Annotated in this window: 43 protein-coding genes (1 of these 43 only partly in view); 23 read left to right on the top strand and 20 right to left on the bottom strand. The window is 41.6% G+C overall.

What is annotated here, in order from left to right; translation table 11 throughout:
• Positions 1-35 precede the first annotated feature (35 nt).
• The 4 genes from ACE1EF_RS05975 (at position 36) to ACE1EF_RS05960 (ending at position 4564) form a co-directional block, all read left to right on the top strand.
• Positions 36-302, top strand: a complete 267-nt coding sequence (locus ACE1EF_RS05975; protein ID WP_375719717.1) for a type B 50S ribosomal protein L31 — start codon at positions 36-38, stop codon at positions 300-302.
• Positions 303-376: 74 nt separating this feature from the next.
• On the top strand, positions 377-1594 hold the full coding sequence (locus ACE1EF_RS05970) for a putative sugar nucleotidyl transferase (protein WP_375719716.1): 1218 nt from the start codon (positions 377-379) through the stop codon (positions 1592-1594).
• Between the two features lie 92 nt (positions 1595-1686).
• Positions 1687-4155 (top strand): endopeptidase La, encoded by a 2469-nt coding sequence (gene lon / locus ACE1EF_RS05965; protein ID WP_375719715.1) that lies wholly within the window; start codon positions 1687-1689, stop codon positions 4153-4155.
• Complete coding sequence (locus tag ACE1EF_RS05960) at positions 4136-4564, top strand: acyl-CoA thioesterase (protein ID WP_375719714.1); 429 nt, start codon at positions 4136-4138, stop codon at positions 4562-4564. Before lon ends, ACE1EF_RS05960 begins: the two co-directional genes overlap by 20 nt.
• A gap of 361 nt (positions 4565-4925) precedes the next feature.
• On the opposite strand, the gene tnpA is transcribed toward ACE1EF_RS05960, so the two are convergent.
• Positions 4926-5384 (bottom strand): IS200/IS605 family transposase, encoded by a 459-nt coding sequence (gene tnpA / locus ACE1EF_RS05955; RefSeq protein ID WP_375719713.1) that lies wholly within the window; start codon positions 5382-5384, stop codon positions 4926-4928.
• Positions 5385-5781: 397 nt separating this feature from the next.
• Positions 5782-7143, bottom strand: coding sequence for an alanine/glycine:cation symporter family protein (locus ACE1EF_RS05950; protein WP_375719712.1), 1362 nt, complete (start codon positions 7141-7143; stop codon positions 5782-5784).
• A 153-nt stretch (positions 7144-7296) separates the two neighbouring features.
• On the opposite strand from ACE1EF_RS05950, the gene ACE1EF_RS05945 reads away from it, so the two are divergent.
• The 5 genes from ACE1EF_RS05945 to ACE1EF_RS05925 all read left to right on the top strand — a co-directional run bounded on the left by ACE1EF_RS05945 (position 7297) and on the right by ACE1EF_RS05925 (position 13649).
• Positions 7297-7854, top strand: a complete 558-nt coding sequence (locus ACE1EF_RS05945; protein ID WP_375719711.1) for a hypothetical protein — start codon at positions 7297-7299, stop codon at positions 7852-7854.
• A 78-nt stretch (positions 7855-7932) separates the two neighbouring features.
• Positions 7933-9321, top strand: coding sequence for a D-alanyl-D-alanine carboxypeptidase/D-alanyl-D-alanine endopeptidase (dacB, locus tag ACE1EF_RS05940; protein ID WP_375719710.1), 1389 nt, complete (start codon positions 7933-7935; stop codon positions 9319-9321).
• Positions 9318-10292, top strand: coding sequence for a hypothetical protein (locus ACE1EF_RS05935; protein WP_375719709.1), 975 nt, complete (start codon positions 9318-9320; stop codon positions 10290-10292). Before dacB ends, ACE1EF_RS05935 begins: the two co-directional genes overlap by 4 nt.
• 5 nt (positions 10293-10297) lie before the next feature.
• Positions 10298-11938, top strand: coding sequence for a carbamoyltransferase C-terminal domain-containing protein (locus ACE1EF_RS05930; protein WP_375719708.1), 1641 nt, complete (start codon positions 10298-10300; stop codon positions 11936-11938).
• 277 nt (positions 11939-12215) lie between these two features.
• Entirely contained in the window at positions 12216-13649 is a 1434-nt protein-coding gene (locus ACE1EF_RS05925) for an MATE family efflux transporter (protein ID WP_375719707.1), read from the top strand.
• A 76-nt stretch (positions 13650-13725) separates the two neighbouring features.
• On the opposite strand, the gene ACE1EF_RS05920 is transcribed toward ACE1EF_RS05925, so the two are convergent.
• On the bottom strand, positions 13726-14589 hold the full coding sequence (locus ACE1EF_RS05920) for an SMP-30/gluconolactonase/LRE family protein (RefSeq protein ID WP_375719706.1): 864 nt from the start codon (positions 14587-14589) through the stop codon (positions 13726-13728).
• 293 nt (positions 14590-14882) lie between these two features.
• Between ACE1EF_RS05920 and ACE1EF_RS05915 the strand changes: the two genes are divergently transcribed.
• The 5 genes from ACE1EF_RS05915 to fbaA all read left to right on the top strand — a co-directional run bounded on the left by ACE1EF_RS05915 (position 14883) and on the right by fbaA (position 21325).
• On the top strand, positions 14883-15926 hold the full coding sequence (locus ACE1EF_RS05915; protein WP_375719705.1) for a LamG-like jellyroll fold domain-containing protein: 1044 nt from the start codon (positions 14883-14885) through the stop codon (positions 15924-15926).
• A gap of 255 nt (positions 15927-16181) precedes the next feature.
• Positions 16182-17837 carry a pectinesterase family protein gene (locus ACE1EF_RS05910; RefSeq protein WP_375719704.1) on the top strand — a complete coding sequence of 552 codons (1656 nt, stop codon included), beginning with the start codon at positions 16182-16184 and terminating at the stop codon, positions 17835-17837.
• A 27-nt stretch (positions 17838-17864) separates the two neighbouring features.
• Positions 17865-18839 (top strand): fibrobacter succinogenes major paralogous domain-containing protein, encoded by a 975-nt coding sequence (locus ACE1EF_RS05905; protein ID WP_375719703.1) that lies wholly within the window; start codon positions 17865-17867, stop codon positions 18837-18839.
• Positions 18840-18999: 160 nt separating this feature from the next.
• On the top strand, positions 19000-20049 hold the full coding sequence (locus ACE1EF_RS05900; RefSeq protein WP_375719702.1) for a LamG-like jellyroll fold domain-containing protein: 1050 nt from the start codon (positions 19000-19002) through the stop codon (positions 20047-20049).
• A 196-nt stretch (positions 20050-20245) separates the two neighbouring features.
• Entirely contained in the window at positions 20246-21325 is a 1080-nt protein-coding gene (gene fbaA / locus ACE1EF_RS05895) for a class II fructose-bisphosphate aldolase (protein ID WP_375719701.1), read from the top strand.
• Between the two features lie 53 nt (positions 21326-21378).
• Here fbaA and cysK read toward each other — a convergent pair whose 3' ends face one another.
• From cysK to ACE1EF_RS05840, 11 genes are all read right to left on the bottom strand, one after another.
• Positions 21379-22302: a cysteine synthase A gene (cysK, locus tag ACE1EF_RS05890; RefSeq protein WP_375719700.1), complete on the bottom strand. Its 924-nt coding sequence runs from the start codon at positions 22300-22302 to the stop codon at positions 21379-21381.
• A gap of 72 nt (positions 22303-22374) precedes the next feature.
• Positions 22375-23979: a S41 family peptidase gene (locus ACE1EF_RS05885; RefSeq protein WP_375719699.1), complete on the bottom strand. Its 1605-nt coding sequence runs from the start codon at positions 23977-23979 to the stop codon at positions 22375-22377.
• An 11-nt stretch (positions 23980-23990) separates the two neighbouring features.
• A complete protein-coding gene (locus ACE1EF_RS05880) occupies positions 23991-24362 on the bottom strand; it encodes a DUF3127 domain-containing protein (protein WP_375719698.1) in 372 nt (123 codons plus the stop codon).
• Between the two features lie 7 nt (positions 24363-24369).
• On the bottom strand, positions 24370-24831 hold the full coding sequence (locus tag ACE1EF_RS05875) for a peptidylprolyl isomerase (RefSeq protein WP_375719697.1): 462 nt from the start codon (positions 24829-24831) through the stop codon (positions 24370-24372).
• A 94-nt stretch (positions 24832-24925) separates the two neighbouring features.
• Positions 24926-25624 carry a BamJ family beta-barrel-assembly machinery protein gene (locus ACE1EF_RS05870; RefSeq protein WP_375719696.1) on the bottom strand — a complete coding sequence of 233 codons (699 nt, stop codon included), beginning with the start codon at positions 25622-25624 and terminating at the stop codon, positions 24926-24928.
• A gap of 16 nt (positions 25625-25640) precedes the next feature.
• On the bottom strand, positions 25641-26225 hold the full coding sequence (locus tag ACE1EF_RS05865; protein ID WP_375719695.1) for a BamJ family beta-barrel-assembly machinery protein: 585 nt from the start codon (positions 26223-26225) through the stop codon (positions 25641-25643).
• A 95-nt stretch (positions 26226-26320) separates the two neighbouring features.
• Positions 26321-27451: a sensor histidine kinase gene (locus ACE1EF_RS05860; RefSeq protein ID WP_375719694.1), complete on the bottom strand. Its 1131-nt coding sequence runs from the start codon at positions 27449-27451 to the stop codon at positions 26321-26323.
• 104 nt (positions 27452-27555) lie between these two features.
• On the bottom strand, positions 27556-28689 hold the full coding sequence (locus ACE1EF_RS05855) for a sensor histidine kinase (RefSeq protein WP_375719693.1): 1134 nt from the start codon (positions 28687-28689) through the stop codon (positions 27556-27558).
• A gap of 239 nt (positions 28690-28928) precedes the next feature.
• Positions 28929-31640, bottom strand: coding sequence for a pyruvate, phosphate dikinase (gene ppdK, locus ACE1EF_RS05850; RefSeq protein ID WP_375719692.1), 2712 nt, complete (start codon positions 31638-31640; stop codon positions 28929-28931).
• Between the two features lie 205 nt (positions 31641-31845).
• Positions 31846-32886, bottom strand: a complete 1041-nt coding sequence (locus ACE1EF_RS05845) for a DUF4249 domain-containing protein (protein ID WP_375719691.1) — start codon at positions 32884-32886, stop codon at positions 31846-31848.
• Positions 32887-32889: 3 nt separating this feature from the next.
• On the bottom strand, positions 32890-35364 hold the full coding sequence (locus ACE1EF_RS05840) for a TonB-dependent receptor (protein ID WP_375719690.1): 2475 nt from the start codon (positions 35362-35364) through the stop codon (positions 32890-32892).
• A gap of 197 nt (positions 35365-35561) precedes the next feature.
• Between ACE1EF_RS05840 and ACE1EF_RS05835 the strand changes: the two genes are divergently transcribed.
• From ACE1EF_RS05835 to ACE1EF_RS05825, 3 genes are read left to right on the top strand one after another with little or no spacing between them, the layout of a single operon-like run.
• Positions 35562-36068 carry an RNA polymerase sigma factor gene (locus tag ACE1EF_RS05835; RefSeq protein ID WP_375719689.1) on the top strand — a complete coding sequence of 169 codons (507 nt, stop codon included), beginning with the start codon at positions 35562-35564 and terminating at the stop codon, positions 36066-36068.
• Positions 36046-36444, top strand: a complete 399-nt coding sequence (locus ACE1EF_RS05830; RefSeq protein ID WP_375719688.1) for a hypothetical protein — start codon at positions 36046-36048, stop codon at positions 36442-36444. Before ACE1EF_RS05835 ends, ACE1EF_RS05830 begins: the two co-directional genes overlap by 23 nt.
• A complete protein-coding gene (locus ACE1EF_RS05825) occupies positions 36441-36974 on the top strand; it encodes a DUF4252 domain-containing protein (protein WP_375719687.1) in 534 nt (177 codons plus the stop codon). Before ACE1EF_RS05830 ends, ACE1EF_RS05825 begins: the two co-directional genes overlap by 4 nt.
• A 33-nt stretch (positions 36975-37007) precedes the next feature.
• On the opposite strand, the gene lacZ is transcribed toward ACE1EF_RS05825, so the two are convergent.
• The gene (gene lacZ / locus ACE1EF_RS05820) at positions 37008-40127 is read right to left on the bottom strand and encodes a beta-galactosidase, LacZ type (RefSeq protein ID WP_375719686.1); all 3120 of its coding nucleotides are present in this window, start codon (positions 40125-40127) and stop codon (positions 37008-37010) included.
• Positions 40128-40298: 171 nt separating this feature from the next.
• On the opposite strand from lacZ, the gene ACE1EF_RS05815 reads away from it, so the two are divergent.
• The 3 genes from ACE1EF_RS05815 to ACE1EF_RS05805 all read left to right on the top strand — a co-directional run bounded on the left by ACE1EF_RS05815 (position 40299) and on the right by ACE1EF_RS05805 (position 44321).
• Positions 40299-41042 carry an MlaE family ABC transporter permease gene (locus ACE1EF_RS05815; protein WP_375719685.1) on the top strand — a complete coding sequence of 248 codons (744 nt, stop codon included), beginning with the start codon at positions 40299-40301 and terminating at the stop codon, positions 41040-41042.
• Positions 41039-41803, top strand: coding sequence for an ABC transporter ATP-binding protein (locus ACE1EF_RS05810; RefSeq protein ID WP_375719684.1), 765 nt, complete (start codon positions 41039-41041; stop codon positions 41801-41803). Before ACE1EF_RS05815 ends, ACE1EF_RS05810 begins: the two co-directional genes overlap by 4 nt.
• A gap of 76 nt (positions 41804-41879) precedes the next feature.
• On the top strand, positions 41880-44321 hold the full coding sequence (locus tag ACE1EF_RS05805) for an alpha-ketoacid dehydrogenase subunit alpha/beta (RefSeq protein WP_375719683.1): 2442 nt from the start codon (positions 41880-41882) through the stop codon (positions 44319-44321).
• Positions 44322-44416: 95 nt separating this feature from the next.
• Here ACE1EF_RS05805 and ACE1EF_RS05800 read toward each other — a convergent pair whose 3' ends face one another.
• From ACE1EF_RS05800 to ACE1EF_RS05780, 5 genes are all read right to left on the bottom strand, one after another.
• Complete coding sequence (locus ACE1EF_RS05800) at positions 44417-47167, bottom strand: alpha-amylase family glycosyl hydrolase (protein WP_375719682.1); 2751 nt, start codon at positions 47165-47167, stop codon at positions 44417-44419.
• Positions 47168-47271: 104 nt separating this feature from the next.
• Positions 47272-49119, bottom strand: coding sequence for a cadherin repeat domain-containing protein (locus tag ACE1EF_RS05795; protein WP_375719681.1), 1848 nt, complete (start codon positions 49117-49119; stop codon positions 47272-47274).
• Positions 49120-49130: 11 nt separating this feature from the next.
• Positions 49131-50180, bottom strand: coding sequence for a SusE domain-containing protein (locus ACE1EF_RS05790; RefSeq protein ID WP_375719680.1), 1050 nt, complete (start codon positions 50178-50180; stop codon positions 49131-49133).
• Between the two features lie 19 nt (positions 50181-50199).
• Positions 50200-51810 carry a RagB/SusD family nutrient uptake outer membrane protein gene (locus ACE1EF_RS05785; protein ID WP_375719679.1) on the bottom strand — a complete coding sequence of 537 codons (1611 nt, stop codon included), beginning with the start codon at positions 51808-51810 and terminating at the stop codon, positions 50200-50202.
• Positions 51811-51828: 18 nt separating this feature from the next.
• Positions 51829-54789, bottom strand: a complete 2961-nt coding sequence (locus ACE1EF_RS05780; RefSeq protein ID WP_375719678.1) for a SusC/RagA family TonB-linked outer membrane protein — start codon at positions 54787-54789, stop codon at positions 51829-51831.
• Positions 54790-55083: 294 nt separating this feature from the next.
• On the opposite strand from ACE1EF_RS05780, the gene ACE1EF_RS05775 reads away from it, so the two are divergent.
• From ACE1EF_RS05775 to pgmB, 3 genes are all read left to right on the top strand, one after another.
• Positions 55084-56118 carry a LacI family DNA-binding transcriptional regulator gene (locus ACE1EF_RS05775; protein ID WP_375719677.1) on the top strand — a complete coding sequence of 345 codons (1035 nt, stop codon included), beginning with the start codon at positions 55084-55086 and terminating at the stop codon, positions 56116-56118.
• A gap of 175 nt (positions 56119-56293) precedes the next feature.
• A complete protein-coding gene (locus ACE1EF_RS05770) occupies positions 56294-57601 on the top strand; it encodes an MFS transporter (RefSeq protein WP_375719676.1) in 1308 nt (435 codons plus the stop codon).
• Positions 57601-57671, top strand: the 5' end (the start) of a protein-coding gene (gene pgmB / locus ACE1EF_RS05765) for a beta-phosphoglucomutase (RefSeq protein WP_375719675.1). Its footprint extends 589 nt past the window's final position; only the first 71 of its 660 coding nucleotides appear in the window; its start codon is at positions 57601-57603; the stop codon falls past the right edge of the window. Before ACE1EF_RS05770 ends, pgmB begins: the two co-directional genes overlap by 1 nt.

Here is a 57671-nt window from a genome sequence, read left to right as displayed (position 1 = left end):
CGAAAAGAGGAAATAGAAAATAAAATTATAGAGCAATGAGAAAAGACATTCATCCAGAAGGATATCGGTTGGTTGCATTTAAAGATATGTCTAACGATGAGACATTTATTACCAAATCAACTGTAAAAACAAAGGATACAATCGAAATTGACGGCGTGGAATATCCTTTGGTGAAAGTGGAAATTTCAAACACTTCTCATCCGTTTTACACCGGAAAAATGAAGTTGGTTGATACTGCCGGTCGTGTTGATAAATTCCGTAACAGGTATAAGCAACATTACGCAAATCAGACAAAAAAATAATTCTCCTGGAGCTCCGTACGACGGGGCTCTTTTTTTATCCCTTTCTTTTTTCGAACCATTCCATTCCTTTTACCATGTTTCAATCGCTCACATTTTTTGATTCAGCATTCAGGAATACCTTAAAGCCGCTCAGCTTTACCAGACCGGTTTCAGAAATCCGTGCGGGTATTCTCACTCTCAGGGAAAAATGGGAATCTGAATTAGGCATCAAAGCATCCTGGGATGCCGAAGATTATCTCAGGGATAAATTTCCCGATTTATCAAAGAACGAGACATTATACCTGTATGGTGGTTGTTTCCCCACCCGGGAGCTGATTAAACAAATCAATACGCTGAATCCCGGCGATTCCATCTGGAACGATGACCGGCTTATTGCCTTTCTGGGTCAGCCCGGTAAATGGTCAGAAATCAGAATTTCTGGTCAGTCCGAAGGTAGACGGCTGCTTCTTGATGGAACGCCCAGGGTATTATACTATCCCTACCAGTTGCTGGGTTGGAACAGCGATGAAATCAAAGCTGACTTAAAAAGGTTGATTGCTGACAGAAAGAGTTCGGAGGTAAGTTCAACAGTTCAGATTATAGGTGATATGTATGACCGTGAAGGCAACCTTCAGTTTTTTATGGAAGAAGGATCTGTGGCTGAATATATCACTGTAAACCTGACAAAAGGCCCTGTTTATATAGGCAGAGATGCAGAAGTAATGGAGGGCAGCCACTTAAGGGGGCCGGTCGCCATATGTGACCATGCAACCGTTAATATGGGCACACGGATTTACAGCAGCTCGACCATAGGCCCCTGGTGCAAGGTTGGAGGAGAATTAAGCAACGTTATATTTACTGCATATTCCAATAAAGGCCATGAGGGGTTTCTTGGCGATTCAGTTATTGGCGAATGGTGCAATATTGGCGCTGATTCCAATAATTCAAACCTGAAGAATGATTACAGTGAAGTCAAACTGTGGGATTATGCCACACAACGCTTTCTCAAAACCGGGCGGCAGTTTTGTGGTCTGATCATGGGCGATCATACCAAATGTGGTATTAATACCATGTTTAACACCGGTACGGTGACCGGCGTAGCAGCAAATATTGCTGTCAGCGGATTTCCGCGCAATTTCGTACCCTCTTTCACACTTACCACGTCAAAGGGAGTACAGAGAGTAAGCCTTGAAACCGTGTTTCAGATTGCTGAGCGGGTAATGAGCCGCAGAAATATTTCCCTTTCGGACGCGGATAAAGCCATTCTTAAAGCTGTTTTTGACGAAACAGAGCAATTCAGGGCAAGACTTTGACGCCTTGGCACAGTTCTTGAATAATTACACGATGCCTGGTTTTTGGGGATTGGGCGTGACACTTTGTCACAATGATTTGAAAAATTATTTACATGCGCTTAGATAATATATTTTTAACGGATATGATGGATGGTGAAGCAGGGTTCATTCCTTTGGTTGATGAGAATAATCCGGAGGTTTTTGATGTTTCGGAATTACCAGATACACTGCCAATATTACCACTTCGTAACATGGTACTCTTTCCGGGAGTGGTGATGCCGGTATCTGTAGGACGAAAAAAATCCTTACGACTGGTTCGTGAGGCATTTAATAACGGGACTTATATCGGTGTGATAACGCAACGCGAAGTCAACATCGATAATCCAAAGGCAGAGAACCTGTACGGTGTAGGAACAGTGGCTCAGGTTGCTAAAATTCTTGAAATGCCGGATGGATCAACATCCGTGATACTTCAGGGACGTGCTCGTTTTAACCTGATGGAGTTTGTAAAAACAGATCCGTTTATTGTAGCTAAGATTACCCAACGTGAGGATGTGCTGAATGTAGATGAAGGAGATGTCAACGAAGCTCTGGTGGCTGCGATAAAGGATCTGGCGGTGAAAGTAGTGTCCGGTTCAAACAATCTGCCCAATGAAGCCACATTTGCCATAAAAAACATTGACGGCTTACCTTTCCTGACCAACTTTATCAGCTCCAACCTGCCGTTTAAGATTAAAGACAAGCAGAAACTCCTGGAACGGGATAAGATTAAGGATCGTTCTTATCAGTTACTTGAAGTGTTGGCCAGGGAGGCACAGCTGCAGGAGATAAAAAATGATATTCAGGCCAAAGCCCGTGTAGATATCGATCAGCAGCAACGGGAATATTATCTGCATCAACAGATGAAAACCATTCAGGATGAACTGGGTGGTAATCCTATTGAGGCTGAAATACGTGAACTGAATGCCAAAGCTGCAAAGAAAAAGTGGAGCAAAACCATTCGTGCAGTATATGATAAGGAGGTGGCCAAGCTGGAACGCATGAATCCGGCAGCTGCTGATTATTCGGTTCAGTCCAACTATGTTTCAACACTGGTTGAACTCCCCTGGGACGAATATTCCAAAGATAATTTTAATCTTCACAGGGCTCAGAAAATACTGGACAAGGACCATTACGGTCTGGAAAAAGTGAAGGACAGAATTCTGGAATACCTGGCTGTTCTGAAGCTGAAAAACGATATGAAATCGCCTATTCTTTGTCTGGTAGGACCTCCCGGAGTCGGTAAAACTTCACTCGGGAAATCCATCGCAAAGGCATTGGACAGAAAATATGTGCGTATGTCTTTGGGTGGTTTGCACGATGAGGCTGAAATACGGGGTCACCGTAAAACCTATATTGGGGCATTGCCCGGGCGCATCATCCAAAACATTAAAAAAGCAGGCACTTCGAATCCGGTATTTATTCTGGATGAGATTGACAAGGTGAGTTCTGACTTCAGGGGCGATCCGGCATCGGCATTATTGGAGGTGCTTGATCCGGAACAAAACAACACTTTTCATGATAACTATCTGGAGGTGGAATATGACCTGAGTAAAGTGATGTTTATTGCTACAGCCAATACGGTTGCGTCAATATCCCAGCCTTTGCTCGACCGTATGGAGGTGATAGATGTAAGCGGATATATTATGCAGGAAAAGGTTGAAATCGCCAAACGACACCTTGTTCCGCGTCAGATGGAAAACCATGGATTGCAGAAAGGTGTGGTAAAGATTCCTGCCAAAACACTTCAGGCGGTTGTTGAAGGCTACACCCGTGAGTCCGGTGTTCGTGAACTGGACAAAAAGCTGGCAACCCTGATGCGCCGGTTAGCCAGAAAAGTGGCTAATGAAGAGCAGTTTGAAAAGACGCTTAATCCAGAGCATCTGAAAGAATATCTTGGTACACAACGGTTTTCAAAAGAGGAATATCAGGGTAATGAGTATGCCGGTGTGGTTACAGGACTGGCATGGACCGCCGTTGGCGGAGAAATACTCTTTGTGGAATCCAGTTTAAGCAGGGGATCAGGTGGGCGTTTATCTATTACCGGTAACCTTGGAGATGTAATGAAGGAATCGGCCATGCTGGCACTGGAATATATAAAGTCACACAGTGAAGATTTGGGGCTGGATCAGCGCATTTTTGAACACTACAATGTGCACTTGCATGTGCCGGAAGGAGCTATTCCTAAAGACGGACCTTCGGCAGGTGTGACTATGCTTACTTCCCTCGTTTCAACCTTTACACAACGTAAAGTGAAAAAGGGGCTTGCAATGACAGGCGAGATAACCTTACGTGGTAAGGTGCTGCCGGTTGGTGGGATCAAAGAGAAAATACTGGCAGCCAAACGCTCGGGAATAACTGAAATCATTCTGTGCGAAGAAAACCGCAAGGACCTGGATGAGATAAAAGATATATATATTAAAGGATTGAAATTCCATTTTGTTACGAATGTAAAGGATGTTCTTGATCTGGCGCTTTTAAAACAAAAGGTAAATCATCCGGTTAAATTTGACTTTTCTGATCATGGAACTTCAAAAAAGTGATTTTAAGGTAAATACACCAGTCCAGATCCGTTTTAATGATATCGACGGACTTGGCCATGTGAATAATTCCGTGTATTCACAGTATTTTGACCAGGGGCGGATGCATTATTTTAATATTCTGAATAATAATCAGCCGGTTGACTGGCATGATGCCAGGCTAATCATTGCATCGACCCATACTGACTTTTTGCGGCCTATATTTCTGGATGAACAGATTGAAGTCCTTTCCAAAGTATACAAGCTGGGCAATAAAAGCCTTAAAATGTTTCAACACCTTGCAGATAAAGAAACAGGAGAGGTTAAGGCAACCTGTAAGTCGGTAATGGTGGGTTTTGATCCAAATACAAATCAGTCGTTGCAGCTGGCTGACAGATGGCGTTCGGCCATAGAAGGTTTTGAGGGATTATAAACCAAAACAACGTAAGATATTGGTAAGAATTTAAAGGACTCCTCCGGAGTCCTTTATTATTTTCATCCGATTCACTCTACAACTATTTGACCTCTAACGAGGTCATTTTATGATTTATCAACTGTGGATTTTTGATTGTGATATTTTTTATACTGCAAACCTGTTTCGTTTATAGTTGAAAAGTTTTACATGTTTATTTTTACCTATCTACCTTATGTCGGTGTCAGTTTTTGCTTTAAATACGTGTTTCTTCAATGTTCAATATGTTTACGGTATAAAAGTATTCCAATAATTATGACTCCGTAGGAGTCTTACATTTGTAGAAAAATGATCCTCCGATAAACCGTGACCCCGGACGGGGTCAAACCCAATTGAATAAATATTTCGGATTATAATCGATTTGAAATTCATCTAGAAAACAGATATATTCTTCTTTAAAGGATTTTATTTTGTGATGTTTTTTTTGATTTAGAATGTATTGAGCAACCTCATCAATTTGATTTCTGCTGTAAGAAAATGCACCGAAACCTTCCTGCCAAGAAAACTTTAAACGGCTAAATCTATTTTCTTTAATATAAGAATTGCTTGATTTCTTAATTTCTCTCACAAGATCAGATAAATTGCAATCCGGTGTCATACTAATAAAAAGATGAATATGATCTGGCATTCCATTAGTAACCAACAATTTCTGATTCTTATTCTTTACAATTCCAGTGATGTATTTATATAACTTATTTTCCCACATAGGACATATTAAGGAGTATCTGTCTTTTACAGCAAAAACAATCTGGATGTAAATTTGGGAATAGGTGTTTGCCATAATTCCGGGTTTTAGGGTCATTAATGATTTATAAATTTAGAGATAAGTTACTTAACACCAAAATCTGTTGGACTCCTACGGAGTCCTTTTCTTTATTATCAATTCCTTTCTACAAATGTTTGACCTCTTACGAGGTCGGTTCATATCATAGTCCCTTCCTGTTTGTTTTCCTTTTTTTACCGGTTATTTTACAACACAATTGTATTTTTTGATTCCGGTGGAATATAATATTTCACGTAATTACAAAGATACGGGCGCTGCTTAGAAGCTATTTCTTTACCTGCTTTATTTAAATTCTGTCACAATACTATAAGGTTAAAATGACTCCGTAGGAGTCTCATATTTGTAGACGTTTCTCCTCTAATAAAACCATGACCCCGGATGGGGTCAAACTTTTTCATTCACCCATTTTCAGCTTTTTAAAATACACCTTTGAGGCATGTTTCACTTTTGGTGCCAGCAGCAGAGCTGCGATCATATTCGGGAAAGCCATCAGTGCATAGGCTGAATCGATCAAACCTACTACCAGATCAATTGAAATCACTGCAGCCAGAATGGAAGATGCAGCACTTAACCCGTTATACAGATTAATATATTTATGGCCGAACATAAAGGATACACATTTTGAACCATAATAAGGAAAAGCAAACAGTGTGGACAAGGCAAAGAATATGACGCAAACGATTAAAATATATGGTCCCCAGGCGGGCAGGGCTGCATCGAATGCCATGGCTGTCAGTGTTATGCCATCAACGTCAGTGGAATGCCAGACACCAGTTACGATAATGGCTAAAGCGGTCATGGTACAAACGATGAGGGTGTCTATAATTGGCCCAAGCATAGCCACCAGCCCTTCGCGAACCGGTTCATTGGTTTTAGCTGCTCCGTGCGCCAGCGGTGCCGTTCCCATTCCGGCTTCGTTACTGAATGCCGCCCGTTTTACACCTGTGATAATAATAGCGCCTACAGCACCTCCCAAAACAGCATCGCCACTGAAAGCATCGGTAATAATAAGTTGAAAGGCCGGAAGGATTTTATCCGGCGATGAAAAAATAATATAAAGAACCAGTGCGATATAGATTACCACCATTAGAGGGACTAGTCTGCCGGTCACTTTTCCGATGCGTTTAATACCACCAAAAATAACTACAGCCATTAATATTGCGATTGCTGTTCCGGTTATCAGGTCTGTGGTAAAGTTGCCTCCAAGATTGTTCGGTATCAGAATAACATCCCGGATTACCTGGGTCAACTGGTTAGCCTGAAATATGGGAAATACTGCTATGGCGGCGACGAAGGCAAAAAACATTGCCATCGGTTTCCATTTCTTCCCAAGCCCTTCGGTGATGTAATACATCGGGCCACCCTGTATTTCACCCCTGGAATCTTTGCCTCTGTACATCACTGCCAGAGTGCAGGTGAAGAATTTTGTTGAAACGCCAAGCAGGGCACTGATCCACATCCAGAAAACAGCACCGGGACCGCCCATAGTTATGGCTACAGCCACGCCACTGATATTTCCCATACCTATGGTTGCAGCCAGGGCTGTGGAAAGTGCCTGGTAATGATTGATCTGACCTTTCTCATTTTTATCATCGAATTTACCGGAAAGGATTTTAATGGCATGGCCAATATAACGAACAGGAAGCAGATGGGAGTAAATCAGAAAGAACAAGCCACCTCCCAGAAGAAGTATCAGTAATGGCGTACCCCATACAAAGTTGCTGAAATCGATGACGGTTTGTGTAAGCTTGTGCATTTTACGAATATACGGAATTTAATATTAACCGTTAAGTTCCATTAAATGAGGCGGTCATGGTGGCATAAAATATTTTTCAGCACCTGGATAACGGATTTGTTTTCTACTTAATTTTGCGCAAATGTTTTTTAGAACTGAATGTATCATAAAGTCATGGCTGTTCGTAAAGTTTTTGCGGAAGCCGATAAAATTGTGGCATCTTACCGGAAAGTTACGCATATTTCATGTGAACTGAATTGTTACTCCTGTTGCACAAAACCAGATATCCAGGCAACCGTACTGGAGTTTTTACCTCTTGCATACGATCTTTATAAAAGCGGACTTGCAGAAAAAGTTTATGACGAACTGCAGGCTTTTGACTCCGGCTCTGTCTGTAAAATGCTGGTTCCTTTTGCTCTGAATGGAGGAGAAATAAAAGGCTGTTCAAACTATAAAAACAGAGGATTGATCTGCCGTATGTTTGGGTTTACCGGATTTACAAACAAAAACGGCGAAGTTAGTCTGGCAACCTGTAGGATTATTAAAGCCGGACAAAGTGATAAAATTGCCCGGGCACCTGTTAAACCACCCCTAATGTCAGACTATTATTATCGCCTGATTGATATAGACAGGTCGCTGTGTGTTCCGATGCTCCCGATTAACCAGGCAATATTAAAAGCCATAGAAGTAGTACTGTTTCACTACAGTTTCAGAGGTAAACGAACCGGTTAATTCCAAAATAATTAAATTTTAAGCTGAACCGGATTTTTCTTCTTTGGTAAGAATGAATATTTTTACAAAAAACAGGCAATGAGAAAATCCGGCATTCTGATCATAATTCTGATTTTTCTGGCATTTAAGTGTCATGCACAGTTTCAGGATGAAGACTATCAACATGCATCTGTAGGGATTTCTGTCGTGGATGTTTCGGGTAACAAATCAGTACAGTCGCTTAATCCGGACAAAAGTCTGGTGCCTGCTTCAACACTTAAGTTGCTGACAACCGCCACTGTGTTGAAAAAACTGGGTGCTGCCTACCGCTTTAAAACAGAACTACTGGCTAATGGTTCAGTTTCAGATGGCATATTGAATGGAAGCCTCATAGTTAAGGGCAGTGGTGATCCTACGCTCGGTTCCCGCTATTTTAATCCGGATATTTATAGCTTTATTGATGACTGGATAACGGCATTGAAAGCAAGAGGAATTAAAGGAATAGAGGGGGATCTGGTAGCAGATATTTCGGGCTTCTATCCTGAACCTGTACCCTCAAGATGGATTTGGGAGGATATAGGGAATTATTATGGTGCGGGTGTATATCCGCTGACCTGCTTTGATAACTATTATACCTTATCGTTTTATCCTGCAAAAGTTGGTGCAAAAGCACGGATAGCAACGGTTGATCCGGAGATCAAGGGTCTGTCCTTTACTGTTGAAGCTGTTGGAAGTCCTGTAAATAAGGATAGTGCCTATATTTTTGGCGGGCCGTTTGAAATGCATAAAAGGGTGAGAGGGTCAATTCCGGCCAACAGGATGGATTTTTCCATTAAAGGGGCTATCCCGAATCCTCCTGAAGTTTTACTGGATGCATTGAAGGGAAAACTTATTGAATCGGGAATCAAAGTTAAGGGAGAACTGATCCTTTCTGATGTGCCGGTGCCGGCTGATCTGAAAATTACCGAAACGATCTCTCCGGAACTGAGTGAAATAGCAGCAATTGTAAACTATCACAGCAATAACCTGTTTGCTGAGCATCTGTTCAGAGCTGTTCAGCCTGACAAGGACATTCAGTCTATTGTTAAGGAGATAAAACAATACTGGGAAAGCATGGGCATTGATATGTCTCCCTGTTTTTTGTATGATGGTTCCGGTTTGTCTCCATCTGATGCACTCTCCCCAAAATTAATGACCGACATCCTATGTTTAATGGCCAAAGATGCCGATGCCGGAGATGGTTTTATGAAGACTATTCCTCAGGCAGGAAAAGAAGGATCGGTCCGTTCATTTCTGCAAAACACTACAGATGCTGTTGTTCTGGCGAAGTCCGGATCAATGGATAACACCCGGTGTTATGCCGGATATATTAAAAAAGGCGGGAAGACATTTGCATTTTCGATAATGGTGAATAAATTTACATGCTCACAGAAAAAAGTTGTACAGGATATTGAATCCTGGCTGAGCCAAACGATTCAGACATTATGATAATCAGTCACTACTTAAAACCGTTATCCATCTTTACCACAGTGTTGTTTACGCTGGCACTTATCATGCTGAATCTGTATGTGCCATATGAACAACACATAAGTATAAAACTTTTACCGCTGGCTGATGTTCTGGTGAGCAAATTTTCAGAGAACAAGCTGATAAATGCCGCCACATTTTTTGTGATTTCGAACATCATCGCCTTTTTTTCCTATATCATTAACGACAAATTTATTATCCTGACGCACCGCAGCTATTTCCCTTATTTTATAGCCGGAACATTAATTGTGGCAGGTCCGTATATGCAGACGCTTTGTGCCACACATTTCAGTTTTCTTTTTGTGTTTTTTGCCTTGTATGCTGTGCTTGCCATCAAAGAAGATAACAGGAACCGATATAACCTGATTAATGCTTCGCTTATTCTTGCACTGGGCAGTTTTATCCAGTTTCAGATTTTGTTTTTCTTACCGGTTCTCTGGATCGCTGCCGCACTGCAAAAAAGCTTTGACTTCAGGGCTTTGCAGGCGTCTGTTCTTGGTGTAATTCTGCCATATGCTATTGTACTGGGACTATACTATGTTTTTGGTTCCGTGCGTACAGTCCTGATTCCGATACAGGAAACATTACAGTTTAAGGGATGGGATATGCAAAGCATCCCGGATGGTTTCTGGCCAATGTTTCTGGGCGTGGCGCTGTTTATCATTATCGGTTTCTTCTCTTTTTTACGGTACAGAGAACGTCTGAATACCATATCACGGCGCAGCATGGAAATTTTCATTGTGTTTATGCTGGCTAATTTTCTGCTTTTTATCATCGGTATTCTGCCTTTACAGGCCAGTCTGGTTTACGGTTCCCTGTCCGCCGGTATTATTCTTTCGGGCCTCTGGATCCGTATCAGTACCAGGGCAAAGCGTTTGATGTATTACACCTACCTCATCATGTTACTGATCAGTTTTATTGTTAAATTCTGATCCGGATGGGAAAACCAACAGTCGCTGTTTATGCCATTCCGGACTGCTATCCTGAAGGAACCATTGCTTTCGCACATGACCATGCAATTGCGGTCATGCAGGATGGTCAATTGCTGAACTATCTGCATCTGGAAAGAAAGACAAGAATAAAGCGTGATAACCGTTTACAGGATCATCTGTATGATTTACTGAAAGATGCCGGATTGTTGAAACAGGAATTCGACCTGGTGTCAGTGGATTCGGTTCAGGGAAGAAGTTTTATCACAGCAGATGGTCGAATACGGGTGGAAGCCGGACCGGTAAATCAATTGTATAATGGCATGGAGAAAGTCGGGTGCTGGTTTCTCGATCGTCCGAAAAAGGCTTTTTTACTCAACCATGAACTGGCTCATCTGTATTCCGGTATTCCCTTTTACGGTGCATTCAAAGAAAACAGCCTTCTGGTGCATTTCGATGGAGGTGCAAGTAAAAGCAACTTCTCCGCATGGCATTATGTTTCCGGCAGCTTAAATCCGGTGGAAGCGCACTGGGAGCTTAAGCAGCTGAGTTCACTTTTTAATGCAAATGCGCTAACGTTTAGCATTATAGGTGCCGGTTTTAAAGATCAGCACAGCGTACCCGGTAAATTTATGGGTTTTGCCGGTTTTGGTGAACCGGATGATACTATTCTTGCATTTCTGAAGCATCATCATTTCTTCCAGAATTATTGGGACAAGCCCTCTTGTTTTCTTAGAGCCTCTGAAAAGGAATTTGGAATTAAGCTGAACGGATATGATCAGCATCATGCATATATACAGAATGTTGCTGCTACCATTCATGAGTACTGGGTGCAAACACTAATGAAAAAATTCCGGGCTTTGAAGTTAAAGACCGGTGCTGATCACCTGTACTACGCAGGTGGTGCTGCGTTAAATATAGTTGCGAATAGCAGGCTAGTAGATTCCGGGTTATTTAATTCGGTACACATTCCACCCTGTACTGACGATAGCGGACTGGTGCTTGGTGCTGCGGCTTATATGGAAATGCAGAAAGGGCATACCATTCAAATAGCATCCCCCTACATAAATTCCTGGGGAACTGAGAGCTATAAAACGGAACTGAATACCGAAACCATACAACTGATTGCAGCTTTTATAGCTGAAGGAAAAGTTATTGGCGTTTGTAACAACTTTGGTGAATGTGGACCCAGAGCACTTGGAAACAGGAGTATCATTGCACGGGCCGATGACAGGGAACTTGCGCAAAAAGTGAGTTGTGAAATGAAACAACGCGAATGGTACCGCCCCGTTGCTCCAATCATGCTGGCAGACAACGTGCTATATTTTACCGGTAAGCCGGCTGTGGAGCAGATGAGATATATGTTATACGATGCTCCGGTCACGCACCATAAGACTGAACTTGATGGTGCAACACATGTGGATGGCACTGCCCGGATACAGGCATTGTTCAATTATGACGATAACCCCTGGATGTATGAATTACTTAGGGTTCTGGATCAGCAGTTCAATATTAAAGCTTTAATTAACACCTCCTTTAACCAAAGGGGAGAACCTATTGTGCATACAGAAAAAGACGCCTTCCGTTCAGCCCGGGCGATGCAACTGGATGGTCTGGTGGTGAATGGCACTCTTCAGCTCATCAAATGAGTTGTGCGAATATTTATTTGGTTCATAAAGATTAATTTTCATAAATTTGCGCATTATGAAAATTCCATACTTTCATACCACCCCGGATCTGGTCTGCTAAATTTCAGGCCCCGTATCCACTTTTACCAACTTATTTATTTATCATTTATTCAGGAGGATTTGTTATGAACACAATCGGATTATTATATCGGTACTTACCGAATGTAACAAAACAAGAGATCACAAGTATCAGATCAGAGCGTATTAAGCGGCATAAAAATCGATTACGACAACAAAAATGGAAAAACTGAATCAACAGCTTAATATAAAAAAATCCCGCTTAAACCTCAGCGAAATATCGAAAGATATTATGGATGCCCTGCGCGGCAACGAAAAGGATTTTACAACAGGCAGTATAAATAAGGCTATTTTTATCCTCGCCGTACCAATGGTTCTGGAAATGTTAATGGAATCGGTATTTGCAATCGCAGATATATTCTATGTAAGCAAACTCGGAGCAGAAGCTATAGCAACGGTTGGAATTACTGAATCACTCATCACTATTGTATATGCTTTGGGGATTGGATTGAGTACCGGCGTATCAGCCATGGTGAGCCGAAGGATTGGCGAAAAACGTTATGGCATAGCAGCACAGTCGGCATATCAGGCCATTGTAACAGGTATATTTATCTCTTTACTGATTGCGGTCCCCGGAATTATTTTTGCAAAGGATATTCTGCGTTTGATGGGAGCTGAACCGGTAATCATTGAGCAGATGTCAGGATATACATCCGTCATGCTGGGCGGAAATCTAAGCATCATCCTGCTCTTCATCATCAATGGGGTATTCAGAAGTGCCGGAAATCCTGTATTGTCAATGTATGTGCTTGCCTTTGCCAACGGTATAAATATTATTCTTGACCCACTGCTTATTTTCGGGATCGGGCCGTTTCCCGAAATGGGAGTGGAAGGTGCTGCTGTGGCAACAACTATCGGGAGAAGTCTTGCAGTCCTTCTGCAACTTTATCTTTTGATAAAAGGGAAGGGGCGTATAAAATTTAAAGGTATAAAACTGTTACCGGACAAGGCCCTGATTAAGAGACTGCTTGATTTGTCATGGGGCTCCATAAGCCAATATATTGTCGCTACATCCAGCTGGATTATCCTCGTTCGGATCATCGCAATTTATGGCAGTGATGTTTTGGCAGGATATACCATCGCATTGCGCATTGTTGTATTTGCCCTGTTGCCTTGCTTTGGTATTTCAAATGCAGCCTCTACACTGGTAGGTCAGAATCTTGGAGCGGAACGGCACGACCGGGCAGAAAAATCAGTCTGGATTGTCGGTCGAACCAACATGATAACGATGGGCATTCTCGGTTTGATCCTGGTGATATTCCCGGTTACTTTTCTTGGGATATTTTCATCCAGTGATGCCATCATCAAATATGGTGCTGAAGGATTACGAATTATCAGTTTGGGATTCATCTCCTACGGACTTGGCATGGTCATGGTCTCTGCTCTGAACGGTGCAGGAGATACCCGGACACCATTCAGAATTAATGTGCTCAGCTTCTGGATGTTCGAAATTCCACTGGCCTGGTTGCTTTCTAACTGGGTTGGCTGGGAGCAGCATGGTGTTTATTTTGCCATTATCATTGCAGAGTCCATGATGACTCTTTTTGCCTACTTGGCCTTCAAAAAAGGGAAATGGAAGTTAAAAGAGGTATAGTTAATAATAAACTCACCGGGTGGTTTTCAACAAAATGTGAATCATCACCCGGTGAGTCTGTTAAATTTATGAGATGTTATTTTTTAATCAGTCTGTAAGCAGCCAGTGTGTTATGGCCGAAAGTGGGTACCAGTACGATGTTTTTGTCTGTAATAAACCCGATATCCGCACTGTTTATTTTCTGATCCATAGTATTCAGCAAGCTGTGCTTTTTTATATCGGGAGTTATTAAGGTTAACTCACCATTCCAGTTGGAGGCCATATAGGTTTGATCAGCCACCTTAATAATGCCGTCAGCACCAGGCAGTCCATCCAATAGTTTTGTTTCCGTCATGCTGTCGAAATCCACGGAGTAGAGCTCGCCTTTGCTCATAGAGAGGACTAAAAGATGATCTCCCTGATCCAGTAATCCATTCGGACCTGAGATATCCTTATTCAGGAAGATATTAACATTATCATTAAGCATTGTATAGACCATATCGGAATCGGTATCCGATACATAAATTCTGCCGTTCTTTGCCACTGTAATGTCATTCAACATTCCGGCATTAAACACCGGTAGTCTCTGTTTTACAGAATCCGCAGCGATGTCAATACTTACAATGTTTTCAATGTCAGCTGTATACAGGGTATTATTGAAAAGACCTAATCCTTTCGGGGCATCCAGTCCTGTAATCCAGTATCTGTCAATAATTTTCCCGTCGGTACTGACTTTAGCAATAAAGCCGTCTCCATCTTTTGTTCTGGGATCACCATTTATGCACGAAACGTAAATGACATCTTCTGAAGGATTGTAAAGCGCAGATTCTGATGTTGTAAGCAGCGAGTCCGTTTCCCATATTTTTTCAAGGCTGTACTGCACTGAACTCTCCGGATTTTTCGGTTTTGATTTACATGAAGCAACTGCAATTAAGCTTAAAAGTAAAATCAGATATTTCATATTGTAATGTTTTAAAGTTAGCTACTGGAATTTTCATACTATAGAATATAACACATTAAACAGGATAAAGTTGAAGAGATGCGTTTGTAAATACATGATAGTGTGAAGGTTGTGTTTTGGGGTCAACATTTAAACCTGTATGTCTAAACTGCCTTTTTATGATATTTGTCATGATTTACCCGCATTTTGGGAAGCCTGACCCTTAATATTGTTACTTAAATATAGACCTATATAGATATATTTTTGGAATTTAGCGGTGATAATTTTGTTTACTAACATTAATGATTACGATTATGAAAAAACCCTTACTCTTTTTAACGTTATTATTTGTTGTGTCATCTACAATTGGGATGGCTCAAACACTTGAAGGATTAGTAGGCTACTGGAAATTTGACGAAGGAACAGGTACAGCCGTAAGCGATGAACTGGGAACCACAAATGGTGAGTTGGTTAATGCGGTAGAAGCAACCTGGGCAGATGGTTATATGGGAAAGGCTCTTGATTTTTCTCAGACCGATGGAAATCCGGCCTATGCAAGATTTGACGGATCTGGTGCGGCTGATATTGATGGGAACTTCTCCATGATGTGTTGGGTTAAGAGTCCCATGTCTCCGGATGGTAGTACTGAATATTCCATTATCAGTAAAGGTGTTCCGTTTCTTACAACAGATGGTATTGATGGTGGATGGTATCATCTCTCATTAAAAGATGGTAAAATCCGTTTTATGTTGTGGGATGAATCTGAATTACCCTCACCGGCAGGAGATCTCCCTGATGGTTTTACATGGGATGCAAATACGTGGTATCATATCGCATGTGTATTCGATAAGGACGGAGGATTTTTATATACCTTTTTGAACGGAGAGTTAATCTCTGATGCTGCAAATACCATGTCAGGCAGTTTGCATAATAATGAAGATCTGACATTTGGCAGTGTGGCACAGGGTGTTAACAACGCAGCTCCTGACGGAACTAATTTTTGGGGTAGTAACTATCTTGGTTCCCTTGATGAAGTGCAGCTTTACAATGTTGCTTTAACTGCAGAGCAGATTAAGACAATCTACGATGCTTATATGACAGTGGGCGTAGACAGCAAACAAGTGGAAAAACTTATCGTTTCCATGAATCCTTACAGCGATATGTTAACCATAAATAACGCTGAACGCTTAACTAAAGTTGAGGTTTATGCATTGACAGGTCAGGTGGTTAAGACCATCAATACTTCTATGGCTCCAAGTGTGAGTGTGAACGTGTCTGATTTGTCGAAGGGAACATATATTGTGAAAGCTTATCGTACGGATTATTCTGTAGTTGCTTCTAAATTTGTAAAGCAGTAATACAGAATTACGTCTAATCCGCGAAAAAAACTTATTAAGGTTAGATAATGTATCAGCCCATCGGCATAATGAAAGTTATGTGATGGGCTGTTTTGCATTTGTTGCAGGATCATGAATGCCTTTGTTCTCAACTCTTTTATCTGAATTGAAAGGAACGATTATTGACCGGAATCCGGTTAATGCAATGTAAGGCTAACCTTTAATTTACCCTGAAATATCAACGTTTTTGAATAGTGAATATTAAAACACATTTAGATGAAAAAAAATTTAACGTTTATACTGATACTGTTCTTGTTTACCACAGTTGTAAAGGCACAGGATCAGCTTTATAACGAAATAGCTGATAAGGTAACCCTGGTCGTTGCCAGAGATGGTTCAGGTCATTTTGACCAGGTTCAGGCTGCCATAGACTCCATTAAAAAAGCTGCGACTCCGGATGCTGTTATATATGTAAAGAATGGCGTATATGAGGGAAAAATTTCTGTGAATTCAACGGTTAAAAATCTGACCATTATTGGACAGGATGTCGATCATACAATCCTTACCGCTCAACCAACCCATGGTGATGGTGGGTTTGGAACGGCATCAGTGAAGATTGCTTCAGAAGACTTTTTGGCTTTAAATCTGACCATAGAAAACAGTTACGGGGTTGGAAACCAGGCGGAAGCACTGGCTACAGCCACAAAAGACAGGCAACAGTTTGCGCATTGCAGATTTATCGGTTTTCAGGATACCTATTATTCCGGCACACCGTACCGTAACTATTTTAAGGATTGCCTTATTATTGGAGCCGTGGATTATATTTTTGGAAACAGTACGGTTATTTTTGATAGTTGCCAGATCCATAACCTGAGAGACCGCAGTTGGATAACCGCAGCCAGCACCAGCTCCAGGAGCAGGTTTGGGTATGTCTTTCAGAATTGTTGGGTAACATCTGAATACGGAGTAAAGGATGTATATTTTGGACGTCCCTGGAAAGACTATCCCAAGGTGATGTTTATGAATTGTTATCTGAGCGATTGTATTAGTCCGCTTGGCTGGGATAATACATGGTATAATCCGGATGACATAGGTAATGTGCAGTTTTATGAATATAACAATTATGGTCCCGGATCTGCAACAGATGCCAGAATAAGCTACAGTAAAAGACTGACAGAAGAAGAGGCGGGTGTTTATGTTATGGATACAGTTTTTGGCACAAATAATTATCCGGCTTTAATTAAAACAGAATGGTCGCCGGATGTGGCAGAAAATCCCTTATATATTGCTGTTAAGAAGTATTTTAAAGCATTTCTGGATGAAGAGGTCACAACGGCCGGTCTTTCAGCTCTTAAACTGAATGGTGAGGATGTCCCGGGGTTTGATCCTGCAAGTGAAGAAATAACATTAACGCTGCCATCAGGAACAACAGAATGGCCTGTGCTGGAAGCCGTTCCTGTGTCTTCAGATATGGAAGTTAAGATCATTTATCCGCAAGAAATTCCGGGTGCTGCAACGGTGGTCGTGAGTTCAAAATATAAAGCGACACACAAAGCTTATACTGTGAATATTCAGAATGATCAGACCATCAACCTTGAGATCCCATATGAAATCAAGCCAATTATGCTGAATCAGAATATTGGTGATTGCTATACATCAATTGATGCTTTATCGCTGAATGACGGACTTTCATTATATCCGAATCCTGCAGAAGGAACCTTCAATATCAGCATGGAACATTATACAGATAAGGAGTCTGTAACAGTCCGTGTATACAATTACATGGGACAATGCATATACGATAAAATGTTTGCTGCAGATAAAATCAGATTGGTTAACCGGATTGATCTGTCTGATTTCCCGGCAGGACAGTATCTGGTAAATGTTTATGCTGAGCATAAAAAGTACAGTACGAAAGTTATTTTGAAATAAGCAGCTAATGGTTTAAAATTTTGAAAAATGAAAAAAATAAGCATAATACTTTTCCTTATCACTATCATTGCAGCTTATTCTGAGGCTCAGATAGACGGATATAAAAACCGGGCGGTTAATCAGAATGAAACAGTTACCATAAAACTGGATGGAACCGAAGGAACCATTGTATGGGAGAAATCGATTGATAAACTTACATGGGAAGTCATTGAAAACGTGACAGATCAGCTGGATTTTGTCGCAGATCAAACCACCTATTTCAGGGTGATTTCAACAGTTGAAGGATGTTACCCCGACACATCCGATCTGGGCAGTGTTACTGTTTATGGAGAAATGTCGGATATCGACGGGAATATGTATAAAACCATACAGATAGGAGACCAGGTTTGGATGGCGGAGAACCTTCGGGTAACACATTATCCTGACGGTCAACCCATTTTTAAGGGTGTTGCCGACTCATCGTGGGCTTATACTGATTCTCTTGCATTTTGCTGGTATAATAACGATAGTGCAGCATATGCTGTAAGTCATGGTGCGCTTTATAACTGGGGTGCGGCTATGAATGGGAGTTTTACCAGTTCAGAGGTCCCCAGCGGTGTGCAGGGAGTCTGTCCGGATGGCTGGCATTTGCCCAGCGACATGGAGTGGCAGATACTGGAGCAGTCGCTTGGGATGAGCTCCGCAGAGTCCGGAGAAACCGGATGGAACGGTACGAATGAAGGAGCTAAACTGGCAGGCAAAAGTCATCTGTGGGCGCAGGGCGTACTGATCTCCGATGAACAGTTTGGTGAATCAGGCTTTAACGGATTGCCGACCGGAGACCGTACCTGGGATGATGAGAGTATTTTTTATGGCGACGGTATATTCGGAACCTGGTGGACATCAACCAGGCTGAAGAGCGATAATACCTGGTCCAGGTATATTCAGTTCGACCGCATGGAGATCCGACGGGCCGGCACCTGGAAATGGAACGGAAACAGTGTGCGCTGTGTTAAAAACTAAGCAAAATGTGACAGCGCAAAGAATACAGAATCGCGTTCCTGTTTTTTAAGGTTGTTTCACATTACATTTTTTTAATACGAAGGATTTTGAATCCTGACTTATAACGGTTATCTTGTAATCGATTGCATAAATTTTTTTACTAACGATAAAATTTTACATTATGAGAAAAAAACATTTACTTTTTGCATTTACATTGGCACTTATCTTCAGTACAGGAGTCACTAAAGCCCAGTTTTCATTTGATGCCAACGTTGTTTCCCACTGGTCCTTTGATGATGAGACGGCCTCAGATTCCAAGACCGGCGCAACAGGAACAATCGTAGGTGATGCTGTAACGTTTACGGATGGTATTTCTGGTAAGGCTATTGACTTTAGCAGCTACGTGACAGGTGACATTGCCGGTGTGGTGGTTAAGGATGATGGTTCAAATCTAAATGCGATTAATTTTACAACTGAATCGTTTTCAATTTCATTATGGGCCATTGTTGATCCATCTGCAGCAGAGCAAACGCAGATTATTAAAGGTACGAATGGTCCGGATGCGACAGATTTTGAGGGGAATGCCGTAAATAATGCCAATGGATACAGGTATACAATTCAAACGAAAGAAGGTGAAATTCGATTTGCAATTGATGATAATGATGATTTTGGTGGGAAAACGCAATTAGGTGTTAATATTGCTGATCTTGCTAATCCTTATCCAACTGGAGAATGGGTAAATATAGTGGGTGTAAGAGATCGGGAGTCAGGTAATTTGTATCTATATCTTAATGGAGCACAAATTGGCGAAATGGTTGATGCAACCGGTGATTTAAATATTGCCGGACAGGATTTGGTGATTGGCAATTATGTTACCGGTGCCAATGTAACCATGGGACCAGTAGATGAGGTTATGATCATGAATAAGGCATTATCTGCTGACGAGGTTGCAGAATTATACAATAATTTAGCTACCAGCTTTAATGCACCTAAAGCGTCAATCGGAACATTAAAAATTCAGCCAACTTTTGTTAACAGCTCATTGTCTATCCGTGAGGTATCTGATTTCAATACCATTGAAATCTATAATTTAACCGGAGCACTGGTTAAGTCTGTAAACAATGTTGAAAGCAACGTTACATTAAATGTAAATGATCTTTCAAACGGAAAATATATTGTAAAAGGAATTGGTCAGAATAAAGTTAACGTTGGTAGCTTTATTAAGCAATAAAACGTATTTACAGGTAATAAAGACCCGGGTAAAATTTATCCGGGTTTTTTATTGTGAGGATTTTATAATTATGCTCTCTTTTTGAAACCATCCCTGACAATTTCGTGTTATTAAGGCTTTTTAGATAAACATTTTATGTTATTCAACATTTAAAACTTATTTTTGCAAAAAATTAATTACAGAAAAATAAAATACAATGGGTAAAATTTCAGACTATGTTAAACCGGGTGTCATATTCGGTGAAGATGTAAACAAAGTATTTGAATTAGCAAAGGCAGGTCAGTTTGCACTTCCTGCAGTTAATGTTGTTGGCTCAAACTCAGTTAACGGAGTTATGGAAGCAGCAAAAAAAGTTAATTCTCCGGTAATTATACAGTTATCAAATGGTGGTGCATCATTTTTTGCTGGTAAAGGTGCATCTGGTGAAGGCCAGGAAGTAGCAATACTGGGTGGTATTGCTGCAGCAAAATATATACATACCGTTGCTGAAGCTTATGGTATTCCGGTTATTTTACATACTGACCATGCAGCGAAAAAATTACTTCCCTGGATTGATGGATTACTTGATGCCAGTGAGGAAAATTTCAAAGCAACAGGAAAGCCATTGTTTTCATCTCATATGCTCGACCTTTCTGAGGAGTCGCTTGAAGAGAATATCGAAATCAGCAAGAAATATCTTGCACGGATGAGTAAAATGGGGATGACCCTTGAAATAGAATTAGGAATCACCGGTGGGGAAGAAGATGGTGTGGATAACTCCAGTGTGGATAACTCCTTACTCTATACTCAACCTGAGCATGTTTATTATGCTTATAAAGAGTTAAGCCAGATTTCTCCCAACTTCACCATAGCTGCTTCTTTTGGAAACGTCCATGGTGTTTACAAGCCGGGAAATGTGGTGCTGAAGCCTTCCATCCTTGGCAATTCACAGGAATATATTAAGGAAAAAGATGGATTATCTGTTGACAAGCCAGTTAACTTTGTATTCCATGGAGGTTCGGGATCATCACTCGAAGAAATTCGTGAAGCCATTGGTTATGGTGTAATTAAAATGAATATTGATACTGATACGCAGTGGGCATTCTGGGATGGTGTACGTCAGTTTGAAGCTAAAAACCATGATTATCTTCAGGCTCAGATTGGAAATCCTGAAGGAGACGATAAGCCAAACAAGAAATATTATGACCCGAGAAAATGGTTGCGTGCCGGGGAAGAAACTCTGGTAGCCAGATTAGAGCAGGCATTTAACGATCTTAATAATATCGACACATATTAATGAGAATATGTAGTTCCGGAAATAAAAAAGGCGCCCTGGCGCCTTTTTTTATTTTATTCGTGAAACAATGATGTACTCAGATACCGTTCACCAGTGTCGCATACTATGGCGACAAATGTTTTTCCTTTATTTTCAGGCAGACTTGCCAGAGACAGTGCGGCCCATACAATAGCACCGGATGATATCCCACAGATTATTCCTTCTTCTTTCATCAGCCTTCGGGCTGTTTCAAAGGCATTTTCATTAGAAACCGGGACAATCTCATCAATAAGTTCTGTTTTACAGTTCTGAGGGATGAAACCGGCGCCAATTCCCTGTATTTTATGAGACCCGGGTTCACCACCTGATAAAACCGGAGAATCTTTCGGCTCAACAGCTACATTTGTTACGGAAGGTTTTTTCTCCTTAAGAACAGTGGATACTCCGGAAAAGGTACCTCCGGTACCAACACCGGATACAAAAAAATCGATGGTTCCGTCCGTGTCATTCCATATCTCAACTGCTGTAGTGCGTTTGTGAAATTCGATATTGGCCGGGTTCTCAAACTGCATAGGCATAAATGATCCATCAATATCTTCCAGTAAAGCATTAGCCTTCGATATAGCTCCTTTCATGCCTTCAGTGGCCGGTGTAAGAATGACCTGTGCTCCCAGACCTTCCATCAGTTTGCGGCGCTCTATACTGGCAGATTCAGGCATTACAATAATAACCTTGTATCCCTTTACTGCACTAACCATGGCCAGACCTATGCCTGTATTCCCTGAAGAGGGTTCAATTATGGTTCCACCCGGTTTCAGGATGCCTCTCTTTTCTGCATCTTCAATCAGTGCCAGGCCAAGTCTGTCTTTTACTGATCCACCGGGATTAGCCGATTCCAGCTTGACAAAAACATGGGCATCAATTCCTTTTGTGAGATTGTTAAGTCTGACTAACGGGGTATTCCCGATCAGATCGACTACGCTGTTTGCAACTTTCATTATAATACTGTTAGATTGTTTTCATGATAAACTGTAACAGGAACCTTTACAGGTCTGATTCATGAAAATTAACTACTTTTCCGAAAGTTTCTTTTCCAGCATTCCTGAGTTGGAAAGGACTTCCACTGCTTTCTGAAAAATATCATCCTGTTCATTCATCACCTGGTAATATTCACTGATGTCGAAAATGTCACGGGCTGTCAGTGCTTTAAACTGTGCTGATATCAATGGAAGTGAATGTTTGAACTGTTCTTCATTAAATTCCACCTTCGCCATTTCACCATTTGCGATCAGCTCATCAAGCATGTCCTGTGTGACAACAAATTTGCTGTCAAACACCGCAAAAACAGGGTAAAGACTGTTTAATTCCTGTCTGTGTTTGTCAACATAGTTCAAAACTGTTTTGTTCATTACACCTTTGGCAACAAGATTGCGGTGATAATCGGTGATTACTGTTGTGTCGATAGGCACAAAAATGTCCGGCATTATTCCTCCGCCGCCATATACCACTCTGTTCAGAACCAGTGTTCTGTATTTTAATGAATCTGGGAAATGAATACTGTCTTCCGAAATCAGTTCGCCATTGTTATAGCGGTTGATAATTTCTTTCCGGTATTCTGACCTGCCATGGTCATATGGTTTTTGAATCAACCGCCCTGATGGTGTGTAATACTTGGATGTTGTCAATCGCATGGCAGAACCATCCGGCAGATTAAACTGACGCTGAACCAATCCTTTTCCAAAACTTCTTCTGCCGATGATTAAACCTCTGTCCCAGTCCTGGATCGCACCCGATAGAATTTCACTGGCGGAGGCCGAGGATTCATCAATGAGTACAACCAGCTCTCCTTTTTCAAATTTACCACCTTTGGTGGCTCTAAAGGTTTGTCGAGGACTGTTCAGTCCTTCTGTATACACTATAAGCTTGTTGTTAGAAAGAAATTCGTCGGCCAGGTTAATGGCAGCATTCAGGTAGCCGCCCCCGTTGCCCTGCAAATCCAGAATCAGGCTTTTCATTCCATCTTTCTTCAGGTCATCCAGGGCTTCTGTAAATTCAGCAAATGTTGTTCCGGAAAACCGGTTAAGCTTAATGTACCCGATGTTATCATTGACCATATAGGCAGCATCCAGACTGTGGATTGGAATTTTATCGCGTACAATGGTAAAATCCATAAGTTTCCGGGTCCCGTTTCGTTTAATCCTTACTGTCACCTCGGTACCTTTATCGCCACGCAGCTTATCTGTTACTTCTTTATTGGACAAACCAATGCCGGCCACCATTTCATCATCAATATAAATGATCCTGTCACCTGCCAGAATTCCCACTTTTTCTGATGGGCCTCCAGGAATAGGATTGACAACCATTAAGGTGTCATCAAGAATATTAAACTGTATGCCGATGCCTTCAAAATTTCCGCGAAGAGGTTCATTCATGCGCCTGACCTCTTCGCTGTTCATGTATACAGAGTGGGGATCAAGATCCTCAAGCATTGCTTTTATGGCATCTTCAACAACTTCTTCCTTGTTTACGGTATCCACATAGTAAGCGCTTATGGTACGCGCAGCTACGGATAGCTTATACAGTTGCACATCCGATTTGGACCGTATCGTGTTTTGCGCTGTGGAGGACAGGGCTAAAGCTGAAAGAAAAATAAAAAGAAATGCTTTGCGAATCATGATATTTGGATTTAGAATGGTAAGTCGTCGTTTTCCGGTGGAATATTGTTCGTATCCGGTGGCGGGATATCTGCAGGTACAGGATCGTTTTGAACCATAGCCCCTTCAATGCGCCAGGCTTCAAGATTGGAAAAGTAATTTACCTGTCCGTTCTTTTCCCATTTTCTGCCGCGGATATTAAAACTGACTTTTATATTATCCCCGTTATTGTACTGGTCAATAAGATTGCACCTGTCCTGTGTCAGCTGAAACTTAATAAAATCGTTCCATTCTGTATTCCGTTCATTTACAACTTCAATGACGAACTCCCTTTTTTTAAATGAAGCCGAAATCTGTTGTTCGTCTTCTTTCAGGATTAGTTTTCCTTCAATTTCAAAATTCATGGATATGTTAGTCTTTTTCGAGTATGATTATTTTTTCAATTTCATCACCTTTTCTTATTTTATCAATCACATCAACACCTTCAACAACTTTTCCAAAACAGGTATGTTGTCTGTCCAGATGTGCTGTATTCTTTCTGCTGTGACAGATAAAAAACTGTGATCCGCCTGTATTTCTTCCGGCATGTGCCATAGATAAAACACCACGGTCATGATATTGTTTTTCACCGTCCAGCTCACAGTCGATTTTATAACCCGGACCACCTGTTCCAACCCTTGGATCACTCATGTCTTTTGAAAAGGGACAACCTCCCTGAATGACAAAGTCAGGTATAGCACGGTGAAATGCCAGACCGTCGTAAAAACCATCTTCCGATAATTTTACGAAATTCTCTACTGTTTTTGGGGCATCATCTTCGTAAAGTTCAGCCACCATAACGCCTTTTGATGTGTGAAATTCTGCTGTTAACATAAGTTCTATAATAAAAATGTACCCGGCTGCGGGAGCAACCGGGATACAATTAAAGAAATTTTTTATAAAAACGGTTTAAAACCGATGACTATTCTTATTTTTTAATATCAATTAACTCCATTTCGAAGATCAGAGCTGAATTTCCGGGAATAGACTGGTTTCCTCTTGCACCATAAGCCAGGTCAGGATGGATGTAAACTTTCCATTTTGAACCAACAGGCATTAACTGCAGAATCTCAGTCCAGCCTTTAATAACACCTTTAACACCAAAAGTAGCCGGCTGTCCACGTTTGATTGAACTGTCAAATTCTGTTCCGTCAATCAAAGTACCTACGTAATCCACTTCAACTTTATCTTCTGCTGTTGGTTTTGGGCCATCACCTTCCTTCAGTATTTCGTACTGCAACTTGCCATCGGCCAGTGAAGTTACCCCCGGACGTTTTGCATTTTCAGACAGAAAGTCTTCAGCTTTAACAAGATTTTCTTCAGCCTGTTTTTTCTGTGCAGCCATAAAATAATTACGGATAAATGTCTGGGCATCTTCAACCTCAATTTTGCTTTCATTGCCTTTTACACCAGCCACAAAACCTGCTGCAACCAGGTCAAGATTCACACTGTCACCTGCAACCTGATTTCTGTTTTCATATAATTGTTTACCATAATCATAACCAATCAGGTAGAATGTACTGTCTGACTGAGATGCTACAGGAACATTGTTATACGATTGATTATTGGAACATGATGCTATCATCACGGCTACCAATGCAACTGCTAATAAATTTTTGATTTTCATGTGTGTGCTATAATAATTAAACAATTTCTAATAATTCCACTTCAAAAACGAGAGCCGTATCAGGACCAATGACCTGTCCGGCACCCTGACTGCCATAAGCCAGTTCAGAAGGCACATATAATTTCCATTTGCTTCCTTCAGTCATAAGCTGCAATGCTTCTACCCAGCCCTTAATGACCTGGTTTACACCAAAGGTTGCGGGTTCGCCGCGTTGAACGGAACTGTCGAAAACAGTGCCGTCTATTAATGTGCCGTGATAATGACATTTCACACTGTCACCGGCTGAAGGTTTATTCCCTTCGCCATCGGCAATTACTTCATATTGTAAGCCACTCGGCAGTACATTTACCTCATCACGTTTTGCATTCTCATTCAGAAAATCCTCTCCGGCTTTTTTATTCATCTCGCTGGCTTTCTGCTGAACCGATTCAAAAAAATCGTTCAGAACCTGGCGGGCTTCTTCACTTGAAATTTCCGGCATTTTACCTTCCATTGCATCACGTAAACCTTTATTGAACTTTTCAAAATTCATCTCTTTAACGCCACTTCCTATAAGGCTTCCTGCAACGCTAAGACCTAATGCATAGCTTAATTTATCCATTTTCCTCCTCTAAAAATTAAGCAGCGAAGATAACGGTTTTAAATGAGCAAAAAAAATAAAAGTTTGAGGATTAAAAATTATTAGAATTAAGCGGTTTACGCTGTTAAAATTTGTGGAATCTGAAAGAAAAAAGTAGTGTCTTTTTCCTCTGTTGATGTGAACCCGATTTTACCTTTCAGGTATCGTTCACCCAATAATTTCATGCTGTATGTCCCAACACCTCTGCCTGATCCTTTAGTGGAAAATGAACGTTGAAAAATCTGACGTTGTGTTTTTTCAGGAATATATCCCTTATTGTGTACTTCGATCATGAAATTGGTCTTTTTCTTGTACACATTTACAATGATTTCTCCTCCGCGTTTTCCTGCTTCAAGTGCATTCTTGAGCATGTTGAGCATGATCCGGTTAAATATCACTTTATCTGTAATAATGCCTTCATCGTCGAAAGGAGGGTGGAAAATTATTTTCTTACCCCTGGCTACATCATGATGGCTGATCTTTTCTATGGAGTCGTTGAGCAATTCATGCATCACGAAAGGTTCAGGATTTACAGATAACTCGTTGTTTTCCGCTTTAACCAGTTCCTGTTGTGAAACAATTTCTTCAAGCAGGGAACTGCTGATGCGTTTAGCGGACTGGATAAATTTTTTACGGTCAAAATCATCCATCTCTTCCAGGGTTTCCATGATACCTTCCAGACTGCCGGCTAAATTAATAATGTCGTGAAAGAATGTACGTTCCAGTAATTCTTTTCTTTTTTTATCCGTAATATCTTTTGCTGAAATAACAATCAGGTCAGAACCTTCTATATCAAGTGAAGAAGCACTGATTTCAAGATCCAGCTGTTCTTCAACACCGTCTTTTTTAGTTGTGATCCGTGTTTCTTTTGTTGCCGGTAATTTTGTTACTGCCACATCTAAAATAACTGAAAGTAAGTTGCAGTATTTGCAGTACAGCGATGAACCGCAACCATCAGGCCCTTCTGTATGATGAATGCATGAAAGTGCTTCACCCGGCTTAATACCGTTATTTAAGGCTTCTTCCGGTATGTTCAGATCATTAAGAAAACTTTCATTTGCATAAACGATTTCCCTGTTTTCATTCAGAATAAAAACAACATAAGACAAGGAGTTAAGCAGATCCTTAATCTTATTGATGTTTTCAAGTGTGATGTTTTGCGATAAAAACGCGTTTACAGAGTGGTATTTCGCAGGAGCAAATGTCATGTTCTAATAATTAATTAGTACAAAGTTAACTAAAAATTATTATAACATCAAAATAAATTAACATAAAATTAACAGAATTAAAGTTAATTTTAATGTGAACCTGCTTATCGAATGGATTCCGGGACTTTAAAATAAAATGTTGTGCCTGATTCCCGGTTAGATTCAAAACCGACAGAACCCTTTAAATATCTATCTCCCAGTAGTTTCATGCTGTAGGTCCCAATGCCTCTGCCAGAACCTTTTGTGGAGAATGAGCGTTGAAAAACCTGTTGCTGAACGTGTTTGGGCATATAATGCTTATTGTTAACTTTAATGTTAAATTTATCGTTTTCCTTTGACAAACTTACCTTTATCGTTTCATTTGGACGGCTGGCTTCAAGTGCATTTTTCATCATATTCACCAGAATCCGGTTGAAAATGACCTTATCTGTCACAACAGTATCGTTCATTAAGGCTGGTTCGTATTGTATTGATTTCTTGCTGGCAACATGGTGATGGCTTATACTGTCAATCGCATTTTGAATAAGTGAGTTTATGTTATGTTCCTCCGGATTGACCGTTAGCTCATTGTGTTCAGCTTTTGAAATTTCATACTGTGCCATGATTTCATCGATTAAAGTATTACTGATGCGTTTTGCCGTTATCAGTAACCTGTCTTTTTCATGGCAACTCATCTCCTCCATCAGTTCCATAATCCCATCCAGACTGCCTGCCATATTAATAATATCGTGGAAGAATGTACGTTCCAGAATTTCCTTCCGCTTTTTATCCGTAATATCCTGTGCAGAAAAAACGGTATAATCATGCCCTGCAAAACTGAATGGAGTTGCTGTGATTTCAAGATCCAGCTGTTCCTCCAGTCCATTATTATCTATTATTACCCTTGCTTCCCTGGTATTGACAATCTTTGTAGCATGCGTCTCCACAATGGAATTGACCACACTGCAATACCGACAGAATTCTGAAGAGCCACAACCGTCAGGCCCCTGATTAACATGAATACAGGAAAATATTTCGCCGGGTTTGGAACCCAGCACATTCTGGTTATTCACAATTTTGAATTTTGCCAGAAGGTTATCGTTAGAAAATACGATCTCCTTATCCCTGTTCAGAATAAAAATAATGTAAGATAATGTCCCGAGAAGATCACGGACATTAGCAATGTTTTCCAAAGCATTTGCTTCTTCCAGAAAATCTTTGATTGGATCCTTTTGTCCGGGTGAAAATTGTATCGTCATATATAATGATTAAATAATTTAATCTTTGGAACGTATGCCTGGCTGAGTTTTGGTTATGATAATACACTAACACAACGAACGTTTCGTCCAGGTTATTTGGATCGGGGCTGTATGCAAGTACGGGAAAATCGGTGTCTTTAATCTGTAACAATGAACAGATAATTTTTGTTTTAGGCATCTGTAAATAAAAAAGGGATATTGATTAATCAATATCCCTTTTTTTATATCGAATACTACTGTTATGCCTGTTTGATTGCAGCCTGAGCAGCAGCCAAACGTGCAATAGGCACCCTGTAAGGTGAACAGCTTACATAGTCCATTCCGACTGAATTACAGAATTCCACTGAACTTGGTTCTCCACCATGTTCACCACAAATTCCGACTTTCAGTTTTGCATTGGTACCACGTCCTTTATCAACTCCCATTCTAACGAGTTGACCAACACCTTCCTGATCAAGTACTTCAAAAGGATCATTTTTAAGAATACCTTTTTGAATATAAACAGGCAGGAATTTACCGGCGTCATCACGGGAATAACCAAAGGTCATCTGTGTAAGGTCGTTTGTTCCGAATGAGAAGAACTGCGCTTTGGTAGCGATCTGATCAGCTGTAACGGCAGCCCTCGGGACTTCAATCATGGTTCCTACCAGGTAATCCACTTTTGATCCTTTTTCGGCAAAAACCTTTTCAGCAGTTGCATGAATAATCTCATACTGCAATTCAAGTTCTTTCAATGTACCGATCAGCGGAACCATAATTTCCGGACGGGCATCCACACCTTTCTGCTTCAGGTTTACTGCTGCTTCAATAATGGCACGGGCCTGCATCACGGTAATTTCAGGATATGTATTTCCAAGACGGCAGCCACGGTGACCTAACATCGGGTTAAATTCCTCGAGTTCTGCCACTTTGTTTTTTACATAATCAAGACTAACACCCATTTCCTGAGCCAGTTCTTTCTGAGTCGCCAACTGGTGAGGAACAAATTCGTGTAGTGGTGGATCAAGAAGACGTACGGTTACGCCATATCCTGCCATTGCCTCGAATATACCTTCGAAGTCGCTTCTCTGCATAGGGAGTAATTTTGCCAGAGCTTTTTCTCTCCCAGCAACATCGCTCGCCAAAATCATTTCACGCATGGCTTTAATACGTTCTCCTTCAAAGAACATATGCTCTGTACGGCAAAGACCGATACCTGTAGCGCCAAATTTACGGGCAACATTAGCATCTTTGGGAGAATCAGCATTGGTACGCACACTCATGCGTGTATATTTATCTGACAACTCCATGATTTTTGCAAAGTCACCGCTTAATTCCGGTTCCATAGTGGCAACACGACCATCGTAAACCACTCCGGTTGATCCGTTCAATGAAATCCAGTCACCTTCCTTAAAGGTTTTACCTTCCATGGTCAGGGTGCGTTCCTTGTAGTTAACTTTTATCGTACCGGCACCGGAAACACAGCATTTACCCATGCCACGGGCAACAACGGCAGCATGAGAAGTCATACCACCACGGGCCGTTAAAATACCTTTGGCAATGTTCATACCTTCAAGGTCTTCAGGTGAAGTCTCGATACGAACCAGTATTGTATTATCATATTTTTTTGCTTCATCAGCAAAGAATACGATTTGTCCTGTTGCGGCACCCGGAGATGCAGGCAAACCCTTCGCCATAACATCAGCTCCGGCTTCAGCTTTTTTATCGAATACCGGATGTAAGAGTTCGTCAAGTTTCTGTGGTTCCTGACGAAGCAAAGCTTTCTTTTCGTCAATCATACCACTTTCGAGCATGTCAACGGCTATTTTAACCATGGCAGCACCGGTACGTTTTCCGTTACGGGTTTGCAGTAACCATAATTTTCTGTCCTGAATGGTAAATTCAAGGTCCTGCATGTCGCTGAAGTAGTTCTCCAGCTTGGTTTCTACGTCAAATAATTCTTTTGCCACTTCCGGCATGGCTTCTTCGAGTGACGGATATTTTTCTTTCCGGACCTCTTCGGTTATGTTGGCCAGTTTAGCCCATCGGCGGGAACCTTCAAGGGTGATTTGCTGAGGTGTACGAACACCGGCAACCACGTCTTCACCCTGAGCGTCAATCAGATATTCACCATTGAAAATGTCTTCACCGGTTCCTGCGTCACGGGTAAAGGCAACGCCTGTTCCTGAGTTTTTACCCATATTACCGAATACCATAGCCTGAACGTTTACCGCTGTTCCCCATTCATCCGGAATACGGTTCAAACGGCGATAATAAATGGCGCGTTCGTTGTTCCAGCTGTCAAAAACGGCCATAACAGCACCCCAGAGCTGATCGTATGCATCTTCCGGGAAATCGTGTCCGGTTTGTTTTTTAACTGCAGCCTTAAATTTAGATACCAGTTCTTTCAGGTCAGCTACTTCAAGTTCATTATCCAGTTCAACGCCTTTGGCTTCTTTTACCTCTTCCATGATGGCTTCAAACGGATCAATATCTTCTTTGCTTTCCGGTTTCATACCTAAAACCACATCGCCGTACATCTGTACAAACCTGCGGTAAGAATCCCATGCAAATCTTTCGTTCCCTGATTTTTTGGCAATACCCTGCACTGCAGCGTCATTAAGTCCAAGATTCAGAACGGTATCCATCATACCCGGCATGGAGACTCTTGCGCCGGAACGAACTGAAACCAGACAAGGGTTTTCCTTATCCCCGAATTTGGTACCCATCAGATTTTCAATGTTGGCAATTGCTGCTTCAACCTCATCCTTAAGCAATTCTACAACCTTTTGTTCTCCCAGTTGATTGTATTCTGTACATACGTCTGCTGTGATAGTAAATCCCGGAGGAACCGGAACCCCGATAAGGTTCATTTCGGCAAGGTTGGCACCTTTTCCTCCAAGGAGGTTTTTCATGTCGGCCTTTCCTTCAGCCTGGCCGTTTCCGAAAGTGTAAACTCGTTTGTTACTCATAGTTATTATTAAATATGTAGTTATTAAATATTTGAATATTCAAGAATGGGAAACAAAGGTAGGATAAATATTTAAAAAGTTAAATGTAAAAAAGGTAAAAAACCGTTACGACTGTTAAGGACTGTTGAATGCAGGTTTCTAGCTGTTTTTAATGCCGGTTTTACCGGCTTAGGCCGGCCGGATTTATAGAAAAAAAGCCTTTTATTTAGTCTGGTTTTACCCTGATATGACGGCTGGTCTGACTCGCTGCCCCAAATATTCCACGACCGTTTTTAATGTTTGTATATATGTATATCGGTTCAGAAAGCGGGAAATCATAATAACTGTTATACGATGCCAGAGACCTGAGATAATAAAACATATCTTTGGTGTAAGAGGTCAGAGTTATTCTCAAATTCAGAATGTCAATATCGGTATAAAAATAGAAATTATCTGAACTGACGGAAATCTGATTCTTTAGTCCCGGCAGCAGCTGATCTTTAAAATAGAGAATATTTCCACCGGTTTCTTCCGTAATATCTGTGTTGGTGTAAAGTCCGTAATCGTTTTTAAATTCATATATGCCATCCCAGGAACTAATCTCTACCGGGTTGAACACGAGAACACTGTCAACAGAGACATAGTTTTCGGGGTCAGGCGGAGGAAAATCATTGGTGTATTTATATTCTCCATCATTCATAATGTAAGTATATGAAGCCCTTTCTATTTTTATACTGTAGAAGTTGTCTGTTGCCGGAGCATCATCCAGGAGTACGGTTAAACTGATATTGAACAGTATCGGCTCAACATAATCCGGAGGACAATCATAGCAGGGAGTACCTGATTCTTCTTTTGTGATTTTTATATTTTCAACGGTAAAAGACGTGGAATCAGGAACCGTCAAATCAGCCCGGGCACTTTCCAGTCCGTTAACAGATACATTAATGTCAAATTTATCCAGTGGTTTCACGTGAATATTATCGGCAACAAACAGATTGGAATCACTACTGTATCTCACATTTACATTGCTGCCGTTTTGGAGCAGCTCCAGTTCTGTTGGAGTCACTCTGGACCATTCCATGTTCAGGTTATTCCGCATGGCAGTTCTGGCAATCATAAAGCTGAAAACAGAATCTGACTGTGCCATTCCGTTGATTACGATCTGAGGCTCATGTACCTGTAATGGAAAATCTTCCACAACCTTACTGCATGATGAACTTAGGATGATCAGGATTAAAACCAGATATGTATTAAATAATGACTTCATAACCTAAAATTTAATTGTGTAACTCAGTGTTGGCAAAGGGAAGGGTAACAGACTGAACTGACGGACCACGAATAAATCCCGCATCAGATTTTGATCCCACCGGGTTCCGGGAAACATAAAAGTAGGATTTTTAGCTGCCGTTAGATTATATACACTAAGATTGAGTTTATGCGTGGTTCTGGTCATTTCTTTAATATAGGTTATGCCCAGATCCACCCGTTTGTAGAATGGCATTTTGTAGCTGTTTTTAGACTCAAAAAAGTAATTGTCATCCACAAAAAACGGGATATTCCCGTCGTCGGGTCCATATATATAGTAATTATCCCAGTATGGTTTGGTATCAGGACTGTTCAGTAAAGGCATTTTCTGATCGTAAAGTGTAAATGAGTTACCGGAATTCAACTGTACATTGGCTGAAATCTCCCAGCTATCATTTATTTTATAATTACCCACAACAGACAGGTCATGGCGTCTGTCGTACTTGAATGGATAAGGCATCCCGTTGTTAAGATCTTTAAAGTACCGATCGCTCCATGCCAGCGTGTAGCCTAACCATCCGGTTAGTTTGCCCTGTGTTTTCTGAAAAAACAACTCCATGCCATAGGCTTCGCCACTACCCTGTGTTACTTTGTCTTCCCAGTTTGTTTCGATAAGAAAGAAGGATTCTCCCTCTTTATAAGAAACCAGGTTGTCCATCTTTTTATAATAGCCTTCGAGTGTAATCTCATACACATCGTTTATAGCCAGGGCTCCTCCCAGTGCCGCCTGCCAGGATTCCTGTGGTTTGATATTTTCTGTGGCGGGGACCCATAAATCAGTTGGTAAATTTCCAATAGAGTTGGCCAACAGATTCAGGTACTGCGTCATTTGCGCAAACGAGGCTTTAACCGATATATTTTTATCCAGTTTATATCTCAACGATGCTCTGGGTTGTACGGACTGATAGTAGGTTTTCCCTTTGTTAAAACCAGAATAATGCACCCCAATATTAGCCTTTAACCGGTTTGAAAATTCGATGTTATCTTCGGCATACAGTGCCACCTCAAAGGCAGGGATATTGATAAATCCCAGCGTAGTGTCAAGCAGTGAACCCTGACCGGATGAATTATAATTTAATGCAGATGTTCCCGGAGTGTAGGTATGATAGGTGTACCATCCTCCCATACGAATATATTGTTTACGCGTCGGAATAAAATCAAAGTCCTGTTTGATCCCAAAATCCCTAATGTTGGAGTAATAGGACAAATCAAAACTTTCCGATTCTTCTGCCTCTCCGGTTATTTTACTTTTATTGTCGAAACCAAGATTAGTCTGAAACTGGTATTTGGTATAGGTAAGAGTGGTATTAGAGAACAGCTTGCTGTTGAAAACATGGTTCCAGCGGAGTGCCGAGGTAAGATTTCCCCAGAAAAACCTGAAACCGATGGTACTTTCGTTATCGTAAGTAATTAAGGTTTGTGTTCCATCCCGGTCTTCGTAATTGGAGTAGCTGTATTTGTCGGTGACCCCAAGACCCAGCACATCCCGTCCGTTATAAATGCTGAAAAACAGACGGTCGTGGTCAGAGAATTTATGATTGATCTTGGCATTGATGTCATAAAAATAAAGATCGAGATTAATATTGACGTTTGGATCCGTATTAGACAGTTGTATGAATGGCGCTGCAACAGCATCGATATAGGTTCTCCGGGCCGCAAAGAGGAATGATGTTTTCCCTTTGCTGATTGGTCCCTCCAATAAGATTTTGGAAGAGATTAAACCCAGTGTCGCTTCTCCGTGATAATTATACAGATCTCCTTCTTTCATCCTTATATCAACAACCGAAGATAAGCGACTGCCATAGCGGGCAGGGAATCCGCCCTTGATAAGGTCAACACTTTTTATGGCATCTGCGTTGAATACCGAAAATATTCCAAGGGCATGACTGACGTTATATACCGGAACACCATCCAGCAAAAACAGGTTTTGATCAGGACCACCGCCACGAACATAAATCCCTGCAGTACCTTCGGTTCCTCCCGCAACGCCAGGCATCATCTGTAATGTTTTTAGTACGTCTACCTCTCCGAATAAAACAGGCATAGACTTAACCTGTTTGGGATTCAAGGATACCGTGCTCATCTGTGAAGTCTCCACTGTTTGCTGTGGAGAACGGTCCATAACGGTAATTTCCTTAAGGGTTAAAGATGGATTGAGCTCAATATTAATGATTGTATCCTTTTTAAGGTTCAAGCTCAGCTTAACCGGTTCATAACCAATATAAGAATATTCGATTTCCACATCTTTACCGGCTTCAACACTGATGCTGTAAAACCCGTAATAGTTTGAAACGGTACCTTGCTGCAGTGCCCTGATGTACACATTGGCCTGTATAAGCTGTTCCCCAGAGCTTTTGTCAGAGATGGTACCGCCTATATTGACTTTTTGACTGAAGAGTGGAAGTGGGAGTAAGAATAGCAATATTAAAATCCTGTTCATTAGGGTTTTATTATTAGGTTAATATGATTATTAACACCCAAAGATAGTGTTTCATCATCTAAATTCATCAGTATATGCTGTATTAACGACGCATAATTAGATAAAAAGTTGCATAACAGAATAAAAACTGTAAAAAATAATACCTTGCATTGTAATGTTTTTTTTTCTGGAACGTATCTTATTTAAAAGCGATTTTTTTGAGAACTAAGGAATTCAATACACATTTTCTGGAACATAAAGCGGCGCTGTTTGGCTATATATTCGGATTGGTAAAGAACCGGGAGGAGGCTGAAGATGTGCTTCAGGAGCTTTATCTCAAACTATGGCGCAAAAAGGATTCCATTAAAAAGGAGACATGCCGTTGCTATTTCTACAGCGGTGCCAGATCGTTAAGTATTGATGCCCTTCGAAAAATAAAACGGACAATGGATCTGCAGTTTTCCGTGGAGTATGAAATGTTCTCTGAGAATACCTTTGAAAAGCAGGAACTGACCATGCACTTCAGGAGAGCTATTGATAATCTTCCGGGAAATTACAGGGAAGTGATTTACCTGGTGGATGTATGTATGATGAACACAGCTGAGGTTGTGGATTTGACCGGTCTGAAAACTAATAATGTTCGCGTTATTCTGAGTCGGGCCAGGAACATGATAAAGGAGGAACTGACTAAAATTTACAGTTATGAGCGCACAGAAAAATCCTGACGAACTATATAAGGCTGCCATCCAAAGTGAAAGGCAGGCACTTACTGAACAGGGTAACAGGGTTCAGATAAAAATGAAATCTGATAAATCAGCAAGGGTGAGGCGGATCGTATATTATACATCTGTGGCCGCAGCGATTGTTGCAATGTTTCTGATTTTCAATCCCTCGGCGAAACAGAACAGACAGTTAAGAACATTTCAGGTCATGGTTAGCAATATGGAGTTTACACCACCATCAGAGACATTCAGGTTTGATGCCAGGATGAACCAGATTGATAAACTGAACCGGAAAATTGAAGAAATGAATCAGGATGATATGGTAAACCGGTTAAATGCAAAAATGAAAAAGTATAAACAACAAAACAAACAGTTATGAAGACAAAACACATTGGACTTTTACTGGTGATGATATCAGTATTGCTCTTATCCCAGACCGCAGTGGCACAGCAGTTTAAATCTCCGGTAAGAACATTGTATGAAAAGTATGAGGACAACTCGGACATGAATATGATGTACATGAGTAAAAAAATGTTTGAACTGAAATTCAGGCAAAAGTTACAGGGAAATCCTGATTTTCCGGAGGATATCATTGATAATTTTAACGAGATGATCCTGATTGGTGGAGAAGATGATCAGCTTATTCCGGATGATGAAATGAAGAAACTGAAAAATGAGATCAGGGACAAGGGATATGATCAGATCGTAAAAATGGTGGATGACGGAGAAAGCCTGACAGTTTATATCCTGGAAGATAAAAAGACGGATCGCATTAAGGACCTGATTGTAATGGCGCTGGAAGATGATGAACAATTAATTCTCAGTGTTTCAGGAAACATGACTATGAAGGAAATTATTACGGTATCTCGTTTACTGGATATAAATATATTAGATGTATTAGATATGTAAAAAAAGCGGGCACTGCCCGCTTTTTTTATGTTCTTATCTTACCGGATAAATTGTAAATCCGTATTCGTATTGTTCTCCGGCATACCGCATATATTGCGGATGAGGTTTGGCTCCCCAGCTGTTGTCGCCGCCAACGCCCATCTGAAATTTATCTATTCTCAGTTCAACAAGGTCGCGAGGCTTAATGTCCGTTGTATGACGCTGTGCCTTACGCATTCCGGCATCAAAATCTTCAACCGTATTATTCAGGGCACTGAATCCTATGGGTTCATCACCTTTTATGCATAAGCCAATCCCATCGTGGTTGATCAGTTTTACCCAGCGCGTATCCGTTTTATAGCCGTTTTCCTGCGGACGTATATACGGCCAGTACTGGTCAGCCACTTTTGAATGGTAAAGATCCACAAAGGCTGCTGTGTTTCGGTCGATATAATTTTCCCACGGGCCACGGCCGAAGTAGGTTAGATTATCAAACTCTGCAGGCATTTGCATGGTCATACCGATTCTCGGAATCTCCGGCAGTTTTTCCTTACGTGCTTTAAAAGCATAGGAAACATGAACCGAGCCATCGCCCTTAATATCATATTCCATATGAATAAACCCATCGATACTGTCCAGTTGAAAGTGAGCATATACAATCACTTCGTTGTCTGAAACCTGTTTGGAATACACGTCGGTTGCCTTGAGATCTGTGGTGACATCCTTCCATATTTTGCATCTCCACTGCATTCTGTTTCCAAAATCATTGTCAGTAGGAGCCCTCCAGAAATCAGGCTCGAGCGGTTCTTTAACCAACTGTGTTTCATTTACCACATAAGAACTGATTACGCCATGTGTTCTGCAGAAACCAACAGAAAAGTCAAGACCTGCAACGCTGATTTTTTTATCGTCTGTTGTAATTGTCAGTTTACGCATCGGCCTTTCCACCGGTTCCGGTTCAATATATTCAGGATACCTGAACTGTTCGCTTGCATAGGTGTGGATACCGGGAATAAGGTCTGAAGTCCTGCCATCCATTGCTTTAATGGTTAAAAAGTATTCCACCCCGGGTTGCGGTTTGAAATTTGCCATATTGAGATTAACAGTTCTGGATTCCTGTGGTCGGATATTAAATCCGGCCAGGTTCCCCTGAAGTACAAGCTTCCCGTTTCCTTTCAGTTCCCAGTGATAAACAAAGGATGCCAGGGACTGGAAGAAGTATTTATTGCTGATTTCAATTTCACCCTGCTTCAGATTAATGGCTTTGAACCCGATATTCTGATATACCTTTTTAATTTCATGCATGGCCGGATGTGGAATTCTGTCGGGATTAACCACACCGTTCAGACAAAAGTTCCCGTCGTTTTTTGTTCCTTCCGGTTCAAAATCGCCACCATAACCGAAGAATGTTTCTCCTGAAGGTGTTTTTTTAACAATACCCTGGTCCACCCAGTCCCAGATGAAACCGCCCTGTATCTGTGGTTCCGATTCCACCAGGTCCCAGTATTCCTGGAAGTTTCCGTTGCTGTTACCCATGGCATGCGAATATTCACACCATATAAACGGCCGTTCCGGATCGTTTCCGGTATACCTTTCCTTTACATACCTGATACCGGCATACATATCGCCATGAATATCGGTATGGCGTTCTTTAATGTCGGTCTGTTTTTCGGCTCTTTCATAATGAACCGGACGGGACATGTCTCGTTTTTTTATGGCTTTGTAGGCATTCAGAAAGTTCATTCCGGTACCTGCCTCATTTCCCATACTCCACACAATAACAGAAGGGTGGTTTTTATCGCGTTCCACCATGTTTATGTTGCGTGCAATATGCGCCTTTTCCCATTCCGGTTTGGTGGCAAGTGTGTATTTGGGATCATAGCCAAAACCATGCGTTTCCAGGTCTGCTTCATCGTACAAATAAATGCCATATTTATCACAAAGCTTGTACCATAGCGGATCGTTGGGATAATGACTGGTACGGACTGCATTGAAGTTATTTTCCTTCATCAGCTGAATATCTTTTATCATGGTTTCTTTATCTACCACATGCCCGTAAACCATGTCATGCTCATGCCTGTTAACACCCTTCAGGAGAATAGGTTTCCCGTTCACCAGCAGTTGTCCGCCCTTAATTTCACTGGTTCTGAAGCCGATTTGGGTTGATACGGCTTCCTGCACTTCACCTTTCGGATTTTTAAGTACAATATTCAGGGTGTATAGGTTAGGAATCTCAGCGGACCATTGCTTCACATCCTTTACGGTGCCATTAAACGTTGTTGTGACTGATTGTTTCCGCTTGACGGTAACGTCTTTTTCTCCTTCCAGTACCCTGATCCCATTTGCATCCTTCACTTCATAGGACAGTTTATAGCGGTAAGCCGAACGTCTCTGCAGATTATCAACGTCAACATCAAGGAAGAATATACCATTTGTATACTGCCCATCGAGTCCGGGTTTGGCAAAAAAATCACGGATATAAACCTGTGGTCTGGCAGTGAGATAAACATCACGCTGTATGCCGGCAAGGCGCCAGAAATCCTGATCTTCAAGGTAGCTGCCATCGCTCCATTTAAAGACTTTTACGGCCAGTTTATTCTTACCCGGCTTTACATAATCTGTGATCCGGAATTCAGAAGGAAGCTTGGAATCCTGTGCATAGCCTGCTTTTTCACCATTGACCCAGACATAATAAGCCGAACTTACAGCACCAAACGTCAGGAATATCTCTTTGCCGTCCCAGTCTTCAGGGATGTCAAACATCCTGACATAAGAACCGGTAGGGTTGTAGTTTTTATCGATAAGTGGTGGGTTCTTAGGGAAGGGATACCCGGCATTCACATAATTTGCAAAGCCGTATCCGAACATTTCCCAGTTTCCGGGAACCGGAATATCGTCCCATTTTGAAACATCATAATTTTCTTCATAAAAATCCTCCGGACTTTCAGCAATGCGGTCTGCAAAATTAAATTTCCAGGTCCCGTTAAGGTTGATATAATCCGGATTCAGTGCAGAACAATCTTTTTGTGCAAGATCCGCATCCGGGTAAGCAATAAACGTGGCGTGAGCCTTTTCCGTATGAATAGAAATGACTTCGGGGTTCTCCCAGTCATTCTGCTGAGCCACTATTGAAAAGGCCAGCATTAAAAATGCAAATAAGGTTATACTCTTCATTATCAGTTATTTGTTTTTGTTTCTTATGTAAAAATAGTACGCATTGTTCTAATATGCACAAAGTAAGACCCGAAAGTTATTAATTAATTTTGGTAGGGCGGAAATATTACGCGGGAAATTACGACAGTCAACTTCAAATAGTTTTTATACTTTTGTACAAAATCTGTTAGAATGAATTTTTTCGAACACCTTGGCCGTTATGGTACACTCATGGGAAAGGTTTTATCTAAACCGGACAAGCATAAAGCCTTTGTAAAAAATACCATTATTGAGTTTCAGAAACTGGGTGTGCAATCTGCCGGCATTGTAGCCATTATATCTGTATTTATCGGTGCTGTAATCGCCATTCAGACCGCATACAACATGGAAAATCCATTGTTGCCCAGGTATTCGGTTGGACTTGTCACCCGTGATACACTTTTACTGGAATTTTCTTCTACCATTGTATCATTGATCCTTGCTGGTAAAGTTGGGTCAAATGTCGCCTCAGAAATAGGAACCATGCGGGTTACAGAGCAGATTGATGCCCTCGATATTATGGGAATCAACTCGGCGAACTACCTGATTCTGCCCAAGCTCGTGGCATTTGTTATCATTATTCCGTTTCTTGTACTGTTAAGTATGGTATTAGGTGTGTCAGGTGGTTACCTGGGAGGTGTTACACTTTCCGGTGCCGTGACTTCAACAGATTACCTGTTTGGAATACAGTATTATTTTATACCCTATTATATCATCTATTCGCTGATTAAATCGCTCTTTTTTGCCTTTATCATCGTGTCTATTTCTGCTTACTATGGCTATTTCACATCGGGTGGAGCACTGGATGTAGGTAAGTCCAGTACAAAAGCTGTTGTGCACAGTACAGTAACCGTGTTGCTGTTTAATGTATTATTAACTCAAATGCTGCTGGGATGATAGAGGTAAATAATGTATCAAAAAGCTTTGATGGCAAGCAGGTGCTGCGGAACGTATCTGCGGTGTTTGAACCGGGAATGACAAATCTGATTATCGGCCAGAGTGGTTCGGGTAAAACGGTACTTCTGAAAAGTATAGTTGGCCTGCATACGGTGGATGAAGGAAGAATACTCATGGATGGCCGCTGCTTCTCAGCTTTGAAGCCCGGAAGTAAGGAGAAAAAGGCGGTACGCCGTGAAATGGGAATGCTGTTTCAGGGCTCTGCACTTTTTGATTCCATGTCGGTAGAAGATAATGTACGTTTCCCGCTGGATATGTTTACCAATATGAGTTCCAGGGAGAAGCAGGAACGAGTTGACTTTTGCCTTGAAAGAGTTAATATTGTCGGCGCACATAAATTATTGCCGGCAGAGATCAGTGGCGGAATGCAAAAGAGGGTGGCCATTGCAAGGGCTATCGCCTTAAACCCCAAATATTTGTTTTGTGACGAACCAAACTCAGGTCTTGATCCCAAAACATCGATTGTGATTGACCAGCTGATTCAGGAAATTACAAAGGAATACAATATTGTTACCATCATAAATACCCATGATATGAATTCTGTTCTGGAACTGGGTGAAAAGATTATTTTTATCAACAAGGGAGAGAAGGCCTGGGAAGGAACCAGCGATGAAATAATGAAAACCAAAGACGAAGAAGTCCGCGCTTTTATCTTTGCCGGGAACACCATGAAGGGCTTCAAGGATTATTACAATGAATAGACCGGTTTGCTTTTACCCCAAAGTGAACTCAATGACAAACATTACTGTTTATATTAAGTTGTGATAATATAAATGAATGGCACTTAAAAGCAAAATTGCACCACTTGGGAATATGGAAGAGCTTTCGTTTGAAGATTTCAAAAAAGAGGTATTAAACGATTACAAACTTGGTTGGGTGAGCCGTAATTTAAGCATTACAGGCAGAATGGAGGTCCTTACCGGTAAAGCTTTTTTTGGCATTTTTGGAGACGGGAAAGAGGTGGCCCAGATTGCAATGGCCAAAACCTTTAACAACGGTGACTGGCGGTCGGGCTATTACCGTGACCAGACCTTTATGCTGGCGACCGGCATGTTGACTCCTGTGGAGTTCTTTTCACAGTTATACGGCGATACCAATACAGAGCGTAATCCTGCTACCGGAGGGCGTGGAATGAATAACCATTTCGGATCACGCATCATAAATGCTGACGGTTCCTGGAAGGATCAGACAATGCAGCCCAACAGCTCTGCGGATGTATCATGTACAGCGGGTCAGATGCCACGTTTGGTGGGTCTTGCCCAGGCATCAAAACTGTACCGTAACAATCCGGATCTTTCACATCTGCAGAACATGAGTAAAAACGGCAATGAAGTGGCCTTCGGAACAATTGGTGATGCCAGTACATCGGAAGGGCAGTTCTGGGAATCCATCAATGCAGCCGGAGTTTTGCAGATTCCGATGGCAATCTCCATCTGGGACGATGGCTATGGCATTTCTGTGCCGAGGAGTGTGCAAACGACAAAGGACAGCATATCTGAAGCACTCAGAGGATTTGAAAAAGAAAGTGGAACCAACGGATTAAAGATTTATAAAGTTAAAGGCTGGGACTATCCTGAACTGATAAAGACTTACCAGAAAGGCATTCAGCTTTGCCGGAAAACACATACACCGGTCTTATTTCATGTCAACGAACTGACTCAGCCCCTCGGACACTCATCATCCGGTTCACACGAAAGATATAAAAGCCAGGAACAGTTAAACTGGGAAAAGGAACATGATTGCCTGGTGAAAATGAAATCATGGATTCTTGAAAATGAGCTTGCACAGGAAGAGGAACTTGACAAACTTGAGCAGGAAGCTAAAAAGGAAGTTCGTGATGCACGAAAACAAGCCTGGAATACATACAGAAAAGAGTTTGACAGTTATTACAGGGAGCTGAAGGAAATTGTAACCGGAAAAACCTGCACCTGCGATATTGTAAATAAGGGGAAAATTGATAAGGTACTTGAAGAACTTGATGCTGTGCAGTTTCCGGTAAAAGAAAATCTGCTGAATGCGGCTAAAACAATTCTCTGGCATACCTGTCGTACCTGCGAGCTGAAAGGTTCATTGCGGGATCAGCTGAATGTATGGTTAACACAGAAGCGAAAAGAAAACTACGATAACTATTCCAGGCACCTTTACGATGAGCCCTGGCCTGGTCTGGTAGGAGAAAGTGTTGCTCCCGGAATAACAAATGCGGCCATTCAGGTGAATGGAAATGAAGTGCTTCGACGTAATTTTGATGCCTTGCTGGCTAACGATCCCAGGATTCTCATTTTCGGTGAAGATTCAGGAAAACTGGGAGATGTCAACCAGGGACTTGCAGGTTTACAGGATAAATACGGCGAAATGCGGGTAGGAGATACCGGTATTCGCGAAACAACCATAATAGGTCAGGGCATAGGACTGGCGCTTAGAGGTTTGAGGCCGATCGCAGAGATACAGTATCTGGATTACCTGATTTATGCCATTCAAACCCTGAGTGATGACCTTGCCTCACTTTCATGGCGGACAGCCGGAGGACAGAAGGCCCCTTTAATTGTTCGGACGCGGGGCCACAGGCTGGAGGGCGTTTGGCATTCCGGTTCACCCATGAGTTTACTGATAAACAGCCTGAGAGGGTTTTATATTTGTGTTCCGCGTAACATGACCCAGGCGGCCGGTTTCTATAATACGCTGCTTGATCACAATAATCCGGCTTTGGTCATAGAGCCTTTAAATGCTTATAATCTTAAAGAGTATCTTCCCGATAATCTTGGTAAGTTTAAGGTGCCCTTAGGCAGACCCGAAATTTTACAGGAAGGCACAGATGTTACGCTGGTTACCTATGGATCGTGTGTCCGTATTGCACAGAAAGCAATGGAGCGACTGGCAGAATTTAATATTTCGGTTGAACTGATCGATATTCAGACCCTGCTTCCGTTTGACACAGACCATGTGATTGCAGAATCCATTAAAAAGACAAACAGGGTGCTCTTTTTTGATGAAGACGTTCCCGGTGGAGCCACCGGATTCATGATGCAACAGGTTCTTGAGGTTCAGCGTGCTTTTGAATACCTGGATTCCGCTCCTAAAACGCTTACAGGTAAAGATCACAGACCGGCTTACAGTACAGACGGGGACTATTTTTCAAATCCGAATGCGGATGATGTGTTTGAATATATCTACGATATTATGCATGAAGCCAGACCGGATAAATATCCCGGCTGGACCTGATATTAGACTTAAAAAAAGGTACCGTAAAGGGGAAACGGTACCTTTCAGAAAAACAAACTAATCATAGTTTGAATCTTCCGGAAACGTTAGTGAATCTAATGAATGATAATAAAAGGTGAAGTTATTATCCCGGAAGATGTTTTGGCCTGTAAATAATACAGACCTGATATAAAGTGATTTGTGTTCATTACAGGAAACGTATCAGGCGCTTTATTTATTTCAATTAAACGCCCGATTCTGTCATAAATTTTGATTTCAAGAATTTCAGAACCACATTCAAGTGTGATTTTCTCATTTGCCGGGTTTGGATATATCCTGATTTTATACGGATCATAATAGGGAGTATCAATGATGGTTTCTTTCTGAACGGCTCCCTTAAGTTTAAATGTACTGTAAATTTTATATTCTCCGGGATCCATCTGCATATTAACCGTATTGGCTGTAATTTCGATGGAATCACCGCTTAATGCATCCCACCACCAGCCTGTTGCTGGCATGGAAACCAGGCTGCTTTGGGGTATGACGTCTGTGTTCGCTATGACAACAACAAAGGCGGTATCTTCTTCTGAAAGCACAATCTGCTTAATTGATTTTGCCCCGATACTCGTTGTAAAAGCGGCCGTTTTAAAGATGCTGTTCTGTTTTTTAAGATCAATGAGTTGTGCAAACGTGTTCTTAAGAGCCACCCTGTTTGAATCTTCCAGATAGGACCAAACAATGGGTTTTTCTCCCAGTCGGCCATTATATTCTATGGAATAGTCATATCCCAGTTCCTCAAACTGCCACATCATTTTGGGTCCCGGAATGGTAAAGAAAAGCGATGCTGCAAGACCAATCCGTTGCAATGCCGTTTTAGGATCACGGGTAGAATATGCATCCCTTGATGCCCCGTAATTCAGGCATTTATACATCAGGCGTTCTTCGTCATGACTTTCCATATAGCTTACCAGGTTAGGCTTGTTCCATCCTCTGGCCTTATACGAAGCCCATGTCAGGTCAGAAGAACTGACGTAACCCATGGCGTTTTCACCATAGGCATGGTTCATATTACCCCATAACAGGAGGCCATAATCAGCCAGCTCCGTTTCTTCAGAATTATCTGCCAGATGCTCGCAGATCATATACGCTCCCGGCTTTTGAACCTTTGTTTTATTATATATGCGTTCCAAAATTGCAATTCGGGATGCATCATAAGCCTGACCTGTTCCCGGTGTATTGGTAAACCCTTTGGTAAAGTCGAACCGGAATCCATCCAGGTTATAATCATTCAACCAGTGATCGGTTACCCTGTCAACAAAATACTGTGTTGCCGTTGATTCGTGGTTGAAATCGTAACCCCATGAAAATAAGGTATTGGGACTGGTCACATTAAACCAGGGATTTTGCGGCGAGGGATTCCCATTTTCAAAATACATCTGAACCATTGGATTCTGACCGTAGGCATGGTTCAGTACCATATCCATTATGACGATTATTCCTTTGGCATGGCAGGAATCTATAAATTCTTTGTAATCATCTTCAGTACCGTAATATTTGTCTGGTGCAAAGAAGAAAGAGGGGTTATATCCCCAGCTGCTGTTTCCTTCAAATTCATTGAAAGGCATCAGTTCGATGGTGTTCACACCTAAGGATTTAAGATAATCCAGTTTGGTCCGGACTTCTTTTATGGTATGAGACTCCACAAAATCCCTGATCAATAATTCATAGATTACCAGATCAGATGTTTCCGGCAATTCGTAAGTTGTAATTTTCCATTCGTAATTGATCTTACCGGGTTGTAATACACTAACAATGCCCGTTGTTTTTCCGGCAGGGTATGGTTTCAGATCAGGGTAAACACTTTCAGAAATATAAGCATCATTCCAGGGATCGAGTACTTTTTCGGTGTAAGGATCTGCGATCAGAAGCCCGTCATCGATAAGGTATTGGTATGCGTACTCAATCCCTGGAGTGAGATTATTCAGTGTTATCCACCAGTAGTCGCCATCTTTGTTAAGCTGATAATCTGAAGATGGTTCCCAGTTGTTGAAATCCCCAATCAGGTAAACATGGTTTTTATATGGAGCGTAAAGTACGAGCGTAACAGTTTGATCCGAAATATAATTAATCCCGTCAACCACACCTGCAGGTCGCTGTAGTTCCCGCGCTTGTTCCCTTACAAAGATCATCGTGGTATCATAGGCTGTTTCACTGTCTTTTACTGCTTTCACCACTGCAGTATATGTTCCAGGCTCTGTGAATTTATAGCTCAGGCTAAGGTTGATATTGTTTATAGTCAGGATATTTGTGTTGTTTATAATAAGGCTCATTGATGCTGTTTCTGAAGCAGATGCTTTAAACGCGACTGTTTCGTCCGGATCAATCAGCATTGGTGACATATCGGGATAGGTAAATGTAACTGAAAAAACATCGGATGCAACATCTACAAAAATATCGGTTCCACCGCTACCTTTACCTTCTTTGGTGCCGTCTGCACTACGAAACACAAAAGCCAGTTTAAGGATTGTTTCATTTTCCGGCACGCCATAGTAACTTCGTATATCCGGATTAATATCAAGTTTATAAAGGTTCTGCGATGTTCGGGTCAGTTTACATGCTGGAATATTAACACCCCAGTCAGCTTTAACATATTTCCAGTCGCTGCTACCTGTGCTTTTATCCGTAATAACGCCGGTATGGGCATATACGTCACCGGTAAAGTTTTCAAGTCCACCTGTTCCCTCCGATGCATTGAAGAAAACCGTAACGGGTTTGGTGTCAACCGGTATGCCCGGATCGGTATAAACGACCTGTGCATGTGTAAGAGCCGAAATAAACAGTATCAGTATTCCTGTAATAAGTCTCACCTTATTTTTTTGTTATGAATTTATGAAAATTTAGAATACAGCAGGATAAAAAGATAAAAACAAGCATGGTTACCCATGCTTGTTTTTAAATGAATTGAAAAAATTTAATTCTTAACTAATGTGTATGTATTGTTAAACAGATTGAGCGTAATTGTGTAATTACCATCTTCAGGAACTGCGATATTGGCACCACCTGGTTCCAGTGAACCGTCTGCACCATCGTCGCCAAGGTTCACATCCCAGCCGTCGTTAGCCCTGAATTTAAATGCACCGGAAGCAACCAGATCAAGCGTAACAGTAAATACCTGATTGGTTTCATCCCAGGTCATATTGGTATCGGAATCCCAGCTTGTTGGTGTGGCATCTCCGATTACGCCCCAGCGATTTGCTGTATATGTATAGTTAAGCGGCGTACTTAAATCCAGTTCAAAGAAATAATCAGATTCGGTGTCGACTGCAATATTTTCTCCACCTGCATTCAGGTTTTCATCTGCTGATGTACTTCCGTAATTATAATCCCAGCTGTGATTTGCACGGAATTTAAACTCGGCAACAGTCAGATGGACAGCTCCTCGCCATTTCATAGAAACGGGATCGTAGGTGAGTGGTGTCTCATCGTCCCATCCGTTTGGTGTGGCACTTCCAATTACACCCCATACCGTTGCAACTGCTGTATAGGTCATATCGGCGGCATTTGCATTTATTTTATAATAACCTGCCGGTGATACAATATTGGCACCACCCGGATCAAGAGATCCATCTGCACCATCATCACCCCAGTTTACATCCCACGACGGACCAGCAGTAAGCTTCCATTCATTGTTTTCATTAGCCATATAAATGTATCCTTCAAGATGATCCGGATCATCAACGGAACTTTTTATGAAAGGAGATTCTCCTGGACTCCAGTCTGCATAACCACTTTCAGGATAACTGGCAGCAACATACCCTCCGGGAACGTACCAAGTACGGTCATCACCCAGGGTGGTAAATGTAATTTCATCACCGTAAGCTGTTCCTGCTTCATTCGTTGCAAAAGCGCGAACATGATAGGTCGTCACTTTCTCAAGCGCATCCAGATTGACGACGAATGTACCGGTGCCGTTACCCATGGATACTTTATTGTCATCAACTGTAGGATCGGCACTCAGGCTCCATACAATACCGCGGTCGGATACTGAACCTCCGCCGTTGTAAGTCACATTTCCACCGGTAACCGCAGTTGTTTTATCCACTTCTGTTGCTGCGTCTGTCGTAATTTTTGGTAAATCGATGGCAGTTTTAAATGTGATTTGCTCGCCATAACCGGTTCCGGCAGAGTTTGTAGCGTATGCACGCAGATAGTAGGTTGTGTTACCCATTAAATCTGCAACATTGCTCGTAAACTCTCCGAGGCCCTTACCGTCTTCTGTATGATCTCCGTCCACTGTAGGACTTGCGGAAGTTGCATAGCACACACCATATACGGTAACATCAGCACCACCGGAGACTGTAACATTACCACCGGACTTCACAGAATTACCTGTGATTTCGGACGCTGCCGTAGTGGAAAGGGTAGGCACTACCGGGAGGGTTTTGAATTTGATCTGTTCTCCGTAAATCGTTGCTGTACCTGTTACCGCATAGGCTCTTGCGTAATACGTGGTCGCATAATCCAATCCTGAAAGCACAACATTATAGGTTGCACTGGTCAGAGAGTCAGTATAAGCAACTTTGGAGTTCTCTGTAGTTGGATTTTCTGTTGTCGCATAGCAGACACCTCTTTCGGTCATTCCGTCTCCTTCAGCTATAACAAATCCAATAATTGTTGCCGTACTGGAGGTGATGCTTTTAATCTGATTGGTTGTCAGCTGAGCATCTAACCTTACATCATCCTCTTTTACACATGCGGTAATGATGAAAAGTACCGCCAGAAATGAGGTGAGTATCGTTAATATATTTTGCTTTTTCATTTCTGTATCGTTTAATTATTCGGAATAAATTCATAGAAACCTTCACTGTCACTGTAAACAGTCAGCCGGACTGTATAAGTACCATCACTTGGTACCGGTATGTCGTTACCAACACCACCTTGCTGTGTCGGGCCTGTTAATCCCGGATCAGTTGTACCTTCTACAAATCCCATATTCCAACCCCAGCCATTGTTTAATCTGAACTTCAGCACACCGGCTTTTAATTCAAGCGTGATATACCAGTATTTATTCTCCTGGTCATAGTCCATATTGATATCTTCTGACCAATCGTAAGGTGGCACAGCTGTTCCAATGATACCCATTGAGTGCTCTGCAATCTCGTATGTAAGATTATTAAGATCAACAGTCAGCATAACCCAGCCTTCCGGATCTGCTGTGATGGCAGCTCCGTTTGCAGTTAAGGCACCGCTGCTTCCACCATAGCTTACATCACCATCCGGATCGTATAAGGTAAATGCCTGTGCAGCATCCAGCTTAACAATGCCTGTATATACACCATCACCGTTTGCCGACTGAATAATCTGATCCATTCCTGAATTTAACAGGTCAAGTCTTGGCAGACCAAAAACGGTCACAGACTGGGTAACGATATCTGAAATATATTCAAAGGGATCGGCACTTGTTCCCGGAGCACCTGTTCCTGCATCTACAACAAGTGTTGAGGTAATTCTGAAATCAACAGAAGAAACCTGATCAGCAGGCAGTATATCGAGAAACATACCGTTTAATGCGCTAACTTTAATAGACATAACTGAGTCCTGTGTACCGGAGAAAACAGTGACTTTATTCACAAAATTATCTCCTGAGGGACAGGCTTCCAACCTGTAGGTTGCAGAAGCTACAAAACCCGGATCAACAGCGGTACCTTTAAACGTTATCGTTTGTGTAGCATTACTCCTTTCCAGTGTAAGATTCGGAAGTGTTGTGAGAACAGGTGCCACCGGTTCCGATAACATGATAACCTTGTCCTCATCTTTTTCACAACTGGTGAAAAATCCAAGTAATCCGGTCAGTAAAAGAAATATTATTGTTTTTTTCATGATTATCTGAATTTATATTTTAATAACCTGTGTTTTGTTTTATGTTCGGATTCGCAGATACTTCATCACCCGGAATCGGGAAAAGATTAAGATGGCTGCTGGTTTGAGCTCCTGCTGCCACATTACCTTTCCAGGACCACAGGTAATCGCCGTCTGTGAACTGACCAAAACGAACTAAATCTGTACGCCGTTGTCCTTCATAGTAAAATTCACGTGCACGTTCATCTAAGATAAATCTATCATTGATTTGTGCTGTGCTAACATCACCTGAAGTATCACCATATGCTCTTCTTCTAATCCTGTTGATATCGTCAACTGCTGCAGGATCATTTCCTAATCTGTGATTTGCTTCTGCTCTCATCAACAGGGCATCAGCAAAACGGAATATCGGAAAATCGGTGCAGGCATATGCAGAGTTATAATTGGTCGGCAGGCTTCCATCCAGATTTTTAGCTGTAAACTTATATACTCCAATACCATAATCACCACTGGACGATGGACTTGGAATGTCGATGCTCTTTTTCTGCTTCAGATATACTCTGTTATCCGGGCATTGTGAAAACTCAGGATCATCAGATGGTATTGCTCCGCCATACGTAGCCAGGGTATCCACCATTATATTCATAAAATCCTTACGTGCCCTGTTACCGTTCCAGTTTGTATTGGTTGTTAAACCATGATAGTCTTCTGCTCGTATATACGTGGCATCTGAACTTGATTCAATAATAAAGGTTGTCCCGGTATAGCCCTGTGTATATACGCCGTCGTATGCAAAGGCAAAGATCATTTCCGGATTATTATCGCCATCATTGTCAGCTGTAAAATTCTGACGGTAGTCATTGGCAAGTTCATATCCGGCTTCTTCAACCTTATCACAATAATAGATTACGCTGTCCCATTTTGCAGTACCTGTATAGACTTCTGCATTCAGGTATGTTCTGGCCAGCAGCATCCATGCCGCTGCTTTGTCAGCTTCGGGATAGGAGAAGCCAGGCTCGCCAAGATCATTTTCAATATCCCGGAGTTCCGAAACTATGTAATTAAAAAGATCAGCCCTTTTAATCTGTTGCGGATTGAATTTGCCTACACCGTCTTTTTCTGTTGTAAACGGAGGATTTCCAAAGAGATCCATATAATAAAAGTATGCAAGCGCACGTAAGAATCGGGCTTCAGCCACATAACGCTGTACATCGGCACTGGAGTTGTCCTGTGCATTTTTAATAAAATCATTGGCATAGGTTATAGACAACCCCAGACGTTGATATAGCGCAGTAAGGAAAGGGTTGGTCGGACTCCAGGTCTGAGTATTCAAATCAGCTATTCCGATATCACCCCAACCGCAAATGGCTTCATCCGTTGTAATTTCCTGGAGATTCCATAATGCACGTGTAAAAGTAAAAAAGTTGTCATCTGATGCCACAATATCGGCACCGGCATCATTTCCCTGTCCTGATATAGTAAAGCTGGCATAAATCTTGGCCAGTACTTCTTTCATGTATTCAGGATTATCACCAAGGTTTCCGGCCATAATGGAATCCGGATCAATTGGTGTTACATTCAGATCTTTCACACACGAAAACATCGTAAGTGCGGAAAGCAGTATTGTAAAATATATTTTTAATCTTTTCATCGTATTATCCATTAAGATTTAAAATGTTATGTTGATACCAAGCATGAAGTTCCGTGGACGCGGATAGAAATTATCATCTATACCATCTTCAATTTCAGGATCAAGTCCCGAATACTTGGTAACAGTAAGTGCATTCTGAACCGTAAAGCTGATTCTGGCATCCACATCTTTGAAGATATTATCGAATTTATAGCCTGCCGAGATATTGTCAACTTTGAGATAAGAACCGTTTTCAACGAAGTAGTCACTGGTAAACTGACGTTTGATAAAGTTTGTATTATCCAGTGATTTAGGCATGTTTTTCCAGTATCCGATCTGATACATCTGATCGTAAGATGCGCCGGCAGCTACCTGGTTATAGATGTAGTTCCCGATGCTTCCACGTGCGGATGCGGAGAGATCAAAATTCTTGTAACTTAACCGGGTTGAAAAACCAATCAGGTAGTCAGGGTTAGGATTTTTGTAGATGTATTTATCTTCATTATCACCATTCACGGTTCCGCCATTTCCTGAAAGGTCTACGTACAAGCCTTCAACCGGATTGCCGGCCTCGTCGTAAACCTGCTGGTTTACAAAGAATGAATAGCCGGGATATCCAACTCTGGTCACCTGGTAAGTTCCGGTCATACCAGAACCGTAAAGGATTCCGATATAATTTGGATCTTCGTTCAGCAACAGTTTTGTAATTTTATTTCTGTTGTAAGTCAGGTTGACTCCCATTTCCCATGAAATGTCTTTCGAAGAGATGATGTATCCGTTTAATGATGCTTCAATACCTTTGTTCTCTAAGCTTCCTACGTTTGTAACCAACCTGTTTTTGAAATTACTCATTGTCGGAATCGTAACTTCATTTAACAAATCGTCAGTAACACGTTTGTAAACATCAACTGAACCGGATATTCGGTTATTGAAAAAGCCGAAGTCAAGACCAATGTTCTGTGTTGTTGTTTCTTCCCATTTGATATTAGGATCATAGGCCTCTGGCCTTAATGTCGGAATATATGTCCCGTTTATCATATAATAGGCTGTCTGCGCCGACTGGTTGTAGATGGCCTGTGCAGGGTAATCGCTACCAATGTCCTGCTGACCTGTTTTACCCCAGCTGAGTCTGAGTTTTAAATCAGACAATGCATTTACATCTTTCAGGAATGCTTCTTCATTTATCTTCCAGGCCAGGGCAGCTGATGGGAACAAGCCCCACTGGTTTCCTTCTGAAAAACGAGAGGACCCATCGTCACGAATAGTTAATGTTAACAGATACCGGTTAAGGACGGAGTAATTCACACGACCGAAAAAGGAAACGAGGTAATTCTCCGTTTTTGTTGTATTTCCGCTCGGATCTACATAATCGAGACTGGATACCGGAACACGTCCTCTGGTTGAATCATTGGATTCACGATAGAAATGTTGCCATGAATAACCAGCTGTGACATCTATATTCTGGTTTGCCCCCAGATCTTTATTGTAGTTAAGGTAAAATTCCAGCAGGTTGTTTGTATTCCTGGCACTGAAATCATTTATTTTTCCTTCGTAATCACCGTCCAGCTGGGGGTTAGTTGTAACCGGACGATTGTTATGTCCTTCACTGCTTGTGACGTCAGTTGCAAGATTAAGATTCGCTCTCATTCCGTTTATAAACGGTAGTTGGTAATCAATTTGTGCATTGGCGATTAACCGTTGTACATTCGACTTATTATCAACTTCAAGTGCCTGTTCAACAGGGTTCGGTGTACCCAGACTGGCATCATAATTCGGCCATTGGAAATACCCGGCAGAATTTGGATTTCCATCCTTAACAACCTGTGTGGGATCCATATTCATGGCAGAACCAACTGCACCATCATCACCAAAATTGTGATTCGTGTTCATTCCCTTGATGTTCACATTTACTTTCAATGTGTTATCAAGAAAGGCAGGATTCAGGTTAACTGCACCGGTCAAACGTTTAAAGCCGGTATTTTTTAAGATACCATTCTGATCTGTATAACCTACAGAAACACGGTAAGGTAACGTTTTATATGAACCGGTTAAACTCAGGTTATGATCCATAGAAGTTGTGGTACGGAATATCTCCCTCTGCCAGTCTGTATTTTGCAGCCCCAGTTTAGAGAAATCATCAAGATCATATATGTCACGGTGCTCGTAGGCAATCTGTCTCATTTCATCACCGGAATACACATCAAGATACTTCATTGGTGTTGATACGGTAGTGTTGAGATTATAGCTTACAGATAGTGGTTTTCCGCTTTTCCCTTTTTTAGTGGTAATTAAAATTACACCGTTTGATGCCCTTGAACCATAAATGGCAGTAGCAGATGCATCTTTCAAAACAGTGAACGTTTCAATGTCGTTGGGATTAACAATGGATAGGAAGTTACTGCTACCGCTAACATTTTTATTTTCAATTGGAACACCATCCACAATAACAAGAGGATCGTTGGATGCATTCAGTGAAGAACCACCACGAACCCTTATTCTTGCACCACTGCCCGGCGCACCGCTGCTGGTTGTTATAACCACACCAGGTGTTTTTCCGACCAGTAATTCCTGCGGAGATGTAATGGCTCCTTTATTAAATTCTTCAGATGATACGGCCGAAACAGATCCGGTTGCATCTTCTTTTTTAACTGTACCGTATCCGATTACCAGGAACTCTTCAAGCTGTTCCAGTTTAGGATCGAGGGCCACATTGATTACCGTTTGTCCTGCTGTGGAAACCTCTTTGGTATTGTAACCTATAAAGCTAAAAACAAGGGTTTCGTTTGCAGAAGGAATGGTAAGGCTGTAATTACCGTCAAAGTCGGTTATAACACCCAAAGTTGTTCCTTTAACAAGAATGGAAACCCCCGGGAGTGGAGATTTGTCTTTTGCATCTGTAACATTTCCTGTCACAGTCACAGTCTGAGCAAATATATTTGCTGAGAATAAGAGCATCATGCTCAGCAAAATAATTGCGTGCTTTTTGATTTTCTGTCTCATAGAATCAATTTCTTGGTTAACAATTAATTACTTTAAAATTTAATTGAGATTTTTAGAGATTTTTTATAAGTATAGCCTTCCCAAGCCAGTACAAAACTATGACTGTTTAAAGGGATGGCATAGATTTTTTGCGCAAAACGCAACATTTTTTAACGAAAACGTTTCCGCAAACGTTTTCGGAATGTGTGTTTAAATCCCTGAATGTTTATTTAAACGGTATTCAGGTTCAAAGGGTATTACTTGCGAAACTAAATTTTAATACCTAATATTGTAAAATACAACTCCGTAATACCGGTGAAAAGAACTCAGATAACCATCAAGGATATTGCCCGTGAATTGGGTATATCTCCTTCCACAGTTTCCCGTGCACTAAAAGATCACCCTGACATTAGTGCAGACACTAAAAAAGCTGTAAGTGAACTTGCTGCTAAATACAGATATACGCCTAATTCCATAGCACTCAGCCTGAGGAGTCAGAAAAGTAATGTCATCGGAGTGGTGATTCCACAGATCGTGCATTTCTTCTTCTCATCTGTTATCAGTGGGATAGAGGAGGCAGCGGAGGAACATGGATATAATGTCATGGTTTGCCAGTCGGATGAGAGCTATGAGAAGGAGATCCGGAACGTGGAAACCTGTATCAGCAGCCGGATTGATGGTATACTTGTCTCTATGTCGAAAAATACGCATAAGTACGACCACTTTGAAAAAGTACTGGACGACAATATTCCGCTGGTTTTTTTCGACAGGGTTTGTCCTGGTGTAAAAGCTGACCGTATAGTTGTAGATGATTACTATGGCGCTTTCAATGCCGTTGAACATATGATAAAGGGCGGATGCCGTCGCATTGCCCATTTAGGATCATCGAAGCACCTTTTGATAGCCCGGAACCGCCTGAACGGTTATATCGATGCCTTAAAAAAATATGGCCTGCCTGTTGACGAAAGCATCATTCTGGAATGTGACAGCAGGGAAAGTGCACTGGAGAGAACGCCGGCACTTTTCAACAAAGGTTTAGATCCTGACGGAATTTTTGCTATCAATGATTTAACAGCTTCAGGGGCACTTACCGCTGTGAAACGTCTCGGATTAAATGTTCCGGATGATGTTTCAATCTGTGGTTTTTCCGACGGTCTGGTCGCACAGGTTGTTGAGCCTCCTATGACTACCGTCGAGCAACATGGCTTTGAGGTGGGGAAAGCAGCTGCACAACTATTGATTGACCGCATAGAAGGACGGACCACAAGCAACAGCATCACAAAAATGATTAAAACAACACTCGTGATCCGTGAATCCACAAAACTGATCAGGGATTCTGCAAACGTTTGAAATTTTCAAAATACAGTTTAAACTACAGTAAGTCAGGCATCTGCAAAAGATATATTTTTCTACTTAGTGTTAATGTTTATATATTTGTTGCATTGATTTTTTAAGAGATTTCCCGTATTACATCTTCCCGCCAATTAATAATTTGCAATATTAATTGTTAACCAATGCTATATTCATGAAAACGAAACCCCGCCTCAGTTTTTGGCAGATATGGAATATGAGTTTCGGGTTCCTTGGAATCCAGTTTGGCTTCGCCTTACAGAATGCCAATGCCAGCAGAATACTTCAGGTATTCGGAGCCGATGTTGAACATTTGAACTGGTTCTGGCTGGTTGCTCCCGTTACCGGAATGATCATTCAGCCGATCATCGGGTATTACAGCGACCGGACCTGGAACAAACTGGGAAGAAGAAGACCATATTTCCTGATTGGCGCAGTGCTAACCAGTATTGCATTGATCATGATGCCGAATGCACCTCATTTTGCTCAGTATCTTGCTCCAATGTTTATTGGTGGTGGTTTGTTGATGATTATGGATGCATCCATAAATATTTCGATGGAGCCTTTTCGCGCCCTTGTGGCAGACAAACTTCCTGAAGAACAGCATACACTTGGATTTTCGGTTCAAACACTATTGATCGGAATCGGAGCTGTTGTAGGTTCGTGGTTACCTTATATTTTAGGTAATTTTCTCGGGGTCTCAAAAGAAGCCGAAGAAGCCGGAAGAGTTGCGCCTAATGTCTACTGGTCATTTTATATCGGAGCCATGGTGTTGATAACAACCATTGTATGGACAGTATCAACGACCAAAGAGTATCCTCCGGAATTTTATGACGAGGAAAAGGTGGAAGCCGTTCCGAAGGCAAAATTCAAAATTCCGAAAACGATGATCCAGCTTCTGGTGGTTCAGTTTTTCTCCTGGTTTGCATTATTTTCAATGTGGGTATACACCACACCGGCAATAGCCTATCATTTTTATGGTACACTGGATGCAGATAGTGCTGCATACCAGGAAGCCGGAGACTGGGTTGGTATCCTGTTCGGCGTTTATAACGGCATTTCGGCCATTATTGCGTTATCACTGCCTGTGATAGCAAAATGGATTGGCCGGCGTCATACGCATGCACTGGCCCTGACGATTGGTGGCTTGTCATTTTTATCCTTTATATTGTTTAAAAATGACACATGGCTCGTAATACCTATGATTGGTGTGGGAATAGCCTGGGGAAGTATTCTGGCCATGCCGTATTCTATTCTGGCGAATTCCATCCCTCCAAAACAGATGGGAATATTCATGGGGCTGTTCAATATGTCAATTACGATTCCACAAATTATGAATGGCGTTTTTGGAACGCTTATCCTTAAACACATTTACGGAGACAATCCGTTTAATGCCATCATGGGAGCCGGAGTTTTGATGTTATTGGGTGCAGCAAGCACATTCTTCGTTGAGGATAAGCTGGATAAGAAAACAGGACATTAGTGGATATCAAAGCGTGTATATTTGATCTGGATGGGGTGATTTGCGATACCGCAAAATACCATTACCTGGC

This window comes from Quyinboa sediminis (assembly GCF_042219855.1).
In the GTDB taxonomy this organism is placed as follows: Bacteria; Bacteroidota; Bacteroidia; order Bacteroidales; family UBA5342; genus JBHJHP01.
This window is presented reverse-complemented; position numbering and strand designations above follow the sequence as displayed.

Bases quoted from the DNA above. Each gene is read 5' to 3' on its own strand.
- ACE1EF_RS05975 (WP_375719717.1), top strand. From the start codon at position 36: ATGAGAAAAGACATTCATCCAGAAGGATATCGGTTGGTTGCATTTAAA.
- ACE1EF_RS05970 (WP_375719716.1), top strand. From the start codon at position 377: ATGTTTCAATCGCTCACATTTTTTGATTCAGCATTCAGGAATACCTTA.
- lon (WP_375719715.1), top strand. From the start codon at position 1,687: ATGCGCTTAGATAATATATTTTTAACGGATATGATGGATGGTGAAGCA.
- ACE1EF_RS05960 (WP_375719714.1), top strand. From the start codon at position 4,136: ATGGAACTTCAAAAAAGTGATTTTAAGGTAAATACACCAGTCCAGATC.
- tnpA (WP_375719713.1), bottom strand. From the start codon at position 5,384: ATGGCAAACACCTATTCCCAAATTTACATCCAGATTGTTTTTGCTGTA.
- ACE1EF_RS05950 (WP_375719712.1), bottom strand. From the start codon at position 7,143: ATGCACAAGCTTACACAAACCGTCATCGATTTCAGCAACTTTGTATGG.
- ACE1EF_RS05945 (WP_375719711.1), top strand. From the start codon at position 7,297: ATGGCTGTTCGTAAAGTTTTTGCGGAAGCCGATAAAATTGTGGCATCT.
- dacB (WP_375719710.1), top strand. From the start codon at position 7,933: ATGAGAAAATCCGGCATTCTGATCATAATTCTGATTTTTCTGGCATTT.
- ACE1EF_RS05935 (WP_375719709.1), top strand. From the start codon at position 9,318: ATGATAATCAGTCACTACTTAAAACCGTTATCCATCTTTACCACAGTG.
- ACE1EF_RS05930 (WP_375719708.1), top strand. From the start codon at position 10,298: ATGGGAAAACCAACAGTCGCTGTTTATGCCATTCCGGACTGCTATCCT.
- ACE1EF_RS05925 (WP_375719707.1), top strand. From the start codon at position 12,216: ATGGAAAAACTGAATCAACAGCTTAATATAAAAAAATCCCGCTTAAAC.
- ACE1EF_RS05920 (WP_375719706.1), bottom strand. From the start codon at position 14,589: ATGAAATATCTGATTTTACTTTTAAGCTTAATTGCAGTTGCTTCATGT.
- ACE1EF_RS05915 (WP_375719705.1), top strand. From the start codon at position 14,883: ATGAAAAAACCCTTACTCTTTTTAACGTTATTATTTGTTGTGTCATCT.
- ACE1EF_RS05910 (WP_375719704.1), top strand. From the start codon at position 16,182: ATGAAAAAAAATTTAACGTTTATACTGATACTGTTCTTGTTTACCACA.
- ACE1EF_RS05905 (WP_375719703.1), top strand. From the start codon at position 17,865: ATGAAAAAAATAAGCATAATACTTTTCCTTATCACTATCATTGCAGCT.
- ACE1EF_RS05900 (WP_375719702.1), top strand. From the start codon at position 19,000: ATGAGAAAAAAACATTTACTTTTTGCATTTACATTGGCACTTATCTTC.
- fbaA (WP_375719701.1), top strand. From the start codon at position 20,246: ATGGGTAAAATTTCAGACTATGTTAAACCGGGTGTCATATTCGGTGAA.
- cysK (WP_375719700.1), bottom strand. From the start codon at position 22,302: ATGAAAGTTGCAAACAGCGTAGTCGATCTGATCGGGAATACCCCGTTA.
- ACE1EF_RS05885 (WP_375719699.1), bottom strand. From the start codon at position 23,979: ATGATTCGCAAAGCATTTCTTTTTATTTTTCTTTCAGCTTTAGCCCTG.
- ACE1EF_RS05880 (WP_375719698.1), bottom strand. From the start codon at position 24,362: ATGAATTTTGAAATTGAAGGAAAACTAATCCTGAAAGAAGACGAACAA.
- ACE1EF_RS05875 (WP_375719697.1), bottom strand. From the start codon at position 24,831: ATGTTAACAGCAGAATTTCACACATCAAAAGGCGTTATGGTGGCTGAA.
- ACE1EF_RS05870 (WP_375719696.1), bottom strand. From the start codon at position 25,624: ATGAAAATCAAAAATTTATTAGCAGTTGCATTGGTAGCCGTGATGATA.
- ACE1EF_RS05865 (WP_375719695.1), bottom strand. From the start codon at position 26,225: ATGGATAAATTAAGCTATGCATTAGGTCTTAGCGTTGCAGGAAGCCTT.
- ACE1EF_RS05860 (WP_375719694.1), bottom strand. From the start codon at position 27,451: ATGACATTTGCTCCTGCGAAATACCACTCTGTAAACGCGTTTTTATCG.
- ACE1EF_RS05855 (WP_375719693.1), bottom strand. From the start codon at position 28,689: ATGACGATACAATTTTCACCCGGACAAAAGGATCCAATCAAAGATTTT.
- ppdK (WP_375719692.1), bottom strand. From the start codon at position 31,640: ATGAGTAACAAACGAGTTTACACTTTCGGAAACGGCCAGGCTGAAGGA.
- ACE1EF_RS05845 (WP_375719691.1), bottom strand. From the start codon at position 32,886: ATGAAGTCATTATTTAATACATATCTGGTTTTAATCCTGATCATCCTA.
- ACE1EF_RS05840 (WP_375719690.1), bottom strand. From the start codon at position 35,364: ATGAACAGGATTTTAATATTGCTATTCTTACTCCCACTTCCACTCTTC.
- ACE1EF_RS05830 (WP_375719688.1), top strand. From the start codon at position 36,046: ATGAGCGCACAGAAAAATCCTGACGAACTATATAAGGCTGCCATCCAA.
- ACE1EF_RS05825 (WP_375719687.1), top strand. From the start codon at position 36,441: ATGAAGACAAAACACATTGGACTTTTACTGGTGATGATATCAGTATTG.
- lacZ (WP_375719686.1), bottom strand. From the start codon at position 40,127: ATGAAGAGTATAACCTTATTTGCATTTTTAATGCTGGCCTTTTCAATA.
- ACE1EF_RS05815 (WP_375719685.1), top strand. From the start codon at position 40,299: ATGAATTTTTTCGAACACCTTGGCCGTTATGGTACACTCATGGGAAAG.
- ACE1EF_RS05810 (WP_375719684.1), top strand. From the start codon at position 41,039: ATGATAGAGGTAAATAATGTATCAAAAAGCTTTGATGGCAAGCAGGTG.
- ACE1EF_RS05805 (WP_375719683.1), top strand. From the start codon at position 41,880: ATGGCACTTAAAAGCAAAATTGCACCACTTGGGAATATGGAAGAGCTT.
- ACE1EF_RS05795 (WP_375719681.1), bottom strand. From the start codon at position 49,119: ATGAAAAAGCAAAATATATTAACGATACTCACCTCATTTCTGGCGGTA.
- ACE1EF_RS05790 (WP_375719680.1), bottom strand. From the start codon at position 50,180: ATGAAAAAAACAATAATATTTCTTTTACTGACCGGATTACTTGGATTT.
- ACE1EF_RS05785 (WP_375719679.1), bottom strand. From the start codon at position 51,810: ATGAAAAGATTAAAAATATATTTTACAATACTGCTTTCCGCACTTACG.
- ACE1EF_RS05780 (WP_375719678.1), bottom strand. From the start codon at position 54,789: ATGAGACAGAAAATCAAAAAGCACGCAATTATTTTGCTGAGCATGATG.
- ACE1EF_RS05770 (WP_375719676.1), top strand. From the start codon at position 56,294: ATGAAAACGAAACCCCGCCTCAGTTTTTGGCAGATATGGAATATGAGT.